Source organism: Kribbella sp. NPDC004138 (assembly GCF_053603655.1).
This window is the reverse complement of record NZ_JBSGFZ010000015.1, coordinates 169,505-217,810: the sequence shown is the minus strand read 5'-3', so window position 1 is coordinate 217,810 and position 48,306 is coordinate 169,505. Positions and strand designations below refer to the sequence as shown.

Genomic DNA, 48,306 nt, shown 5'->3' with positions numbered 1-48,306 from the left:
CGCGCTGCACCTGCCGCGGCAACGCAGGACGACCACGACCAGCCATCACAACACCTCCAGAACTCAGGTGTTGCGACGACCGGCTGAATCCGCCCGGTTGACCGGTGCTCAAAGTGGGGTGGTCGGGTCAGTCGCCGGGGAGGAGGTGAGGGTTGTCGGTGGTGATGCCGTCGACGCCCAGGGCGGTGGCTTCGGCGAGGGTGGCCGCGTCGGGGACCGGCCACGCGGTGGCCAGCAGGCCGGCCGCGTGGATCTCGGCGATGCCCTCCGCGGTCAGCCCGGCGATGCCGCAGAGCGCCCACGAAGCGCCTGCCGCGCGGGTGCGGGCGATGACCTCCGCCATCTCCGGCGTCCGGCCGAAGATGTGCCCGGTCGTCACGTCCGGGAACGCCTCCCGGACCGCGAGCAGGATCTCCGGGTGGAACGACGTGACCAGGGTTCGCTCGGCCAGCGACCGGTCCGCCTTCAGCGACTGCGCGAGCAGCGGTACGGCGGCCTCCGCCTTCACCTCCGCCTGGAACCGGACGTCGATCGCGGCGACCGCCTCCGCCCAGGTCGGCACCTGCTCGCCGAGGCCCGCGTCGAGCGCCCGCAGCTCGGCCAGCGTCAGCGAAGCCACCTCCCCCGTCCCGGAGGTGGTGCGGTCGACGGTGGCGTCGTGCATGATCACGAGCTCGCCGTCCGCACTCACCCGCAGGTCGAGCTCGATCTCGTCGCAGCCGTCCGCGACCGCCCGCCGGAACGAGCGCAGCGTGTTCTCCGGTTCCGTCCCGAGCGAACCCCGGTGGCCGGTGATGATCACAGAACCTTCTCCTCGTAGAGCCGTTGGACCTCGTCGCCGATCGCCTCGAGCCGGCGCGCGACCGAGGCGAACACCTTCTTCGGCTGCGCATTGTCGGCGTAGATCTGCTGCAGCCCGGTGTAGATCTGGACGTTCGCGTTCCGCCCGTACAGCCGGATCGCGTCCTGCTGCCGGGCATTCTCCAGCTGCGCGATCGCGACACCGTAGTTGGGCTGCTCCGCGATCAGCTTCTTCAGCTCGGCGTCCTCGCGGGCCTTGTTCACCACCGGCAGGTAGCCGGTCTGCGTCGTCCACCAGGCCGAGTTCTCCGGCGTTGCCAGGAACTGCAGGAAAGTCGCCGCGGCCTGTTTCCGTTCGGCGGAAATGTTCCGCAGCATCCCGATCCCGCCGCCGCCGGTGGCGATCCCGGCCGCGACCTCGGACGGGATGAAGCCGGCGCCGACCTTGAACTTCGCCTTGTTGGTGATGGTCTTCATACCGCCGGTCGACTCCTGGATCACGCCGACCAGGCCGTTCGCGAAGTCCGTGCTCGGGCTGCTCGCCATGTACGCCGCGCCGAGCTCGTGCACCATCTCGCGCTGCCACTCGCCGGCTGCGACCGCCCCGGCCTCGTCGATCGTGACGTCGAGGCCCTTCGAGTACGCGCCGCCGAACTGCCACACGTTGCCCTGGAACTGCCAGTCGCCGTCGATCTTCGCGAACGCGATCGTCCGCAGCGACCGCCCGCCGGACTGCACCTTGGCCAGCTCGGGCACCCAGGACCGCAGCTCGCTCCAGGTCCGCGGCACCCGGTCCGGCAGCCCGGCCTTCGCGAACGCGTCCCGGTTGTAGTACATGATCGGCGTACTGCGGGCGAACGGCACCGCCCAGCTCTGCCCCTTCACGACGTACTCGCCGAATAGCTTCTCCTGGTAGACGCCAGGGCCGAACCCGTCGTCGAAGTAGCCGTTCAGCGGCTCGAGCGCCTCGTTCAGGAAGAACCGCTCCCAGGTGACGTCGGACAGGACGGCGAGGTCGGGAGCCTGCTTCGCGACCAGCGCGGCCGCGACCTTCTGCGCGACGTCGTCGTAGCTGCCCTGGAACTGCACCTCGACGTAGACGTCGGATTGAGAGTCGTTGAACTTGGCAACGAGTTTGTCGACCGCCTTGCCGTTCACGCCGCCGTACGGCGACCAGAAGACCACGCGGGTCCGCTTCTCGTACTTCGACGGCACCTCGCCGGCCGGCTGGGAGTAGATCGCGTCCACGGAGCGGTAGCCGCAGCCCGCCAGGCCCAGCGCCGCGGTGACCCCGAGGAAAGTACGACGTCGCATGCTCATCCCTTCAGAGCTCCGGCCGTGATCCCGCCGACGATGTAGCGCTGCGCGACCAGGAAGATCAGCAGCATCGGCGCGAGCACCAGCAGCGTGCCGGCCATGATCGTGCCCCAGGCCGCCAGGCCCTCCTCGTCCTTGAGGATCAGCAACCCGACGGGCAGCGTCCGCATCGACGCGGTGTTGGTGACGATCAACGGCCAGACGAAGTTGTTCCACTCCTCCACCGCGGTGATCACGACGACCGTGATCAGCATCGGCCGCGACATCGGGAGTACCACGCGCCACAGGGTGCGCAGGTGTCCCGCACCGTCGACCGCGGCCGCGTCCGTCACTTCGGTGGGGAGGGTGAGGAAGTGCTGCCGCATCAGGAACGTCGCGAATGCGGAGCCGATGCCGGGGATGATCAGGCCGGCGTACGTGTTGATCCAGCCGAGCGTCGCCACCGTCAGGTAGTTCGGCAGCAAGGTCACGTGGCCGGGCACCATCATCGCGCCGAGCACGGCGAAGAACAGAATCTTCTTGAACGGGAACCGCAGGTAGGCGAAGGCGTACGCCGTCAGCACGGCGTTGACCACCTTCAGCGCGGTCCCGATCACCGTGATGATCGTGGAGTTCAGGAAGAACCGGTCGAACGGCGCGGCCTTCCAGGCCAGGCTGAAGTTCTCCCAGGTCAGGTGCGGCCACCAGGCCGGCGGCCACTGGTAGATCTGCGTCGGCTGCTTGAACGCCGTGGACAGCAACCAGTACAGCGGTCCGAGGAACACGGCCGCCACACCGATCAGTACGACGTACTGGATCGCGCGTGTCTTCATCGGTAGTGCACCCGCCTCTCCATCACCCGGGCCTGCACGGTGGTGACGAGCAGCAGGATGACGAACATGATGATCGACAGCGTCGCCGCGCGGCCCGCGTTGAACGCCTGGAATCCCTCGTTGTAGATCGACCAGCTCAGCGTGGTGGTGGCATCACCAGGGCCGCCACCGGTCATCACCGCGATCACGTCGAAGGCCTGGAAGGTGCCGATCACCGTGGTGATCAGCAGGAAGAAGGTGATCGGCGCGAGCAGCGGCAGCTTGATCGACCGGAACCGCGTCCAGGTCGACGCGCCGTCGATCGCGGCCGCCTCGTCGAGCTCCTTCGGCAGGCCCTGCAGGCCGGCGAGGTAGATCAGCGCGGCGAACCCGACGTTCTTCCACAGGTAGACGATGACCAGTCCCGGCAGCGCCCAGTCGGAGTTGTTCATCCAGTCCGGCGGCTCGGCGCCGAACGGCTCGATCAGCGCCCGCATCAGGCCGTACCCGGGGTCGAAGATGAACGCCCAGATGGTCGCGACCGCGGCGCCGGACAGGATGTGCGGCGCGAACGCGATCGTCCGGACCGCCCCGCGGCCCTTCAGCGGCAGGTTGAACAGGAAGGCCAGCGCCAGCCCGATCACCAGACTGCCGACCACGATCAGGCCGGTGAACACGACCGTGATCCACAGCGTCTTGTGGAACGCCGGGTCGGCCAGCGTCCGGCCGTAGTTGGCCAGGCCCACGAACTTCGGGCGGGCGGCGATCATGTTCCAGTCGGTCAGGCTGAGGAACGCGTTGTAGATGATCGGCCAGTACGCGAAGACCGCGATCACCAGCAGGTTCGGCGCGACCAGCAGCGCGAACAGGCCGTACTCGCGCCGCCTCCGGCGCTTCCGCTGGTCAGTGCCTTCGGCAATTGTTCGTTCGTCCGGATGGGTCCGGGCCGGCAGGTCTACTACCGTCATACCGACCTCCTAGTGAGTAACTCGTGAAGCGGGCCGGCCACCGAGGGGGCGGCGGCCAGGATGCCTTGTGGGAAAGCCGTTCCGGCGCCCCGTACGACGGTGGCGCCGGCCTCGCGGGCGATCAGCCCGCCGGCGGCGACGTCCCAGGGCTGGATCACGTGCTCGTAGTACGCGTCCGCCGTACCGTCGGCGACCGAACACAGGTCGAGCGCGGCGGAACCGCCGCGCCGGAGGTCGCGGACGGCGGGCAGCAAGTCTTGCAGAGCGGCGGCCTGCTCGGCGCGCCGCTCCGGCAGGTATGAGAAGCCCGTGCACACCAACGCCGTCTCCAACCGCGTCTGCCGCTCCAGGCCCAGTCGCAGCCCGCCGTACCAAACCGTTTGATACGGCGTGGTGTCCGCGCGGTACGCACCGGCGCCGCGGGCGGCGGACCAGGTGGTGCCTGTCCGCGGCTGGTGGACGACGCCGGCGAGCGCGCCGTCTTCGTCCTCGACGGCGATCGAGACACACCAGTCGGGGCGGCCGTACAGGTAATTGACGGTGCCGTCGAGAGGATCGATCACCCAGGTCAGCCCGGTGCTCGAAGGACGCGAAGCCCCTTCCTCACCGAGCAGGCCGTCGTCGGGGCGAGCCGCGGTCAGACCGTCGGTGATCAGCTTCTCGGAGGCGCGGTCGGCCGCGCTGACCGGGTCGCTGGCCGAGCTTTTGGTCTCGACACCGGCCGCATCGATCGACAGACTCCGCTGACGGGCCAGGAGCTCCTCGCCCGCCGCGATCGCCAGCCGGACGGCCAGTTCACGCAGGTCAACGGGGTTCAGGGGAGCGGGCATGCCGGTGAAATTATCACCGAACGATGGTTACGTATAGAGAATCACTGTGATTTTCTCACGAAGATCACATCGAGAAGCAGAATCGTTGCAATCCCGCCGACCAGCAGGCCGAGCCGGTGCAGGCCCGCGTCGGTCGCCGGACCCGCGAAGACGATCGCGATCGCCGCGGCGGCGAGGTTCGCCCCGACGTACTGCGAGGTGCGGAACAGGCCCGCCGCAGCTCCGGTCGCCTCGGGCGGCGCGGCGCGGTAGACCGCCAACTGGTTGCCGAGCCCGTTGAAACCGTTGGGTATGCCGAGGATCGCGCTGATCAGCACCAACACGACGATCGGCGTACCGGCGTGGACTCCGAACGCGAGCGCGGCGCCGCCGAGCAGCAGACCGGCCGAGCCGACGAGCAGGAGCAGGCGCGGCCCGTGGCGCCGGGCGAGGCGGGTGGCGATCGCGACGGTGATCGCGCCGAGCGTGGCGATCGGCAGGACGATCAGGCCGACCTTCGTCGGGTCGAGACCCCGTCCCTGCTCGAGCCAGCCGGGCAGGCCGTAGAAGATCGCGTAGAACGCGACGTACGTGAGCATGGTGCGCAGATAGCCGAGGGAGAGCGGTGCGCTGCGGGCGAGCAGGCGGACGTCGACGAACGGCGTCGCGGAACGGCCTTCCCAGACGACGAAGACGACAGCGAGCGGGACGGCCGCCGCGAGCAGCCACCAGGTCGGGTCCGTGCTCAGCGAGAGCAGGACGAGCATCAGGCCGGTCATCGTGAGTGTGAAGAGGAGCAGCCCGACCAGGTCGATCTCGCGCCAGAGCTTGCGGCCGTCGCCCACCGGCCTGGGCGGGTCCTTGGGGACGAGACGCAGTACGGCGATGCCGGCGACCGCGGCCACCGGGAGATTGACGAGGAAGATCGCCTCCCAGTCGAAGGTGCCGACCAGGAATCCGCCGACACTCGGGCCGAGCGCGGCCGAGGTCTGCGCGAAGACCGACAGCAGACCGAGCGCGCCGACCGCGGACGCCCTGCGGCGGTCGGCGATGCGGCGGATCATCGCGACCCCGGAAGGGAACTGCGCACCGGTCCCGATGCCGAGCAGCACCCGCGCCACGATCAGCCAGCCCAGACTCGGCGCCAACGGGGCGAGCGCGGACACCACCGCTACCAGCACGAGCCCGGTGAGGAACACGCGCCTCGCGCCGAGCAGATCAGCCAGCCTCCCGGCCGTCGGCGCCGACACCGCGGTCGCCAGGTACAACCCCGACACCAGCCACTGCGTCTCGGTCCCCGCGTGGAAGTCCGCCCCGATCGCCACCAGCGCAACCGCGATCATCGACGAGTTCAAGGGCTGCAACAGCGTCCCGAGCCCCACCGACGCGGCGTACCTGGCCGGCGCCCCCGCCACCCGAGCCTCCTCGACGACCTTCGTCACGCCGCACCGCCTCCTCCGAGGGGCACTTTGAGCACGCACCAACCATTTGGCCGGCTCGAAAGCGGTTGGTGGGTGCCCAAAGACGTCATTGGGGGACCTCGGCGAGTTTGTCCATCAGGCGGGCGGCGAGGTGGAGGAGGTCCTGTTCGGTGGGAGTGAGAGTGGCATCCATGGCCTTGGCGAGGAAGGTGTCCCGGCGGCGACGGTCGTCGCGGACGAGGGTGGCGCCGGCGGCAGTGATCTCGAGGAGAACCTGCCGGCGATCGGCCGGGTTATCAGCACGGCTGATCAAATCTGACGTGGCCAGGTCGGCGGTCGCCCGCATCATCGTCTGCGGCGTCACCCGCTCGGCGGCGGCCAGGTCGGCGTTGGTCATCGGGCCCTCGCGCTCCAACCAGCCCAGAACGTTGAGCTGCGAGTAGCTCAGCTCCCCCTCAGGACGCTCCTGACGGAGCCGGCGGACGAGGCGGAACAGGCTGGTGCGGATCTCGTGCGCGGCAACCTCGGAGGCAGGCATACCATCAGCTTAGCTGATGACCTCAATCATCGTCGTCGTTCCGCAGCCGGACCCCGGTGACGCCGTCGAGGTCGTCGAGCGCGAGCACCAGGTTCTGCAGCGGGGCCCGGCCGGAGAACCGCATGGCCGCGCGCACCTGTGGCCGCGCCCCGTCCCGGTGCACCTCTGTCCCGAGCACCGACGCCTCGAACCCCATCGACGTGGCCGTCGCCAGGATCGACCGCAGTACGCCGGCGCCGTCGTCGTACCGCACGGTGACGATGCGGCGCCGGTCCGGCGACGGCAGGAACCGCGCGAGCCGGGCGAACGGGCCGACCGCGACCAGGTGCAGGACGGTCGCGGCGACCGCGAGCACCGGCATCCCGGCGCCGCACGCCATCCCGATCGCGGCGGTCATCCAGATCGTCGCGGCCGTGGTCAGGCCGCGGACCACGTCGCGGCGCATGAAGATCACCCCGGCGCCGAGGAAGCCGACGCCGGAGACGATCTGGGCCGCGATCCGGGACGGGTCGAGATTGACCTCGGTCCCGAGGACGGCGCTGAAGCCGAAGCCGGACACCAGCGTGAACATCGCCGCCCCGGTGCCGACGAGTGTGTGGGTCCGCATCCCGGCGCTCTTCTGCCGCACCTGGCGCTCGATGCCGATCACCATCGACAGCACGAACGCGATCAGCAACAGCAGGAGTTCGGTCCAGGTGGTGGAGGTCGCCAACTTCATGATCCGTGTCCTGTTCCCCGCTCACGCGGAGACCTGTCATGGGGTCTCCCGGTCTGGACTGAGGAGCGGCGGGAGCGAAGCGACCAGAGCGACGAGGGAAGACCGGGAGTCACAGCTCCATGACCGCCGCCCCGGAGGGGTGGCATCAGCACAGTCCGACGGGCTCCTTTCCGGCGAGGAAGGCGGCGACCGCCTCGGCGGCGATCGAACCGGCGCGGTGAGCGGTCTGCCGGGTGGCACCGGCCAGGTGCGGTGTCATCACGATGTTAGGCGCGGTCAGCAGCCGCGAACCGGCCGGGACCGGCTCGGCCGGGAAGACGTCGAACGCGGCCGCGCCGAGCTGCCCCGACTCCAGCGCGTCCACCGTCGCGTCGTAGTCGAGCAGCCCGCCACGCGCTGTGTTCACCAGGACGGCGCCGCGGGGCATCGCGGCGATCTGCTCCGCACCGATCATCCCGCGGGTCTGATCGGTCAGGCGCGCGTGCAGGCTCACGACGTCCGACCGGCTCAGCAGGTCGTCCAGCTCCACCAGCTCGATTCCCGCGGGCGCCTCTTCGACGTACGGATCGGCGACCAGGACGCGGGCGCCGAAGGCCAGCAGGACGCGGGCGACCCGCTGGCCGATCGCGCCGTACCCGACGAGGCCGACGGTCGACCCGTCGAGCTCGATCCCGCACTCGTCGTACGCGTACAGGTCGGAGCGCCACTCGCCCTGCTCCAGCGTCCGCTGCAGCCGGGGAAGGTTGCGCAGGGCACCCATCATCAGCGCGACCGCGTGCTCGGCGGCGGCCACGGCGTTACGGCCCGGCGTCGATGCGACCGCGACGCCCCGCTCGGCGGCCGCGGCGAGGTTCACGTTCACCGGACCGCCCCGGCACACGACCAGGAAGCGCAGGTCCGGCGCGGAGTCCAGCACCCGCTCGGTGAACGGTCCCATCTGGGTGACCGCGAGCTCGACGCCGGCGAGAGCTTCGATCAGCTGGTCCTCAGCGTCGCTCGCCTCGTCCACCTCGGCCACCCGCCCGTACGGCGTCAGCGGCCAGGGCAGCGTGACCTCACCGAACTCGAACGCGACGTCCGGGATCGTGCGCAGCGCCGCGGCGAGCAGGTCGTTGCGCACGAAGTGGTCGCCGGCGAGCAGCGTCTTGACGGTTCTCATCGATCTCCTGAAAAGGTGGGTGCTGGGTCGGACCAGCGCGGGCGGGCCGACTCGATGCGGCGCAGGTAATGGGCGTAGCCGTCGGCGTAGAACGTGGCGCGGGCCGGGTCCGGGTCGATCTGACGGGTCTCGGCGATCCACTCGGCTCCGGCGCTGTCCGGATCGATCGCACGTCGCGCGCAGATCACGGCGCCGCGCGCCGCGACCTGCTCGGCCGCGGCCGTGTGCAACGGCGCGTTCAGCACGTCGGCGAGGATCTGCGTCCACTCGCTGCTCCGGGCTCCACCGCCGCACACCGTGACGCGGCCGGTCCACCCTGCTGCTTCCAGGCAGTGGCGGGCGGCGTACGCGATGCCTTCGCAGGTCGCGCGCACCAGGTCGGCGGTCGTGGTGGACAGCGAGATGCCGTCGATCGTGCCGCGGGCGCGGGTGTCGACGAAGGGTGCACGTTCGCCGGCCTCGGACAGGTACGGCAGGACGGTCACGCCGGAGGCGCCGGGCGGGCTGTCCGCCAGCAGGGACGGGAGTTGATCGGTGCCGACGCCGACCAGGGCCAGGACGCGGTCGAGGGCCGCCGTACCGACCATCGCGGGCATCGCGCGGAGCCAGACGCGCGGCGTCCACGTGCCGAGGAACAGGCCGGCGGGCTCGCCGTCGACGGGTAGCTCTCGCGTGACGACCTGACAGGCCAGCGTCGTGCCGACGGTCAGCAGCGCGTCGCCGGGCTCGGTCACACCGGCGCCCGCCGCTGCGGCCGGGAGGTCATAAGGGCCCGCGGACACCCGCGTCCCGGCCGCCATTCCGGTCGAGTCGTCCCGCAACTCCCCCACCGGACCAGCGGCAGCAACCGGCGCCAGCAGGTCCCGCACCCCGGACAGACCGGTGGCCGCCAACGCCTCGTCGTCGTACTCCCCGGTCCTGGGATCGAGAAAGGGTGCGGAGGCATCGGAGACATCCGTCGCCCGTACGCCGGTCAGCGCCTGCATCACCACGTCCTTGCAGTACGCCGCCGTACCGGCCCGCTCGATCACATCGGGCTCTTCGGCGAGGACCGCGGCCAGCAACGGACCGGACGCTCCCGGAAACATCCGGTTTCCGGAACGCCGGAACACGTGTTCCGCAACCCCGTCCGTGGTCCACCGCTCGAGGATGCCGCTGCTGCGCGCATCCAGCCACGAGATCGCCGGGCGGGTCGGCGTACCGTCGGCGTCGACCAGCCACAACCCGTCACCCTGAGCGGTGATGGCGAGGACGTCGGGGCGGGTTCCCACCGCGGCGGCCAGCTCACCGACCACCTCGTTGACCGAAGCAACTATTTCCGACGTCTCGTGCTCGAACCGCCCGGTGCTGCGGTGCAACAGCCGGGTCGGCCGCGATGCCTCGGCCAGCGGCCGGCCGTCGGCGCTGAACGCGACTGCCTTCGTGACGGTGGTGCCGACGTCAACGCCAACGTCCATACACGCCCCCTCCTAGATTTTGGCGACCTCCACGGTCGCGCCGTGGTCGCGCAGCGGGTCGATCAGGTTCTTCGGGGTCTTCTCGTCGACGATCACCACGTCGAAGTCGGTCAACGGGGCCAGCCGGTGCAGGGCGGTGCGCTGCAGCTTCGCGTGATCGACGAGCAGCACCTTGGTCCTCGCCGAGCGCAGCATCGCCCGCTTGACCAGGACGATCTCCTCCTCCTGGTGGAACGCGTGCGTCGCCGACACCGCCGACACCGAGCAGAACAGCAGGTCGGTGTGCAGCGCCTCGACGGCCTCCGCGCACGGCATCCCGCCGAACGAGTCGTGGGTGGCCGAGTAGATCCCGCCGAGCGCCAGCAGCGTGATGTCCCGCAGCTGGGCCAGCTTGGTGATCGCCGGCAGGAAGTTCGTTGCCACCGTCAACGGGGTGATGTCCTCGAACAGGTCCACCAGGGCCAGCGCGCTGGTCGAGTCGTCGAGCATCACCGACATCCCCGGCTCGATCATCGCGCGGGCGTGCCGGGCGATCGCGGCCTTCTCCGCGTGCGCGGTGTTCAGCCGGTACGCGACGTTGCTCTCGAAGACGCTCGTCGGCTGCGCGCTGACGCCGCCGCGGTACTTGCGGACCACTCCTTGCCGCTCGAGCTCGTCCAGGTCGCGGTGCACCGTCATCACGCTCACGCCGAACGCCTCGACCAGGTCGTTCGCCGAGACCGAGCCGTGCTTCACGACGTACGCCGCGATCTCGGCCTGCCGGCGCGCGGGACGACTCAGTTCGGTGGTGTCGCCGTCGACATCCGTTGTCATGCCAGGGTCTCCAAACGCAGAGGAGGAACGTTGTACGCCTCGAGACCCACTGTGCCGTCCTGCCACCGGAAACGCACCAGCGCCGCGGGACCGAGTGCAGGTAGCAGTCTGCGGTAGTCGTTCAGCCGCAGGCCGAGCACCCTGCACACGAGCAGCCGGATCAGCGTGTTGTGGGCGACCGCGAGGACCTTCTGCCCCTGATGCCGGCGCCCGATCTCGTCGAACACCTCGCGCACCCGATCGGCCGCCGCGGCCGGGTCCTCGCCGCCCGGGAAGTGGTTCCGCACCGGGTCGAGCTCGAACGCCTTGCCCACGGCCGGCGGCAACTCGCTCAGCATCTTGCCCTCGGCAGACCCGAAGTCGACCTCCCGCAGCCGGGCGTCGACCGTCGGCTCGGCCGCGAGGGCCTCCGCGAGTGGGGCGATGGTCTGGCGGGCCCTGAGCATCGGCGAGCACCACAGCGCGTCCGGCGCGTAGCCGAGCGCCCACTCCTTCAGCTGCTGCGCCTGCTGGACGCCGACCTCGTCGATCGGGAGGTCCGTGGAACCGGTGTAGCGGTTGCCGTGATGCCAGGCGGTCCGGCCGTGGCGGGCCAGCACGATCGTGGTCCTCATCCGCGGTACCCCCTGCGGTCGAGCTCGGCGACGAACGCGCCGTACAGGTCGTCGAGCCGGTCACCGCGCGGTTCGAGGACGCGGTCCACGCGCACCATCCGGCGTGCGGTCCCGGTGAGATCGGTCCCGCCGGACGCGGCCAGAACCGCCATGCCGTACGCCGGATCCGGTACGGCGGGGAGCTCCACGGGTACGCCGAGGACGTCGGCGCGCAACTGGTTCCAGTACCCGCTCCGGGTGGCGCCGCCGGTCAGCGAGACCGAGCGGACCGGGTCGGCTCCGAGCGTCTCCAGGTGCTCGAAGGCGAGTCGCTCGATGAAGGCGACGCCTTGCAGCACGGCAGCATAGGTGTGCAGGTCGTCCGGTGTGTCTCCGAGTGTGAAGCGCTCGGCCTGCGGTGCCACGAACGGGAACCGCTCGCCGGTCTTGGTCAGCGGGTAGGTGACGGCCTTGACCGGGTGGGCGGCACGATCCAGGGCGTCGAGGTCGGCTCCGGGAAGCAGCTCGGTCAGCACGCCGGCGCCAGTGCTGGACGCGCCGCCCGGAAGCCAGCCGCCGTCCGGGTGGCGGTGGCTGTAGACGGCGCCGGTGGGGTCGGTCAGCAGGTGGTCGCTGACGCCCTTCAGGACGAGCGTCGTACCGAGGACGGAGTTCCAGGCGCCCGGACTCAGCGCACCGGCGGCGATCTGAGCGGCGCACCCGTCGGTCATGCCGGCGTACACCGGGACGCCGGCCGGCGTGCGGCCGAGCTCGGCGCCGGGGCGGACGACCTCGGGGAAGGCAGTGAGCGGGAGCCCGAGTTTGCCGAACGCCGCGGCCGGCCAGGCGTCGGCGATCAGGTCGTATCCGGTCTTCAACGCGTGGCTGGTGTCGGTGGCGACCGGGTGGCCGACGAGGTGGGCCGCGACGAAGTCGGCACTGTGCACGACGCGCCGGCCGGTGAGGTCGAGATCGAGGATCTTCGGCAGCGCCCACGTCGGCTGCATGCTCGTGGACCAGCGATCCGGATCGGCGTCCACGATCTGGTCGCGACGGGCGGCCGAGCGCGCGTCGTCGTACATCAACGCCGGGGTGACCGGGCGGCCGGTGCTGTCGGTCAGCAGGAAGGTGCCGGAGGTAGAGCAGATCGCGATGCCGTCGAGATCGGTCGCGCCGACCTCGGCCAGGACCTCGTCGACGGCGGTCAGCCAGGCCTGCGGGTCCTGCTCGTGCCGGACGCCGTCCCGGTGACTGCTGAGCGGCCGCGTTGCACGGGACACAACGGCGCCCTTGGCATCGGCCAGCACGGCCCGCACACTTTGCGTGCCGAGGTCGAGACCGATCCAGCCCACGAAGCGCCTCCCAGGTGAGTGTTATCTAGGTTGATAACATAACACCAGAAGACGGTAAGAACGCACCAGCCCCTGACCGAAGGCGGACAAAAGACGGCTCCCGCAAGCCGTCGGCATGCGGGAGCCGGTGAAAAGCAGGACTTCGGTCAGGAGTGCATGAGAACCAGCGCCGGGTCAACGGTGGCCAGCTCGAGGCGGCCGGCGTCGACAGCGCCATACGCGCCGATCGGGCCGCTGCTGTGCCGGCCGTTGCGGTTGAGCCAGAAGCGCCAGCCCGCGGGCGGCTCTGGCCAGGTCGGGTCCGGCGTCCAGCCGAGCGGCGGACGCCACTCCGACGTCGGCAGCTCCGGCCAGTCGGGTGGCGGGTTGAACTTCTGCACGAGCGGGTCCCTCCGGATTCCCCAGCGATCCGCTGATCGCGAACTGTCTGACAGATCAACGACCTGACGCACCGAGTGTCACGGATAAATCTTCGTAAAGTTTCATCCGGCATACGGGGACCAATCTCAGCACCGAAAACCGGCCTCGGCAACCGCTCTCTCACCAGCCGGACTGCATGTGCATCGGCATCAGCATTTGTTGCCTCGTCCACAGCGGATCCCTCGGTTGTCCACAGCAATCGCTCGTTTTCCACACCGGTTGTCCACAGGAAGTACGGAGGGTGCCGAGGCTCGCACGCACAGGCACCGTTGCCCTGGGCACCGGACCGGTCACAGGTCGTCGAGGCGGGCCCTGACCCGGTGGTGGTCGGTGAGGGAGCCGGCCAGCGTGTAGCCGAGGGAGCGGTACGCCTCGAAGTCCCATTCGTCGTAGAACTGGTCGCCGGTGGTACGGCGCGGGAAGTCGGCGTGCTCGACGGCGTACTGCTCCAGGTCCCAGTCCAGCGGCCCGGCGAGGACCGCCTTGACGAAGAAGATCTCGGTCTTGTACGGCTTCTCCTCGCCGTCCTCGAGCGGATGCGTGGCGATGCCGTACGCCCACGGGCGGTCGGCGCGCGCCTTGGCGCCGCGGACCATCGGCGACGGGTCGATGTCGATCTCGATGCCGTGGTCCATCCGGGCGGTGGCGATCGCCTCGGCGAGGGCGGTGAACCGGTCCTCGGCGTCGTTCGACGCGTCGATCGCGATCACCTGCGCGGGCTTGCGGCGCAGCGCCTCGACCAGGCCGAGGTTGTCGTAGTGCCCGCCGTCGGTCACGTAGATGCGGCGCTCGTACATCGACGGCGACCCGACCGCCTCGTGCAGCAGCCGGTACGGGCCGGGCTTGTCGATCACGCTGCCGACGTACCGCCGGACCTTGGCGACGACGCCGTGCCGGTCCGGGAACGACGCCTCGGCGTGGTTGTTCCAGTACGGGTTCGGCAACCACACGCCGAGCCGCGCGTTCAGGACGGCGAGCAGCAGGCGGACCGGCCGCGTCCTGGCGTTCACCCGGCCGGTGAGCGGGCTGAACGCGGCGCCACTGATCGCCATCGCCGCCGGCACCGTGACCTCGCGTTTGAGGACGTCGGCCTCGCGCTCGTAGTCGGCCGTCGCGCGGCGGCCGCCGTCCGGCAGCGACCGGTCCCCGACGATGCCGATCTGCTCGGCGTCGAACACGAACGGCACGCAGTCGCGCTGCGTCGGCACGAAGTCCGGGTCGCCGACGTTCGCGACCCCGGCGATGACGAGTTGCGGCCCGCCGTCCAGCGGCTTCGCCCAGTCCGAGTACCGCAGCCGCAGGTGGTAGTCGAGGGCGACCGCGGCGCCGTTGTCCTGCCGCTTCACCAGGAACGCGCGCGACAGCCGCTCGCGGTAGAACGAGTGCAGCGAGGTCCGGTTCGCGTCGGTGAGCACCTTGATCGCCAGCGCAATCACGACCAGCACGAGCGCGACGTCCCAGTCCTGCTGGTACGCCGGATCGGTCGCGTAGCCGCCGGTCCAGCGCAGCAGCACGACGACGGCCGCGAGCACGATGATCGCGCTCCCTGCCCATGGAGCGAGCTTGGTCCGCGCGAACACCAGCAGCCGCGCGCGCAGTCCGGTCGCCGCCTTGCCCTCGACGGTCAGCCCGTTCCAGACCGACTTGCCCAGCCCGATCAGGACGACCACCAGTGCACCGAACGACGCAACACCCTGTCTTGTTGGGTCCACCAACGCCAGCAGGCCCGACGGCAGGCTCGGCTGATCGGCGGAGTCACCGGGGATCTTCCCCAACAGGTACAGGCCTCCCGGCACGCCGAGGAGCAGCACCGCGACCGGTACGCCGTACCGCAGCGTCACGTTGCCGATGGTGGTGAGGATCGTCCGCACGACGTCCGGCATCCGCGCCCAGCGGTCCCAGACCTTCTCGATCAGGAACATCAGCGCGCTCACCGCGAGCAGGAACACCGACATACCGACGAAGAACCAGGAATCGTCCGGCCGCCAGTCGACCTCGGGGCCGGGCGTGATCACGCCCTGGTCGGCGAGGAACCAGCCGAGCACCCACGCGATCGCGCGCAGCGTGATGCCGATCAGCAGCAGGTTCACCACCAGGCCGAACAGCACCGACAGCGCGGCACGGAACATCGCCCGGCCGCCCGACAGGAGGTAGCGCGTCTGCCGGCGCAGACGCGCGAGCTCGGGCGAACCCGGCGAGAACGGGTCGGTGCAGGTACGCCGCAGTACGTGGAACGCTGCCGCCATGTAGCCGCCGCCGCTGACGCCGATCACGGTCGACGCCTTGTCGTAGAAGCCGCGCTCGGACAGCAACTGCAACGCGCCGAGACAGAACGACGCGGAGCGGATCCCGCCGCCGGAGCAGGTGATGACGAGCCGGCCGTCGTCCTTGCCGTCGCGCTGCGGGCGCCGGAACGTCGCGGGCGGCGCCAGCTCCACGCCGTACCACCTCCGCTGGCCGAAGCGGCTCGTCGCGATCAGGCAGACCGCGAGGATCAGGACGCCGGCCACGAACACAGCCCGCATCACCCAGGTGAACCATCCGGTCGACAGGCCGGCGCAGGGGCCCGACCCGAAGTCGTCCCACAGCACCACGTTCTCGGCGATGTCGAGGACGGCGGCGGCGAGGACGGTCCAGGAGCCGACGGCCGCGATCGCCTTCCAGGACTGGCGATTCAGGTACCTGACCTACTTGTACGCCCGGTACGCCGCGTACACGCTCGCCAGGAAGAACGCCGAGTCGACGAGGATCGAGAGCCGGCCGGGAACCTCACAGCCGGCCGCCGCACCGGCCGCCTCGCCGGCCGCGGCGCGCATCGGCAGCTGCACGATCGCCAGCACGACGGCGAGCTGGAGCGTCTTGGTGAAGGTCCGTCGGCGACCGACCTGCTCGATCGTGGCGTCGCCCTTGGTGCCGTCCGATTCCCCGAGCATCGCCCAATCATGCCGGGCTCGGGGTCTAAGCGACCTGCAGGTGCGCCTGGCTGAGGCGGGACGGGACCGTGCCGGCGGCGATGCGCTGGTCGAGGGCGGCGAGTTCGGTGCAGGCGAGGGCGATCGCCTCGGCCTGCGTCCGGCAGTCGGCGTACCAGAAGGGATCGTCCGGCTGCCGGTCGTCGGCGTCGTCGATGTCGGCGTACCAGCGATCGCACCGGTAGTGCACGACCCGCACCTTGAGCTTCATGTGCGGTACGACGCCATACCGCGTCCCGGGGTTCCGGAAGGCCACCTCTCGACGTGCGTCGAATGGCAGCGGACCGTTCGGTCCTCGTGCGAACCGTTTACAACGATGGTAAAGAGACGGTACAACCGAAGGCGAGACCGGTCCGCCCCCCAGGTTTCGAGAGGTGAGTCATGAGATTCGTCCGTGCCGCCGTGATCGCCGTCCTGCTCATCGGTGTCCTCGCGCCGACCGCACCAGCAGCCGAGCTCCAGGAGAACGCGGTGACTTCCCAGACGTTTCGGAATCCGGTGAATCCGTCCGCGGATCCGTCGCTGATGTTCCACAACGGCCGGTACTACGTCGCGACCACCCGCGGCGACCGGATCGGGATCTGGTCGTCGACCAGCCTGGCGACGCTGCTCGTACAGCCTGAGCAGGTGGTGTGGCGCGACTCCGACCCCAGCCGCAACACGCAGATGTGGGCGCCCGCGTTCCGGCACGTCGGCAACCGCTGGTACATCTACTACACGGCCTCCGACGGCGTGGACGCGAACCACCGGATGTACGTGCTCGAGTCCGCCGGCGACGACCCGCTCGGTCCGTACAGCTTCAAGGCGAAGATCGCGGATTTCGGTGAGTACGCGATCGACGGCGAGCCGATCACGGTCAACGGGCAGCAGTACTTCGTGTGGACCGGCCCGGGCCGCGGCCAGGGCGGACCGGCGCAGCTGTACATCGTCCGGATGAGCAACCCGTGGACCGCGACCGGCGGCCGGGTCGCGATCCCGGCGGACGGCGGGTGCACCGAGGTGCGGGAGGGACCGACCCCGCTGTACGGCGCGACGCGCACCTTCCTGACCTACTCGACCTGCGACACCGGAAAGCCGGACTACCAGCTGTGGATGAAGAGCATCGCGAACGGCGCCGACCCGATGGTCGCCGCGAACTGGGTGCAGCACCCAGGCCCGGTGTTCTCCCGCAACGACGAGACCGGTGTGTGGGGTCCCGGGCACCACTCGTTCTTCAAGTCACCGGACGGGACCGAGGACTGGATCGCGTACCACGGCAAGAACACCAGCACCTACACGTACTCGTACCGCACGACGCGCGTCCAGAAGATCACCTGGAACGCCGACGGCACGCCGAACCTCGGCCGGCCGCTCGCCGCGGGCGCGACCCAGAACCTGCCGTCCGGCGACCCAGGTTCGGCGAATTACTGGATCAACGACACCGACGCGGCCGTCAGCTACACCGGCGCGTGGAACTCCGGATCCGGGTGTGGCAACCAGTGCTTCTGGGGCAACGACCACTGGAGCTGGGCGCCGAACGCGACGGCCACGATCCAGTTCACCGGCACCCGCGTTGCCCTGCTGAGCGTCGCGGACACCGGCAACGGCATCGCCGCCATCTCGGTCGACGGCGGCCCCGAGCAGCGCATCGACTACTACAGCTCGATCCGCGTCGGCGAGCAGCTGATGTACATCAGCCCGACTTTGCCGTCCGGCCCGCACACCCTGAAGGTGCGCGTGACCGGCGACAAGAATCCGTCCTCGACGAGCGCGGTCATCAGCCTGGACCGCATCGAGGTCTACTGACACGCTTGGCCCGGTGAACCGTGAAGACCTCCAGCAACTGATCGCGTCCGGCGAGCGGGTCAAGTACCTGTACTTCTGGGGCCACCAGCCGCAGCGCGACGGCAGCATCGGACCGGGCTGCCTGAGCCAGTGGTGGCCGTCGGAGTTCACCGTCGACGGTGTCACTTATGCGAGCGCCGAGCATTACATGATGGCCGCGAAGGCGAGGCTGTTCGGGGATGTCGCGGCGGTGGACCGGATCCTGGCGGCGCGGACGCCGGCCGAGGCGAAGAACCTCGGGCGTGAAGTACGCGGGTTCGACGACGATGCGTGGGCGGCGGCGCGGTTCGGGATCGTCGTCGACGGCAGTACGGCGAAGTTCGGGCAGGACCCGGCACTGCGTTCGTACCTGGTCGGCAGCGGTCAGCGGGTGCTGGTGGAAGCCAGTCCGCTGGACCGGGTGTGGGGCATCGGGCTGGCCGCCGACGACCCGCGAGCGGCGGACCCCGCCGGGTGGCGGGGTCTCAACCTGCTCGGGTTCGCGTTGATGGAGGCGCGGGCCGCGCTCAGTGGAACGTCTTGACGACCGTGCGGCCGTTGACGAGGAGGAGGTGGCCGTCGTCTCGGAGTTGCAGGACGTTGCCGGCGCGGCGGGACTCGTACCACCAGGTGATGTCGCCATCTTTGTTGACCGCGTAGAACGTGCCGTTCGGGCCGACCCAGGCGCGCGACTCCGGCGCGCCCTTGTCGCCGATGCTCCACAGGACGGTGGTGCCGTTCTTCAGCAGCCTCAGATTGCCGGTGGTCGTGAACTTGAGCGTGTAGACCCGGTTGACGGAGTACATGATCACCTCGCGTCCGGCCGGGTCCGGCGCGCGCAGGTTGCTCTGCGGCATCAGCGTGCCGACCACCATGTGCCGGTTCCAGTTCGCCTTGCCACGGGTGTTGTAGATCGCCAAGTTCCCGGTGTCCGGCAGCACCAGCTTGGCGCCGACGCTCTTGATGCTCATCCACCAGACCTTCGTCCGGCCGTAGATCACCTGCAGCGTCCCGTCGGTCCCCATCACCAGCACGGAACCGGGGCGCCAGGTCCCCGACGTCCACAGCGGCAGTGAGACTCCGCGCTGGAACAGTTTCGCGTCTCCGGACGAGTGCATGATGAGCGTGAAGACTCCGCTGCGCGAGCGAATGTACTGCCCGGGCAGCAATTTCTGTCCCGGCAGCAGCGTGTCCGAGACCGCCAACGTCTTCGCCTCGGCCGGTGTGCTGCCCACCAGCACGGCCCCGCCCAACAGTGCCCCGACGGCCAGCATCCCCGCCACGAGTCGACGTACCATCCCCGCCCCCTTGCGTTTGTGAGTGCTCAGTGTCCTGGCTGAGGAGGTCAACCCTTCAGCCCGGAGGCGAATCCGCGGATCACGTAGCGCTGCAGGACAAGGAAGAGCAACAGGATCGGGAGCGCCGCGAGTACCAGTCCGGCGGCGACCAGGCCGTAGTCGGACGTGTATTCGTTGACGAAAGCGAACACCCGGACCGGGACCGTCTCCCGGCCGGACCCGCCGAGGTACAGCAGCGGGGTGAAGAAGTCGTTCCAGATGTGGACGGCGTTGAGGATGAGGACGGTGCCCGTGATTGGCCGCAGCAGCGGGAAGATCACGTGCGCGAACGCCTGCAGGTGCGACGCGCCGTCGATCAGCGCCGCGTTCGTGTAGTCGGCCGGCAACGAGCGGATGAACCCGGTGTAGAGGAACACCGTGAACGGCAGCTGGATCCCTGTGTAGAACAGGATCATTCCCTGGTACGTGCCGAGCAGCCCCAGGTCGTTGACGAGCTGGTAGAGCGGGATCATCCCGAGCTGGAACGGCAGGATGATGCCGACCAGGAACAGGATGTAGAGCGTGTAGCTCAGGCGCGTCGCCGTACGGGCCAGGAAGTACGCCGCCAGCGAGCCGAGCACGATGAGGACGAGCACACTGCTCACCGTGATCAGCGTGCTGTTCAGCAGCGCGGAGCCGAGGGACGCCGACTGCCACGCCTCGCCGAAGCTCCCGACCGTCGGCGGATCCGGCAACGACAGCGGCTTGTTGGCGATCTGGCCGGGATCCTTGAAGGCCAGCGTCACCAGGGCGTACACGGGGAACAAGAAGGCGACGGCAGCCGCCACCATGACAACTTCCAGGACGAACGTGCGGGGCTTGTACTTCATGCCGTCGTCTCCCTCGAGCGCAGGTACCCGATCTGGATGAAGGACACCGCCGCGACGAAGATCGCCAGCACCAGGGCGACCGCGGTGCTGTAGCCGAACTTCCCGAAGACGAAGGCCTGCTTGTACAGGACCGTCGACAGCGTGTCGGTCGCGTACCCCGGGCCGCCGTTGGTCATCGCGATGATCTGGGTGAACAGCGTCAGGCCGCCGACCGTGGACAGCATCAGGTTGATCGTCACGGCCGGTGCGAGCAGCGGCCAGGTGATGTGCCGGAACCGGGCAACGGTGCCCGCACCGTCGACCATCGCGGACTCGTGCAGCTCGGCCGGCACCCCTTCCAGGCCGGCCAGGAAGATCACCATCGAGTACCCGGCGCACTGCCAGATCACGGTGAACGCGACCGACCACAAGGCGATCGACGGATTGCCCAGCCAGTCCTGCCGCAGACCGCCGAGACCGATCGCACCGAGCGCCGCGTTCAACCCGGCGTCCGGCGCCGGGTTGTACACGTACTTCCACAGGAACGACACCATCACCGGGCTGACCACGACGGGCGCGAAGAAGATCACCCGCAGCACCATCCGGCTCTTGATGCCGGTATGGACGCCGAGCGCGAGCAGCAGCCCGATCCCGTTCTGGACGACGACGATCGCGACCGTGAGCAGCAAGGTGTTGCGCAACGCGCCGAGCGCCTGGTCGTCGTGGAACAACTGCTGGAAGTTGTCCAGCCCGACGAACGACCGCTGCGCCCCCACCCCGGACCAATCCGTGAACGCGGACCCGGCCCCGGAAAACGCCGGATACAGGACCACGAGCGCATACACCAGCAACGCCGGCACCGCGAACAACCACGGAGGCCCGAGCCGCCCACCGCGCCGCCACGGAGTCCTGACTGCGTCCCGGCGTACCGCCTGAGCTGTGACCGTCACGCGCTCTTCCGATACGCCTCGTCCATCTTCTTCAGGGCGGCGGGGACCGTGGTCTTGCCGCCGAGGAGTTCCTGGACGACGGCGAAGTGGGTCGGTTGTACTTCGGCGTTCGGCCAGCGCTGGTCCATGAACGGGACCGCCTTGTTGTCCTTCAGGTACGGCAGGAACGGCTTCAGCACCGGGTCGACCTTCGCGTCGCCCTCGGAGTAGAGCGGGACGCAGGCGACGGCCTCGGCCCACGCGTTGACGACGTCCGGCTGACCGCAGTACTCGACGAACTTCTTGGCCTGCTCGGCGTGCTTGCTCTTCACGTTGATCCCGATGCCGACCACGACGCCGCCGGGGATCCAGTTGTCGGCGGCCACGTCGGTGGCCGGGAACGGGAACATGCCGAGGTCGTCCGGGGTCGGCGACGCCTGCCGGAAGGCCTGCAGCACCGCCGACACCTGCACCGCCATCGCGGCCTTGCCGGTGCCGACCATCGAGGTGGCCTGCTCGTACGTCGTCCCGTTCGGGTTGTCGTTGAAGAAGCCCTTCTTCTGCAGCTCGAGGTACTTGTCCATCGCGTCCGCCCAGCCGGAGTCGACGAAGGACGCGTTGCCGGCGATCATCTTGTCGTCGAAGTCCGGGGTCTTCGCGTACACCGTCCCCGGGACGAGCGCGTAGTCGATGAGCTGCGTGACCCATGGGGTCTGGGCGCCGAGCGCGATCGGCACGATGCCCTTCTTCTTCAGCTTGTCGCAGGCCGACAGCAGTTCCGACCAGGTCGTCGGCACCTCGACGCCGGCGGTCGCGAACGCCTTCTTGTTGTAGATCGCGCCGAGCACGCTGGTGCCGGGCGAGAAGATGAACGTCTTGCCGTCGTTCTGGAACGCGCCCTTGAAACCTGTCGGGATCTTCTGCGTCCAGGACTGGCTGCTGAGATCGGTCAGCAGGTTCGCCTTGCTGAGCTGCGCCATCGACATCGCGCTGCCGTTGCCGGGGTAGACGGCGTGCAGGTCGGGCGCGTTGCCGGCCGCGAGCTGCGCGCGGAGCGCGGTCTGCAGCTGGTCGGCCGGGGAGAACGACAGGTTGAAGTCGAAGCCGGAGTTCGCCTTCTTGAAGTCGTCCAGGGCCTTGCGCAGGCCGGCCTCCTGGCTGCCCGCGCCGATCACCTTGAGGGTGCCGCCGGACGCGGAGCTGCCGTTGCCGCCACCGCAGGCCGACAGGGCGCCGGCCAGCGTCGCACCGCCGGCGAGTTGCAGGAGCCGCCGGCGACTGACGGACCGATCGAATGCCATGGGTTCCTCCTGAGCGCCGAAGTACCGGCCAAGAATGTGAAGTAACCGAAAAATCGTGTTACTTTTGTCACGCGGGACGCTACGTACGGCCCGGGAGGGTGTCAAGACCTCGTTGAAAGGATTCAGTCGGGATCGGTGTGAAAAGGCCTCCACCGGCGTTTTGGGCGGGTGCCTGCCTCGCCTGAGAAGATGGGCGACGTGTCCGTGACCGCCTCCCCGTATCCGGCGCGTACGACGTCGTTCGTACCGCCGGCGCCGACCTGTGGCCGGGTGCGGGCGTGAGACGAGTCCTCCTGGCCGGCCTGCTGTTGCTGGCCCTGGCGCTCGGCGCCGGCGGTGGCTACTACGCGGGCGACTACCTCGACGCCCCGGAGCCGACGGCGTCCGGCACCGCCGCGCCGCTCGGCGACATCTCCCCGTCCCCCACTCCGTCACCCACCGAGCCCTCGCTCCCGGTGAAGACACCGATGCCGAACAACGAGGAGCCCCTCGAGACCGGGCTGAACTACGACGAACGCACGTTCTCGGTGACCGCGAAGGACGGGCAGTCCGTCAGGCTCTCGCTCGAGATACCGCAGGGCTGGCGGCTGACCAGGGATCCGAAGCACACCGACCAGGTCAGGTATGTGGAGAAGGTCGAGCAACGCGGCGTGCGGGTCCAGGCGGACGAGCCGGCCGAGGAAACCCCCGAGGCCGAGATGTCGCAGCTCATCGTCGACCTCAAGAAGAGTCAGCCGCCGGAGAACGACGTCCGTATCCTCAACCACACGACGGAGGTGGTCACCGGCGACGACGGTGAACCCCGTTCGGTCGCGACGCTGGTCTACAGCTACATCCCGGGCAAGACGCTCTGGTACGTGATGGTCCGTTGGATCGCCGTGAACGGTGACAAAACCAACGTGGAGATGAGCGTCACCGGTCTTCCGCAGGACGCCGACGCCCTGCACGAGATCCTGGAGAAGGCCACCACGTCGGTCGGCGAGGTCGGCTGACCCCTTTTCACGGAATCGTTACGCAGCTGGTGCAACCTCTCCGGGGGCTCAGGTGTCTTCTGTTAGTAGGTCTGGGGAGGTGAGGACGTGGCGAGAACGGTGACCCGGCGGGCGATGCTCGGCGCCGGCCTGCTGACGCTGGCGGGGGTCGGCGGCGCGGGCGGGTACGGCGTCGGCCTGTTCCTCACCCAGGAACCCAGCCTCGCCGGCACCGCGGCCCCGCTCGCGGTCGGCGCCGTACCGAGCTCGAGTTCGTCGACACCGACGCCGACGCCCACCGGCCCGCCGCGCAAGGTCACGTACGACGACTCGCCGGCGCTGCAGGCCGACGACCTGCGGTACGCGACCCGGAACTTCACGGTCACCGACATGTTCCGGTCCCGGATCTCGGTGCGGGTGCCGTCGGACTGGGTGTACACGAAGCAGACTCCGCCGAAGAGTGGGCGGTTCACCGACCGGACCAAGAAGCGCTGGATCCGGGTCGAGGCCGGCTTCACGATCACCCGGCCGCCCGCGGACTCCCTCGCCGCCCGGCTGAAGCAGCTCGCGGCGATCTCGAAGGACCAGATGGTGACGGTCCTGTCGCAGGAGGTGGAAGCGAACTTCGCCACGCTCGCCTACACCTACGTGCCGGACGAGGAGCTCTCCCCGGAGGGCATCCTGCGGTACGTCATCGTGCGATGGGTTGCCGATGACAGCGGCAACTGTGCCGTCGAGATGAGTTCGACCGGGCTCCCGCAGGACAAGGACGCGCTGCTGGACGTGCTGGACCACGCGGCGGACAGCGTCGAGCGGCGCGACAGCCCGCTCGGGTGAGTCAGAGCAGTCCGGCCAGCGCTTCTCGGCCGGGCTCAGTCAGGTCGACGGCTCGTTGGCCCTGGCGACGGCGGAGCCAGCCGCGGGCGAGGAAGGCTTCAGTGACAGCAGAGCCCAGCTGACCTGCCAGGTGGTGGCGTTGTTCGCTCCAGTCGACGCAGAAACGCAGGAGCGGGCGGCGGGTCGGCTGAGCTCTGAGGTCGACGCCTAGGTCGGCGAAGACCTCAGCAGCCTTTGGCCCTAGGGCGTAGGGACCGTCGGGCAGTTGCTGGGCCAGAGGGTCGTCCGGTCGGCGCTCGGCCCCCTTACCGCCGTCGGTACGTCGGAGGGCGTCTCGGCGTACCAGCCCTTCCAGAAGGGCTACGCCGAGGCGGCCGGCCAGGTGGTCGTAGCAGGTGCGTGCTTCGCGCAGGGCTGCGGCACGGCTGCTCTGGCGGAGCGACGTGATGGGCTGGGGCTTGGCAATACGTGCCAGGGCTTCAACAGCCGCGGCGACCTCCGGACCGGCCAACTTGTAGTACCTGTGCCGTCCGGACCGCTCGACCGTGACCAGACCGCCGTCCAGCAGCTTGTGCAGATGGGCACTCACGGTCTGCGGTGAAACACCGGCCTCGGAAGCAAGCAGCGAGGCCGGCAGCGCGCGGCCGTCCGCGAGCGCCATCAGTACCTTCGCCCGCGCTGGTTCCGCCATCAGCCCGGCGGCGCGGGCCACATCGGCGTCTCCGTCCATACCTCCCATGCTCACACCGGCACACTTCGACACAACCCGAAGTGTTCCGGTGGAACCGTGGAAGGCATGCTTCTGGCCTTGCTGTGCGTAGGAATCTTCCTGGTCCAGCTCGACGTCACCGTGGTCAACGTGGCGCTGCCGACGATCCGGACCGATCTCCAGACCGGTGTAGCGGGACAGCAGTGGGTCGTGAGCGGCTACATGATCGTGCTGGCTGCACTGCTGCTCGTCTGTGGCGCTTGGGGTGACCGAATCGGCCACCGACGTACCGTGCTGGCTGGGCTGGCCGTCTTCGGCGGGGCCTCGCTGGCCTGCGGTGCGGCACCCAACATCGAGCTCCTGGTCGCAGCACGAGCGCTCCAGGGCGTCGGCGCCGCCCTACTGCTGCCGAGCACGCTGGCCGTCATCTCCGATCAGTACGCCGACCGGGCCGCAAAGGCGCGGGCTGTCGGGATCTGGGCGGGCGCGGGCGCATTGGCGCTCGTCGCCGGCCCGCTGTGCGGCGGCGTACTGGTAGGCGGGCTGGGGTGGCGCGCGGTGTTCCTGATCAACCTGCCGATCATCACGATCGCGCTGCCCGTGGCCTGGAGGATCGTGCCGCGGCAGCAGACGGCCCGGCCGGAGACCAGACGCCGGCTGCGGATCGGCGTGGACTTCGTCGGCGCCAACGTGGTGGCCGGCCTGATGAATCTGGTCGGTCTGGGCACGCTGCTCGCCTTGACGCTCTACCTGCAGGAGTTCCTGCAGCACGACGCTCTGCGCGCCGGACTGGAGCTGCTCCCGGTTCTGCTGCCGCTGGCGGTGCTGGGGCCGGTGTCGGGTCGAATCACCGGTCGCTTTGGTCCGCGGCTCCCGATGTCGTTCGGCCTGGCGCTGGGAGCGATCGGGTCGTTCTGCCTACTCGCCGTAGGTCCCGGCAGCGGCTACACGGCGGTCCTGCCGGTTGAGCTGTGTCTGGGCATCGGCATGGGCTTCCTGACGGCGGCTGTTGTCAACGCAGCGGTCGCTGCACTACCGCCGGAGCGCGCCGGTCTGGCCGGCGGCGTCAACAACACAGCACGGCAAGGCGTTGGTGCGCTGGGCATAGCGCTTTACAGCACTGTCCTTGGCCACTCCGCCGCGTTCACAAGTGGGCTGCATGTCCTGGGCTGGCTGGGCGGCACGTTCTGGCTACTGGGCCTGGGAATCACTTGGCTCACAGTGGAGTAGACCCGAGGGCCGGCCCGGCGCGATTCCGAGCGACCACTACGGCCTAGCTGCCGACCTCGAGGAACGGTAGTAGCCACGCGAGGGTCTCGTCCGGAGCCTCTTCAGGGAGGAAGTGGCCGGCGTCGACAGGTCCGCCGGTCACGTCGTCCGCCCAGTCGCGCCAGATGTCGAGCGGGTCGCCGTACCAACGGCCCACCGCGCCCTCCTGCTCCCACAGGACCAGCGTCGGGCACCTGATGCGACGAACGCCTCGGGCGCTCCGCCGATCAGGGTCTCCGCGATGGGAGCCGTCATGAACGACCAGACCCAGTACGCGAGCGCGAAGTCCTTGTCGGCGCGGTCGAAGGCGTCTCCGGTCGGTACGACGTCCAGTACGCCGAGCTTGGTGACGACCTCGGGGTGGTCGAGCGCCGTCCGGTACGCGCAGCGGGCGCCGCGGTCGTGGCCGACGAGCGCGAAGTCGCCGTACCCCAACTCTTTCATCGCCTCGACCTGGTGCCTGCCGAGCTCGCGCATCGACTGGTCACCGGAGGAGGTGCTGTCCCCGAAACCGCTGAGGTCGGTGGCGACCACCGTGAACTCGCGGGCCAGGATCGGCGCGACCCGGTGCCACATGACGTGTGTCTCCGGGAAGCCGTGCAGCAGCAGGAGCGGCGGACCGGCACCACCCCGGCGTCCGTGGATCGTTGCTCCGGACACCGGTACGTCGAACTCGTCGAACTCGTGGAAGCCTTCGATCACACGACAGGACGTACCCAGATCCTTGACGTGTCAGTCGACCGGCCAGATGGTGCGGAAGATCTGGGAGCGCAGGCGGTAGAACCTGCGGCGGGCGGACTGCAGCAGTGCCGGCGACGGCCGGAGCCGCTCGGTCGGAAAACGCATGGAGACTTCCTAGGGGGTGTACTGCACCGAATCGGCGATCTCGGTGGCCCGGTACGGCTCCGATCCAGGCACGACGACCTGGACCAGGAGCGAGCCGCCGTCCCCGTGATCGACGACTCGTTGGAGCAGCACGATATCCGCACCGAAGCAATCGCCGGAAACCCGGTCCGTGACCGTCTTCCCACCGACCGTGTGCGGGACGGCAGTGCCGGCGTTGCCGCACTGCTTGCCTTCAGGGACCGCCAGCTTCACGTTCGACACCCCGATGAAGACGCCGGGCGTCCTCCCGGACCAGTCGGCGTCCTGACTCACCCGGAAGGCCGGAGTGCCGCCGGTGCCGCCCGGCGCCGTCCAGACCGACCGGGCCATCGACCGGGCCCAGGTCTCCGGCAGCCGAACCGAGAACTGGTCCTGCGAGACGACGACCATCTTGCGGCCCGAGAGGTACCAGTGTCCCGCGTACCCGGCGCCGCCGCCGAGCAGCAGTGCAAGCACCGCGGCGACCACCCACCGGCCACGCCGGCGTCTCCGGGGGGCCGAAGCGACACCGACGGCGGCAGTCTCGGCCTCCGCGGCGCTGTCCGCCGGGCCGGTGCCCGTCTGCACGGTCTCCGCCCGGGCGCCCTCCGCTGCCACGGAACTCGCCGCCGCGACGGTCTCCGCGTCGGCTGTCTCCGATGGGTCGGCGGTCTCCGACGGGTCGGCGGGCTTCACGATCGTCGGCTGGTTCTCGTCGCTGAGCGCAGTCTTCGCGTCCAGGTCGTCCGACGCGATCGTCACCGTCTCGCGGGTCGCCAGCGGGAAGTCGCGGGTGGTCTCGTCGAGCGCGCCGACGAGCTGCTTGGTGAACGTCTGGACGTCCGGCCAGCGCTTCTCCCGGTCCGGGTCGAGCGCGCGGACGATCGCCGCGTCGACCTGTCCCGGCAGCTCGAACCCGAGCGAGCTCGGCGGCGGCGCCACCTTCACCCGGCTGGCGGCGCCCAGCCCGTCGACCTGGTGCGGAGACCGCCCGGTGAGGGCGGCGTACGCGACCGCGCCCAGCGAGTACTGGTCGGCGCGCTGGTCCAGCCGCTCCCCCAGCGCCTGCTCAGGGGCGACGTACGACGGGGTGCCGCCGGGCATCGTGATCCGGGACACCTCGTCGAGGGACTTGCCGAGGCCGAGGTCGGACAGCACCGCCCGCTCGCCGTCGTCGGTGCTGCGGAACAGGACGTTCGCCGGTTTCACGTCGCGGTGCAGCAGGCCGCGCCGGTGCAGCGCCTGCAGGCCGCGGCCGACCTGGACGACCACGTCGACGGCGTCGGCCAGCGGGAGGGGCTCCTTCTTCAGCCGGTCGGCCAGGGTGCCGCGGTCGGCGTACGTGAGCACCAGGAACGGCCGGCCGTCCTCGAGCTCGCCGACGTCGTGGACCTGGACGACGTGCTCGGACTCGACGCGGCGCAGGAACCGGCCCTCCTCGAGGAACCGCCGCCGGACCGAATCGTCGTGCCCCCAGTTGTCGGCGAGCACCTTGATCGCCACCTCGGCGTCCAGCTGCTCGTCGTGAGCCAGCCACACCGTCGCGAAACCACCCGAGCCAAGGCGTCGGCGCACGACGTAGCGACCGAGTCTGGTTGGGACCCCCATACAGGGCATTATGGGTCATTGGAGTGTCCCTACCGGGGCCGATCGAGAAGCAAAGGCGCAGATGAGCGAGAGCACCAGTCCGACCGACGACCTTGCCACCCTCGCGGAGCAGGCCCAGGCGGGCGACAAGAACGCGATGGACGACCTGCTGCGGCAGGTGTATCCGCGCGTCCTGCGGATCTGCCGCTCCGTCCTGCCGTACTCCGCGGACGCGGAGGACGCCGCCCAGGAGGCGCTGCTGAACATCGCGACCAAGATCGGCACGTACTCCGGCCGCAGCAGCTTCTCGACCTGGGTCCACTCGGTCGCGGCGAACTCCGCCCGCTCGACGTACCGCAAGCTGAAGCGCACCGCCCAGGCCGCGCACAACCCCGAGACCATGGAGAAGCCGGACCCGCGCACCACGAGCGTGATCGCCGGCACCCGCCTGGACCTCCTGGAGGCGCTGGAGACCCTCGAGCGCGACCGACCGCAGATGGTGACCCCACTGGTACTGCGTGACGTCTACGGCCTGTCGTACGAGGAGATCGCCGCCGAGGTCGGCGCCCCGCTCGGCACCGTCAAGTCCCGCATCCACGACGCCCGCGAGGTCGTCCGCCCCCTCCTGCGCCCCAAGGACTGAAATCGGGGCCTCCCTTTCGGCGGGCTGGTGTGCTCAGATGGGGAACATGAAGAAGCTCATCAACGACCCTGCTGATGTCGTGAGTGAGGCGCTGCGCGGAATGGCGGCAGCGCACCCGGACCGCCTGCGGGTGGACCTCGAGAACCGGATCGTCTACCGCAAGGACGCGCCGAGATCCGGCAAAGTCGGGCTGATCTCCGGCGGCGGGTCGGGGCACGAGCCGATGCACGGCGGCTTCGTCGGGCTCGGGATGCTGGACGCGGCCTGCGCCGGCGAGGTGTTCACGTCCCCGGTCCCGGACCAGATGATGGCCGCGACCAAGGCGGTCGACGCCGGCGCCGGCGTGTTGCACATCGTGAAGAACTACACCGGCGACGTGATGAACTTCGAGATGGCCGCCGAACTGGCCGCCGCCGACGCCGGCACCGAGGTGCTGTCGGTGGTCACCAACGACGACGTCGCCGTCCAGGACAGCCTGTACACGGCCGGCCGGCGCGGCGTCGGTGTGACCGTGCTGCTGGAGAAGATCGTCGGCGCGGCCGCCGAGGAAGGCCGCCCGCTGCAGGACGTCGCGGACCTCGCCAAGCGCGTCAACGACAACGGCCGCAGCATGGGGATGGCGTTGACGTCGTGCACCGTCCCGGCCGCCGGCAAGCCCACGTTCGACCTGGCCGAGAACGAGATGGAAGTCGGCATCGGCATCCACGGCGAGCCCGGCCGGCAGCGGCTGCCGCTGGCTCCGGCCCGCGAGATCGCCGAACTGCTGGTCGACCCGGTCGTCTCCGACCTGCCCTACCAGCAGGGCGATTCGGTGATCGCGTTCATGAACGGCATGGGCGGCACGCCACTGATCGAGCTGTACCTGATGTACAACGAGGTCGCCCAGCTCCTCGACCGGGCCGGCATCACCGTCGCCCGCTCCCTCGTCGGCAACTACATCACCTCCCTGGAGATGGCCGGCTGCTCGGTGACGCTCCTGAAGGCGGACGACGAACTGGTACGTCTCTGGGACGCCCCGGTGAACACCCCCGGCCTACGCTGGGGCGCGTGAGCATGGGAGTCGATTCCTTCGTCAACTGGCTGCGTGACAGTGCGGGGGTGCTGCACGAGAACGCGGCGTATTTGACCGAGCTGGACGCCGCGATCGGGGACGCCGATCACGGGATCAACATGGATCGTGGGTTCACGGCGATCGGCGAGTTGCTGGACGGTACGGAGTTCGGGTCGGCGGACGAGGTGCTGAAGAAGGCCGGGATGACGCTGGTCAGCAAGGTCGGCGGGGCGAGCGGGCCGTTGTACGGGACGTTCTTCCTGCGGTTCGGGACCGCGCTGGCCGGTGCCGACCTGACGCCGGAGACGATCGGCAAGGCGCTGCACGCCGGGGTCGAGGGGGTGCTCGCGCGCGGCAAGCCGGAGCTCGGCGACAAGACCATGTACGACGCCTGGGCGCCGGCGCTGGAGGCGTACGACGGCGCGGTCGCGGGCGGAGCGGATCTCGGTACGGCGCTGACCGCGGCGGCCGAGGCGGCCGCGAAGGGGCGGGACGCGACGATCCCGCTGGTCGCGCGGAAGGGCCGCGCGAGCTACCTGGGCGAACGCAGCGCCGGTCATCAGGACCCCGGCGCGACCAGTACGACGCTGATCTTGGAGTCCGCGGCCCGCACGCTGTCATGATCGGGATCGTGGTGGTGTCGCACAGCCGTGCGCTGGCCGACGCGGCGGTCGGGCTCGCCGCGGAGATGGTTGCCGAGGACAAGCGTCCGGTGATCGCGGTGGCGGCGGGGCTGGATGCGACGACGTTCGGGACCGACGCGATGGCGGTGTCCGAGGCGATCGGCGCCGCCGACAGCGCGGACGGCATCCTCGTGCTGCTCGATCTGGGCAGCGCGGTGCTGAGCGCGGAGATGGCGCTGGAGTTCGTCGATCCGGAGGTGGCCGCGCGGGTGCGGCTGACGAGCGCTCCGCTGGTCGAGGGCCTGGTCGCCGCGGTGGTCACGGCGTCGACCGGTGCCTCGCTCGACGCTGTCGCGGCCGAAGCGGCGCGCGGTCTGGCGGGCAAACAGGACCACCTCGGCGATGCCCAGGCCGTCGAGGCCACACCTGTTGCCGAGGCCGATCGCACCGTGGAAGTCCTGGTGGGCAACGAGCACGGGCTGCACGCGCGGCCTGCTGCTCGGCTGGTCGGGCTGGTGAACGGGTTCGACGCCGCGGTCACGCTCACCGATCTGGACACCGGCCGTGGACCGGTGGATGCGGGCAGTTTGAGCATGGTCGCGACGCTGAACGCCCAGCAGGGGCACCGGTTGCGGGTCGGCGCGAGCGGTCCCGAGGCCGCCGCGGCGCTGGCCGCGATCGAGCAGCTGGCGAAACAGAACTTCGGCGACGAACCGGCCGCTTCGGCGAGTATGCCGGTCCCGGCAGCTGCGTCTGCCGGCGGGTCCGGGCTGGATGTGGCGATCGGTCCCGCCGTACTGGCCGGCGACGCGGTGGACCTGGACGGATACGTTGCCGGTGACAACGAGCCCGGACGGCTGGAGGACGCGCTCCGGACCGCGGCCGACGACCTTCAGGTCCTCCGGGACGGCAGCGCGGAACACGGTGGGATCTTCGAGGCGCATCTCGCACTGCTGACCGATCGCAAGGTGCTCGACGCTGTGCGTACGGCGATCTCGGGCGGCGAGTCCGCGCCGATCGCCTGGAAGCAGGTGTACGACGAGCTGGCGTCCACCTTCGAGGCCCTCGACGACGCGTACCAGCGGGAACGGGCGCAGGACGTCCGCGCGGTGCGGGACCGAGTTCTGCGTGCGTTGACCGGGACCACGACGGAGGAAGCCCCGGCCGACGGCATCCTCGTCGTACCGGAGCTGGACGCGGCGACCGCGGCCACGCTGGACGCCACCCGAATCGCCGGGATCGCCGTACGGGCAGCGGGTACGACGGGACACGGGGTGATCGTGGCCCGGTCGCGCGGGATCCCGTTGATCACCGGGATCGGGGACGTCGCGGTGCCGGCCGGGACGACGGTCGCGTTCGACGCGCGGACGGGGTCGTTCGAGATCGCGCCGGACGAGCAGGCCGTACGCGCGACCATCGCGGAGCGGGTCTCCGAGCGGCGCCGGGCACTCGAGGAGGCGGACCGGCCGGCAGTCACCCGGGACGGCAGGACGATCGACGTCCTGGTGAACGTGGGTGTCCTGCAGGACGCCGTGGACGTGCGCGGCGCGGACGGTTCCGGGCTGGTGCGGACCGAGGTGCTGTTCGGGGATCGCCGGACCGCGCCGACCGTCGACGAGCAGACCGAGGCGTTCCGGGCGATCGCGCGGGCGCTGGGCGGGAAGCCGATCACGATCCGCACCTGGGACGTCGGCGGCGACAAACCGCTCCCGTTCCTGCCGCAGGCCGCGGAGGCGAACCCGTTCCTCGGCGAGCGCGGTCTGCGGGTGTTCCGTCATCGCCCCGACCTGCTGCGCGACCAACTCGAAGCGGTCCGGCGTACGGCGGCCGAGACGCCGGTGCACGTGATGTTCCCGATGGTAACGACGGCCGACGAGGTCGACTGGGCGCTGGAGGAACTCGGCCCGCGGGACGGTCTCGAGGTCGGCATCATGGTCGAGGTCCCCGCGGCCGCGCTCCGGGTCGCGACGCTCGCCCGGGATCTCGACTTCGTCAGCATCGGCACCAACGACCTCACGCAGTACACGACCGCGGCCGACCGCACCAACGCCGCGGTCGCCCCGCTCGCCGACGGCCTCGATCCCGCCGTACTCCAGCTGATCGACCATGTCGCCCGCACCGCCGGGGTTCGTGTCGCTGTCTGCGGCGACCTGGCCAGCGACTCCCAGTCCGCCGTACTGCTCGCTGCCCTCGGCGTGGCAGAGCTGAGCGCCGTCGGACCCCAGGTGCCGCTGGTCAAAGCCCGGCTACGGCAGGCCGACCTCGGACTGATCGACACTGCCGCTGTGCTGGCGGCTCGGGACGCCGCTCAGGTGCGCGGCTTGCTGTAGTAGCGCAACTCGACCAGGTTGAAGCCGGGGGTGCGCTCCGGCTTCGCAGGAAGCCTGTAGGACTCTCCCGGCTCCAGGTAGGTCACGTCAGGGTGCTGCAGGTCCAAGTCGACGACCAGGGCCGGGTACGGGCCCGTGTGCCAGGTGTAGGACTCGCCGGCCTCAGGGGTGACGTGCTGCACGCGGACGTCGTCCTCGTCGACGACGACCTTGGTCGGGATCTCCCCGGCCTGCTCGAAGCCTGCCTCGGCGGTGTCGACCCCGAAGTGCGGGTCACCCGACGCCTCCTCGCCGAGGTCGAGCACCTCGATCAGGCGGTTCAGGTACAGCGCGTCGCCGTCGTTGGTCAGCATGTGCACCGGGGAGACCGGACGGTAGACCGATCCGCCGACCGTCTCGCTCAGGTGCCGTGCCGGGCTGCCGTCCAGCCAGTCCATGTGGCAGGGCGACGTCGACAGGCACAGGACGACGTACGGGTTGTGGTGCAGGTGCCAGCCCTGGGCCTCACCGGGCTCCAGGGACACCTCCCACACGCGGACGCGTGAGTTCTTCAGCAGCACGCGGGTCCCGATCTCACCGAGAACGACCTCGGTGCCGTCAGGGGCGGTGACAGTAGTACCGGCGGTCATGCCTTCTCCTCAATTGGTCGTTCCATCGCGACACCGGCGAGCATGGTGCCGTCCGGCATCGGCAGCTGGGCGGACTCCACCTCGGTGAAGCCGAAAGCCTTGTAGAGCGGTACGCCGGGCAGCGTCGACATCAGTGCGAGTCTGGTGAACCCTTCCGCGCGGGCCGCGTCGTTGCAGGCGGTCAGGATCGCCCGGCCGAGCCCACGCCGCGTCCAGTCCGCCCGGACGAACATCGCCCGGATGCGGGCCGGTTCGGTCGCTGGGTCGAGCAGCCGCTCGTCCGCTCCCGCCGTACTCGCGTTGAACAGCTTGTTGCGCCGGCTCCACCCGCCACAAGCGACGACCTCACCGTCCGCCTCCAGCACGTAGTAGGTGCCGTCGTCGATCAGTGCCGTATCCAGCGTGGTGATGTGCTCGGCCGCACTGGCTGTCTGCTGCGCGTCGTAGTACGCCGGGAACTGCGTCTCCACCGCGGCCCGCGCCAACTCAGCCACCGCAGGCCCGTCCGCCACCACCGCCAACCGCAACACAGCCTCCACGCCCACAGGCTAGTTCACGACTTCGGGCCACCACGACGAAGACGGGTCACTCGCGGAATCGTCGTCCGCGGTACGTCCAGGCGATCTTCGCGCCGACCAGGAGCAGGAAGAGCAGCACCGTGACGGCGCTTGCGCCGGACGTCAGAGCGTGGCCCAGGATGATCGCGATCACGACGACCACGGGCAGCGCGATCCAGAGGATCGTCGCCCAGTTGGGAGGCTGCGTCCCCGGCGGCGGCTGGTACGGGGCAGCCAGCGTGGGCAGCGGCAGGCCCTCGAAGACCGGGTCGAGGTCCGACCGGATCCGCGCGGCGTACAGCAGATCCGTCCGCCGGTCGAGCTCCGCCTGGTCGATCCGGCCGGCGGCGAACTGGTCCGCCAAGGCGGTCGTGCACACGGACCGGTCGTCGTCGGACAGCCGTAGCTTCTCCAGCGGCGTCCCCGGCGGCTGCGGCGGCCGGACGACCTGGACGGCCATCGAGCCGAACACCTTGGCCATGGTCTTGAGCGGCGACTCGACCAGGTCCTCCATGAGCTTCAGCCGGCCGGCCCCGGCCTTGGTCAGCTCGTAGTCCGGCGGGCCGGAGTCCTGCGGGCGCTTGGCGACGAACGTGCCCGTGATCAGGTCGTTCAGCGCGGCCTGCACCCGCCCGTCGCTCGCGCCGGTACGGCGGACCAGCTCCGCGCGGCTCAACGGCGCGAACCGCAGCTGCTCCAGAAGCGCGTGCTCCAGCGCCGGGTCGTTCTCCACAGATCCCCCCTCGACTGCCCCGCCTCATTGTCGCAGGCACACGCGGTCATCGAACCCACACGGAAAGCTGCAGGAAGCTGCAATCTCGCGCTTGTGAACCGCTGGTGACGAGCCGCGGCGCACGCGTCGAGTACCTGACCGGGGACGGCCCGAACCTGAAGCCGCTCAAGTCCGCCCCCGGCACCTGGTACGTCCACGACACATCGACGTACGGACCAGGCGTGGTCACGCTGTACGTCGACGCCGAACCGGCTAGCTAAACGCCAGCTGGAGCAAGCCTCCGGAATACGTCGGACGCAGTACGGCCTCCACCCGGACGTACTGCGTCCGCACCGGCGTGAACGCGGTCGTGTTGAGCCGGTCCACCACCACGTCGTACGGCGTGGTGTTCTCGACCGCCCGCCACGTGTCACCGTCCAGCCTCAGCACCCGCCACGACTGCGGCACGCGGCACTGGCCGGAGCCGGTGTCGTCGAACCAGTACGCCGACGCCTGGGACAGCTCTCGGACCGAGCGCAGGTCGTACTCGATCCACTCCGTCGTACCCCGCCGGTCCCACCAGGTGAAGCGCGGAATCGACGTGTCCGCGGAGGATCGCGGCGTACGGCCGGAGTCCGGCGCCTCGAGCGAGTCACCGTCGTTCACGTGCGACGCCGTGATCCTGGTGCGATAGCTCCACTCCTTGCCGTCAGGGGCGACCTGCGGGAAAGACGTGACCCGCAGACGGGACGCACCCATCGGGATGAGGGTCACGGTCTCCACAGGCTCGTCCGACCGGGCCGGACTCGGTTGCAGCAGTCCGACGACGTCCTCGGTGTCTGTCTCCCACTGCGGGATCCGCCGGGCCTGTGTGGTCAGCGCAAGCGGCACACCGTCCGCCGTGAAGGGGTTCTCGCCCGCCTGCCGCCGTACGACGTCGAAGGACGCGCCGGCGACCAGCCCGTAGTTCCACGGCGACTCCGGATAGACCGAGAGCTCCGGCCACTCGTCGGTGCCGCCGATGCGTTCGTAGCGTTCCTCGATCTGTAGGGAGTAGGTCAGCGGACCACGGTCCACGGACACCGAGTGCTGGTTGTCCTCCCACACCCGGGTGGTGGTGCGCATCCGCAGTGTGAGCTCGACATGATCGCCGGCCTGCCAAGTGCGGTCGACCTTCATCCAGTCGCCGGACGTGCGTACAGGCTGCCCGTTGACCTTCACGGTGGCGTCATGTGTCCAGCCGGGACGCCTTAGATAGAAGGGGAATCGGACCGGTCGCGCAGTCTGCACGGTGAACGTGATGGTGTCCGAGAACGGGTACTCCGTGTCCTGTACCACGGTCACCGTCTCACCCGCGCCGGCTCCGACCGTCGCGGTCACCTTGCTGGCGGCGTACATGGACGCGGCCAGACCGTTGTCCGTCGTGGCCAGCCAGAGCTCCTGCACGTAGTACGGCCAGCCCATGCCGTAGTTGTGCGGGCAGCACCGGTACTGGTGCACGCCGTACTTGTACGCCTGCATGGCGAACGGGTTCTCGAACTGCCCGTGCTTGCGCCCGTCGTCGAGCTGCACGCTGTTCGCGCAGGTGATGTAGTGCATCACCTGCTGCCGCGGGTCATACGACGCTGTCAGCGAGTTGAACGCCAGCTCCTCACACCTGTCCGTCCAGGCGACGTCACCGGTGAAGCGGGTGAGCATCTCGCAGCTGTGCATCAGCTCGACGATCCCGCACGTCTCGAACCCCTGCCGCGGGTCGACGAACCCGGGCCGCGAGTTCTCGTCGCCGGCGAAGCCACCGCCCGGGAACTGGCCATACATCCCCATCACGGTCGAGTAGTTCCGGTACGTCGCTGCTCGGTGGTCGGCCTCACCGGACAGCAGCCAGTACTGCAACGGCTCCCGGAAACCCTGTGCCAGGTTGACGTTGTGCCAGGTGGGGATGCCACCGACGTAGTCCGCCGACCCGCTGTGCATCTTCGTCACCAGGTCGAGCAGCCACGGCTCCCCGGTGCGGTTGTAGAGCCAGTACGCGCTGTCGATGTTGTCGCCCCAGCGGAACGCGCCCCACGAGCGGTTGAACACCTCCGCCGGCTGCGTGTTCTGGAACCCCAGGTACTTCGTCATGAACGGAACGACCCGCTCGTCTCCGGAGTATTCGTACCAGGACCGGAACGCGGCCAGGAGCGGCATGCCCGGCCAGAAGTCCGGCCCGTTCTCCAGTGAGGTCCGCAGCCGCTCCGGACCGAACCAGCCGTCGGGCGCCTGGGTGGCGAGGATGCCGTCCATCCATCGCTGCATCCTGGTCAGTACGCCGGTGTCGCCGGTGACGTACCCGAGGTCGCCGAAGCCGCGCAGCCAGTACGGCAGCTCCTCCCACGCGCCCTCCGCCGGGTCGACCCAGCCGTTGCCTTCGTAGGTCAGGAAGTCCGAGATCTCGTCGTACCGGCCGCAGAGGCCGTTGACCTGCAGGTCGAGCTGCTGCGCGAGCCAGCCGCGCGCCTCGATCGCGCCGGGCGGGAGCTTCTGGAACGGGACCGGCCGGAGCGGGGCGCGCTGCGGGACGTAGTGCCCGCCGCGGCCGGCCGGCGGCCCGGACGGATGCACTGACGGCTGGGCGGCCTCGGCCGCGGCAGGATCGACGGCGGTCATGACAGCCGCCGCGGCGAGGGAAACGCCAAGGAAGTCACGTCGGGGCATTCCTTCGGGAGTGGGTTCGGGCATGGGTGTGCCTTTCGGGTGACGGGGGCGGACATCACACCGACGGAAAGACCGCACACGTTTTCCGTCGTTGACAACGTAGGACTGCGGATCGCGCCGGTCAAGATCAAAGCGCAGGTCAGCAGGGCTGTCCGAGGGATCCTGCTAGGCTTCGGCGCAGGATCGGAAGGAAACATGATGAAGAGGCCAGCGGTACGGATGGTGGATGTCGCCGCGCTCGCCGGCGTCTCCGCCGGAACCGCGTCGAAGGCGCTCAGCAACACCGGGCAGCTGAGCCAGGAAACCCGAGACCGGGTACGCCGGGCCGCGGCGCAGCTCGGGTTCACACCGGATGCCCGCGGCCGTGCGCTCTCGTCCGGCCGCACGTACACCGTGGCGCTGCTGACCACCGACAGCTCGGGCCGCTTCAGCATCCCGATCATGCGCGGCGTCGAGGACGTGCTCAGCGCCGGCGAGCTCGCGACCGTCCTCTGCGACACCCGCGACGACCCGTTGCGGGAGCAGACCTACCTGCGTTCACTCGTCGCGCGCGGCGTCGACGGCATCGTCGTCACCGGCCGGCGTACCGAGCCGCGGCGGCCGATCGACGTACCGCTGCCGGTCGTCTACGCGCTGGCCGCCTCGACGAATCCCGCCGACGCCTCGGTGATCGTCGACGACGCGGCCGGGGCCGCCGCGGCCATCACGCACCTGCGCGGGATCGGCCGCACCCGCATCGCCCACATCACCGGGCCGGCCGATCACCGCTCCGCCGCCGAGCGCGCCCAGGCCATTGCCGCCGATCTGTGCACCGAACCGCTCTTCGGTGAGTGGAGCGAACGCTGGGGCCGCCAGGCCACCGACCTGGTACTGCGTGAGCGCCCGGACGCGATCAGCTGCGGCAGCGACCAGATCGCCCGCGGCGTCTGCGACCGGCTCCGCGAACTGGGGCGCGCGGTCCCCGAGGACATCGCCGTCACCGGCTACGACAACTGGCCCGTCATGGCGCTGGCCAGCCGCCCGCCGCTCACCACCGTCGACCTCCGCCTGGAAGACCTCGGCCGCCGCGCGGCGACGCTGCTGCTGGAAGCCATCGCCGGCAAGCCGCACCACGGCGTCCTCGAGCTCCCGGCCCAGCTGATCACGCGGGAATCGACGCTAGGCAGGGCCTAGGAGCCTGAGCGCCGTCGCTCCTCCCGCTGCGGCCGGGACGCCCAGCGGTAGGTGAAGAACACCCACGCGAGCGCGGGTAGTCCGAAGATCGCCGCCGCGACCTCGCGACCGAACACCAGGAACACCAGCCCGAGCAGCGCGAACGGCAGCGCCACCCACACCGCGCCCACGAACGCCGCCCACCGCCACCGGCCGGGCTTGCGCGCCGCCGGCTTGTACAGCGACGGCGTCGGCAGACCGGCGAACACCGGCTCCAGGTCTCCGTGCGTGACGGCGTCGTTGAGCAGGTCGACCCGGCGGTGCAGCTCGGTCTCGTCGAGCCGGCCGATCGCGAACTGTTCGGCCAGCTCGTCCGTGCAGACGTGCCGCTCCTCGTCGGTGAGCCGGATGTTGACCATCCGGCGCCGGGCCGCGACCTCCCGCGCCTCCTGACCGGCCGCCGTCGCGTACCCGATCAGATCGCCCGGTTTCACCGGCCGCCGCTCCGCCATCCGCCTCACCTCACCTCGTCCCTTCGAGTGTGCCAGACGCGCCGGAAGGCGTCGTCTGACGTCGCACCGGAGTGCTTGGTTGGCGAGACGCTGATCACAAGAACGGCACTCAACGTCGTCGCGGCATCGAGTCATCTCTGATCTCGACGGGCCGAACGGAGCCCCCTTGACGATGGAGAAACAGACATGAAGAAGACGCTCACCGCTCGCGTTCTGGCCGGCGCCGCGATCATCGCCGCCACGGGGCTGTTCGTCGGAATCGCACCGAGCGACGCCGCGGTTCCGGCCCGCACCGCCGCCGTCACCGCGCACGCCAAGCCCGCGCTGAAGGCGTCGAGCCTGCACTTCGGCTACAAGTGCTGGGGCCGCGTGGGCAACTGCAACGTCGCGGTGTACGCGCCGACGGGCTGGAAGTTCACCCAGCTCAGCCGCGAGCAGGCGAAGTTCACCGACAGCTCGAACACCTGGATGCTGCGCGTCAACGGCGGCCTCGGCGGCAAGGTCAGCACCACGCGCGCCGCCGACCAGCGCATCCACGCGCTGCGCAGCGTCGCCGGCTTCAAGCTGGTGTCCCGCACCAACGGCACCGCACCGTCGAAGGTCGGCTGGTCCGCCCCGCGCGTCGCCTACACGCAGATCACCTACACCTACCGCGACGGCGCCCGCGGTCAGCGCTGGGTCACCACCCGCTTCGTCGACACCTTCGAGAACGGCCGCCGCGCCTACATCGAACTCACCGTCGCCGGCCGCCCCCAGGACAAGGCCGGCCTCACCAAGGTCCTCACCGTAGCCACCGAGCGAGTGGCGCTGGTCGGTTGATGCAGCCCGCGGAGCGGCGTACGTAGTCGGTCGCCGCTCCGCGATCCCGTCGCTCGTTCAGCTCATGGGCAGAAGCATGCGGTCCCGTAGCCGGGTGAGCTGGTCGTGCGTCAGCCCGTTGGACGCGAGGAAGGCAGTGACGTCGACCGAGCTGAGGAACGCGACCAGCTCGGCTCGAGCGGTCGCGCAATGCTTCTCCAACGCCTCCGCGGAACGTCCCGCTTCGCCGGCACCGGAGCGCTGCTGGTAGTAGGTATTCATGGTGCGGACGGCCAGCTCGTAGTCGTCGACGATGCAGTCCACCGGCGTACCAGCCACCGACAAGAGCATCGCGACGATCATGCCGGTGCGGTCACAGCCCGCCTTGCAGTGCACGAGCACCCCGCCGACGGGGGCGTCCGCGATCCGCGCGAACACACCGGTGACCAACCCCGGCCAACGTCGTAGTACGTCGCCGTAGTACGCCGGGCTGTCCAGCCGCAGTCCCCACTCGGCCATGAAGACCTCGTCGTGCGGATCCTCGATCGGATGGTGGTGCTGGGCCACGGCGTCGATGACCCGGACCTCGAGCCGCTCGGCGTCGTTGCGGAGGTCCACGACGGTACGGATCCCGGCCTCGGCCAGTTGCCGCCGGCCGAGGTCGCTGAGCCCGTCAGGCCGCGCCGACCGATAGACGCGGCCCGGCTGGATCTGTCCCGAACCCGCGGGCAGGCCACCGAGATCGCGCGTGTTGACCGCACCGTCCCAGACCTGCTCGCGGTTCATCGCGAGGCCGCGGTCAGTTGAGAACCGACGGCAGTGTGGAGGTCCAGGCCTCGCGCAGTTCGGTCAGGGGGATCTCGAACTGGTCCTGGACGTCGAGGGTGTCGCCGGTGATCACGCCGATCTTCGCGTGCGGGAAGCGGCGGGCGGTGCACATGTCGGTGAACCGCACCTCTTCGGTCCGCGGTACGGCGACGACCGCGCGGCCGGCCGACTCCGCGAACAGGAACAGGAACGGGTCCAGCCCGTCCGGCGCCCACACCCGCGCGCCGACGCCGCCGCGCAGCGCGGACTCGGCCAGGGTCTGCGCGACACCGCCGTCACTGACGTCGTGTGCCGCATCGATCAGCCCGTCGCGGGACGCGTTGATCAGGATGTCGGCCAGCTGCTGCTCCGCCGCCAGGTCCACCGCCGGCGGGCGTCCGCCGAGGTGCCCGTGGATCACGTGCGCCCACTCGGACCCGGACAGCTCCTCCGCGGTCTCGCCGAGCAGGTACAGCTGGTGGCCCTCCATCTCGGCCGTGAACCCGATCGGCGTCCGGCGGGTGACATCGTCGATGACCCCGAGCACACCGACGACGGGGGTCGGCAGGATCGCGGTCTCCCCGGTCTGGTTGTAGAACGACACATTCCCGCCGGTGACCGGGATGCCGAGCGCCTTGCATCCGTCGACCAGGCCGCGGATCGCCTCGGCGAACTGCCACATCACCGCCGGGTCCTCGGGCGAACCGAAGTTCAGGCAGTCGGTGACCGCGACCGGGCGGGCCCCGGTGGTCGCGACGTTGCGGAACGACTCGGCGAGCGCGAGCTTCGCGCCGGTGTACGGGTCGAGCTTCGCGAACCGGCCGTTGCAGTCGGTCGACACCGCGACGCCGAGGCCGCTGGTCTCGTCGACCCGGATCATCCCGCTGTCCTCGGGCTGCGCGAGCACCGAGTTGCCGAGCACGTACCGGTCGTACTGGTCCGTCACCCAGGACTTGTCGCACAGGTTCGGCGAGGCCACCAGCGTCAGCAGCGTGTCCCGCAGCTCCGCGCCGCTGCTTGCCCGCGGCAACTTCTCGGCGCCGTCGGCCTGCAGCTCGTCCTGCCAGGAGGGACGCTCGTACGGCCGCTCGTAGACCGGGCCCTCGTGCGCGACGGTCCGCGGCGGTACGTCGACCACGCGCTCACCGTGCCAATCGATCTCCAGCCGCCCGGTGTCGGTGACCTCACCGATCACATCGGCCTGGACGTCCCACTTGGCGCAGATCTTCAGGAACGCCTCGACGTTCTCCGGCGTCACGCACGCCATCATCCGTTCCTGCGACTCGCTCATCAGGATCTCTTCCGGAGCGAGCGACGCGTCCCGCAGCGGCACCTTGTCCAGCGACACCCGCATCCCGCCGTCACCCGCGCTCGCCAGCTCCGACGTCGCGCAGGACAGGCCCGCACCGCCGAGGTCCTGGATGCCCTCGACGACGTTCGCGGCGAAGAGCTCGAGCGTGCACTCGATCAGCAGCTTCTCCATGAACGGGTCGCCGACCTGGACCGCCGGCCGCTTGGTCGGGCCGCCCTCCGCGAAGGTCTCCGACGCCAGCACCGACACACCGCCGATCCCGTCACCGCCCGTCTTGGCGCCGTACAGGATCATCTGGTTGCCGACGCCGGTCGCGTTGGCGAGGTGCAGGTCCTCGTGCCGCATCACGCCGACGCAGAGCGCGTTCACCAGCGGGTTCCCGAGGTACGTCGGGTCGAAGACGACCTCGCCGCCGATGTTGGGCAGGCCGAGGCTGTTCCCGTAGCCGCCGACGCCGGACACGATTCCCGGCAGCACGCGCTTGGTATCCGGAGCGTCCAGGGGGCCGAACCGCAGCGGGTCCATCACGGCGACCGGGCGGGCGCCCATCGCGATGATGTCGCGGACGATGCCGCCGACGCCGGTCGCCGCGCCCTGGTACGGCTCGACGTACGACGGGTGGTTGTGCGACTCGACCTTGAACGTGACCGCGTACCCCTCGCCGATGTCGATGACGCCGGCGTTCTCACCGATGCCGGCGAGCATCTTGCCGGCCGGGGTCTCCTGCGGGATGTCGGCGAACTTGCGCAGGTGCACCTTGGACGACTTGTACGAGCAGTGCTCGCTCCACATCACCGAGTACATGGCCAGCTCGCAGCTGGTCGGGCGCCGCCCGAGGATGTCCCGGATGCGCTGGTACTCGTCCGGCTTCAGCCCGAGCTCAGCCCACGGCTGCTCGACGTCCGGCGTGTTACTTGCGTTGCTCACAGTGTCGGTCGACAACTCAGGACTCCTGCACTAGGTGGGACTCAGGTGAAACGGTAGCTGGCTGGTGGGAGGCCATCAGATGGGCCACCAGGAGCGGGAGGGCGAAACCAACCATGATCGCGGGCAGTGCGACACCGGCGTCGTTGAGGAGCATGCCGACGAGGCCGCAGGTGGACAGCGCGAGCAGCGTCGGCCGGACCATCGGGAAACTGTCGTAGAAGGCGCGGTACGACTCCGACGGCACCCGCTGTGGCAGGACCGTGGCCAGCATGCAGGCGATCACGGCGACGAGCATCGCCCAGCCCGACGGTCCGGTGAAGAACTGGACTGCCATCTGCAGCTTGCGGATCAGTACGTCGCTGACGTCGCCGTCGAGGAGGCGAGCGACGAACGCGCCGAAGTGGCTGCGCTGGTCCGGCGGGCGCAGGTAGTCGAGGAACGCGACCGCCGACACGGCCAGCAGACCGGCCACGCCGACACCGATCAGTGCGCGCAGTGAGATGCTCCCGCGCCAGGTCAGCCACGCCATCAGCAGCACTGCCGGGGTCAGCGCGATGATGCCGCCGAAGTCCGTCCCCCAACCGGGCCTGCCGTCGACGACGATCGCAGCGCCGCCGATGACGAGTACGGCGACCGCGGCCTGCACCCTGCTCTTACTGAGGAGCTTCTGCGCCGCCCAGCCCGCAGTGACGAGTGCACCGAACGCGAGCGTCGCGAAGGTGGAGTTGCCGAAGCCGTAGAACCGCCCACCGATGACGGGCCCGTCCGCGAACATGCTGCCAACCTGGAGCGGCGTACCGAGCACACCGTCGACCAGCAGGATCACGTACGCCGCAAGTGCGAGGCCGAGAAACGCGTACCGCTTCAACAGCACCTGCGCCAGCGCCGCCGACAGCGCACTGATCCCGAGAACCACGCAGTACAAGGAGAATCCTGGCGACGGCCAGCGCCACCAGACGGTCAGCGTGGACAGGAAGACCGCCAGGTAGAACCCGCCCTGCATCAGCAACGTGAACACCGCGGTACGCCGGGACGCGGGCGAGCGCCGGAACAAGAACCAGAGCAGCGCGAGCACCTCGGCCGCGACGATCGTCAGCGCCACCGCGAACAGCATCGGCCGCGGCTGCTCGAACCGCTCGTTGGTGTCCAGCCGGTCCTCGATGACAGCAGCCGCGTCGGTGTGGACGTCGCCGGTGAAGTGGATCTCGTTGCCGTCCAGCGGACCGGCCTTGGCGGACCCCGCCGGGTCGACCTCTGCCGCGTCCCGCCCCTTGAGGATCGTCGCGGTCACGTCGGTGAGCTGGATCAGCCCCGGCCGACGGGTGCTGTCACTGGTCAGCCAGCGTGGCCCGTTGTCCGGCGGCACCTGCATGGCGACCAGCGGCTGCTGGTGCGCATTCGCGAGCTCCTGGCTGACACCGACCAGCAGCACCCAGCCACCGGCCGCGCGTGCCTGCGCGACCAGGTCGGCGACCTTCTGCCGCGCCTCGGCCCGGCCTTCGCGCGGGGGCAGCGCACCGGCGTCGACGATCGCGTCACCGCAGTCCGGTTTCGCCAGCTGGGACGCGTCGAACTCCGGCTGCCAGTTGCGGACGGTGCCGTCCGTGCGGGCCAGGGCGATCGCGGCGCCCGGTCCGAAGCCGCAGATGGGGTACCCGGTCTGGCCGAGGCGGCCGATCGGCGCCCCGGTGTGGTGCTCGGCCTGACGGTCGACGTACGCCTGCCAGTCGGTCACCTTGCCGTTCGCCACCGCGGGCGCGGCACACGGCTGGTCGGGGACGCTCCCCCAGGCCCGGGTGCCCGCGCTGATCGTCAGCCACCCGTCGACCGGGCAGGTGTGCGGGCCCGCCGTCTTCACCGAGATCGAGCCGACGTGCGACTGGTTCACCAGGGCGGTCAGCTCCGGCGACGCCTTCACGTCGTCCCAGGTCAGCCCGGGCACGCCGATGACCACGACCTTCGCGAACAGACCGGCAGGCTGCGCCGACGCCGTACCGGTGGTCAGCAGCAGGACCGCCGCCGTCAGCAGGACGGCGCGGACCAGCCTGGTGAACCTCATCAGGACGCGACGACGGCCTTCAGCACCGAGGTGAAGAAGCCCAGGCCGTCCGTGGTCGGGCCGGTCAGTGTCTCGACGGCGTGCTCCGGGTGCGGCATCAGGCCGACCACGTTGCCCCGCTCGTTGGTGATGCCGGCGATGTCGCGGTAGGAACCGTTCGGGTTGCCGAGGTAGCGGGCCACCACCCGGCCCTCGCCCTCCAGGCGGTCCAGGGTGGCCTCGTCGGCGACGAAGGAGCCGTCCTGGTTCTTCAGCACGATGGTGATCTCGTGGTTGGCGTCGTAGTCGCCGGTCCACGCGGTGCGGTTGTTCTCGATCCGCAGCCTCTGGTCCTTGCAGACGAATTTGCGGTGGTGGTTCTTGATCAGCGCGCCCGGCAGCAGGTGCGACTCGCACAGCACCTGGAAGCCGTTGCAGATGCCGAGCACCGGCATCCCCTCGCCGGCCCGCTTGATGATCGTGTCCATCACCGGCGCGAATCGGGAGATGGCGCCGGCCCGCAGGTAGTCGCCGTACGAGAAGCCGCCGGGCAGGACCACCGCGTCGACCCCGTGCAGGTCCGCGTCGCCGTGCCAGAGCGCGACCGCCTCGGCGCCGGCCACCGCGGCCGCGCGGCGCGCGTCGGCGTCGTCGAGCGAGCCCGGGAAGGTGACGACCCCGATCTTCACTGGTTCTCCACGTGCAGCGTGTAGTCCTCGATCACCGGGTTGGCCAGCAGGGTGTCCGCGGCCTTCCGGATCTCGGCGACGCGCTCCTCGGTCGCATCACCGTCCAGGGTGATCTCGAAGCGCTTTCCCTGCCGGACGTCGGCCACGCCGTCGAAGCCGAGCCGGCCGAACGCGCCGTGCACCGCCTTGCCCTGCGGGTCGAGGATCTCGGGCTTGAGCATGACGTCGACGACAACGCGAGCCACTGACTACTCCAGGTTCGTTGCGGGGTGACGCCTGAATCCTACCGACCGAGGCCCGGAATGCCGCATCCTGGACTATTCACTCAGTACATACACGCGGTGTATAGTTCCGGGCATGGCCACTGCTGAGCTCGTTCTCGGGCTGCTGTCCGCGGGCCCGGCGCACGGGTACGACGTGAAGCGTGGTCATGACACCTGGTTCCCGGACAGCCGGCCGCTCGCCTTCGGGCAGGTGTACACGACGCTTGGGCGACTGGAGCGCGACGGACTGGTCAAGGTGATCGACAAGACCTCCGGCGGCGGACCGGACCGGACGGTCTACGCGCTCACCGGCAAGGGTCGCGACCACCTCAGCGAATGGCTCACCGACCCGGTGCCGCCGGCCTGGGGCAGCGCCGACGAAGTCCTGCGCAAGCTCGTGGCGGCGATCCGGACCGGCGGCGACGCCGCCGGATTCCTTGCCCGCCAGCGCGCCAGCCACCTGCGCCGGATCCGTGAGCTGCGCGAGACACCGGCCGACGACGACCCGACCTCACCACTGGTCCGCGAGTACATCGTGGCTCACCTGGACGCCGACCTGCGCTGGCTCGACAGTGCCCTTGACCGCATCTCCGAGCAGAGGGGAGCTCGCTGATGAATGCCGTTCTGGAGCTGGAGAAAGTCGAGTACGCGTACCGGCGCAACACCGCGCTGCGTGGTGTCAGCCTGCAGCTCAAGCCGGGCGAGGTGGTCGCGGTGACCGGTGCGAGCGGTTGCGGCAAGTCGACGCTCCTGCACTGTGCGGCCGGCATCCTCGCGCCGGACGCCGGTGCGGTGCAGGTGGACGGCCAGGACCTTGCAGAGCTGCCGGAAGAGCAGCGTGCCGCGCTCCGACGGACGAAGGTCGGCATCGTGCTGCAGTTCGGCCAACTGGTGCCGGACCTGCCGCTGGTCGATAACGTGGCGTTACCGCTGCTGCTGGGCGGGCATGAGCGGGGCGAGGCGCACCAGGCCGCCAGGCGATGGCTGGACCAGGTCGGCATTGCCGAGGACGCCGACGCGGTTCCAGCCGAGCTCTCCGGCGGCCAGACGCAGCGTGCCGCAGTAGCGCGTGCGCTGATCACAGGTCCGTCTGTCGTCCTCGCGGACGAGCCCACCGGCAGCCTGGACAGCAGGGCCGGCCAGGAGCTGCTCGACGTACTGCTGGAGGCCGCCCGCTACCGCGGTGCCGCTCTGCTGATGGTGACGCACGACAACCTCGTGGCCGCATCGGCGGATCGCGAGATCAGGCTGCGCGACGGCCTGATCCAGCATGAGGTAGCCCTCTGATGACACTCGAGACGCTGGTCCAGCTGGCACGCTCACGGACACCGGCGGACCGCAGCCGGGTCCAACTGGCCACCGCGGCACTCGCACTGAGCGGAGCACTGCTGCTGGGCGCGCTCCGCATCGCCCGTCTCGGCAAGGCCGAGCTGGGCAACGACATTTACAGCAACTACATCGCCGAGAGCGGTCTCCGGTCAGGGCTGATCGCGATCTTGATCATCCTGGCCGCACTGACCGGCGGCCTCGCGGTCCAGGCGCTACGGCTGGGCACTGCGGCTCGCGAACACCGACTGGCCGCGCTGCGACTGGCCGGTGCCTCCCGCAAGCAGCTGCGGCAACTGACCGTCGCCGACGCGGCCATTGCCGGTCTGGCCGGCGGACTGCTCGCCGGCCCTGCCTATCTGGTGCTCAGTCTGCTCTTCGGCGCGCTCCCCCGGATGGCGCGGATCCTGCCCGGTGCGGAGCCGATCGACGCGCTCCTCTGGATCCCGGTCGTGGTGATGATGACAGCAGCGGGCGTGGTGATCGGCAGCTTGCTGCACCGCGACGGAACGGCCGCGCCCCAACCACAGTCCGCGACGCAGCGTCATACCGGCATCGTTGCCGGACCGGTCCTCATCGCACTCGGGCTCCTCACGTCGCCGTACATGGGCTACGTCGGGTCCACGATCGCGCTTGCCGGGACGGCGTTGCTGTTCCTCAGCACCTCAGGCCTCTGGATCCGCTGGCTCGGGCGG

Annotated in this window: 49 protein-coding genes and 1 pseudogene (1 of these 50 running past the window's edge); 16 read left to right on the top strand and 34 right to left on the bottom strand. The window is 69.7% G+C overall.

Features of this window, described 5'->3' with window-relative positions; genetic code table 11:
* Positions 1-127 precede the first annotated feature (127 nt).
* The 17 genes from ACWEOO_RS22545 to ACWEOO_RS22465 form a co-directional block, all read right to left on the bottom strand.
* Positions 128-802, bottom strand: a complete 675-nt coding sequence (locus ACWEOO_RS22545) for a glycerophosphodiester phosphodiesterase (protein ID WP_359931428.1) — start codon at positions 800-802, stop codon at positions 128-130.
* Entirely contained in the window at positions 799-2,115 is a 1,317-nt protein-coding gene (locus ACWEOO_RS22540; RefSeq protein WP_452144659.1) for an ABC transporter substrate-binding protein, read from the bottom strand. Before ACWEOO_RS22540 ends, ACWEOO_RS22545 begins: the two co-directional genes overlap by 4 nt.
* Before the next feature lie 2 nt (positions 2,116-2,117).
* Positions 2,118-2,930 carry a carbohydrate ABC transporter permease gene (locus ACWEOO_RS22535; protein ID WP_355695072.1) on the bottom strand — a complete coding sequence of 271 codons (813 nt, stop codon included), beginning with the start codon at positions 2,928-2,930 and terminating at the stop codon, positions 2,118-2,120.
* On the bottom strand, positions 2,927-3,877 hold the full coding sequence (locus tag ACWEOO_RS22530; protein WP_452144658.1) for a carbohydrate ABC transporter permease: 951 nt from the start codon (positions 3,875-3,877) through the stop codon (positions 2,927-2,929). Before ACWEOO_RS22530 ends, ACWEOO_RS22535 begins: the two co-directional genes overlap by 4 nt.
* Complete coding sequence (locus ACWEOO_RS22525; protein ID WP_452144657.1) at positions 3,874-4,707, bottom strand: inositol monophosphatase family protein; 834 nt, start codon at positions 4,705-4,707, stop codon at positions 3,874-3,876. The genes ACWEOO_RS22530 and ACWEOO_RS22525 overlap by 4 nt, the downstream gene beginning before the upstream one ends.
* Before the next feature lie 41 nt (positions 4,708-4,748).
* Positions 4,749-6,128, bottom strand: coding sequence for an MFS transporter (locus tag ACWEOO_RS22520; protein WP_452144656.1), 1,380 nt, complete (start codon positions 6,126-6,128; stop codon positions 4,749-4,751).
* Positions 6,129-6,213: 85 nt separating this feature from the next.
* Positions 6,214-6,645 carry a MarR family winged helix-turn-helix transcriptional regulator gene (locus tag ACWEOO_RS22515; RefSeq protein WP_452144655.1) on the bottom strand — a complete coding sequence of 144 codons (432 nt, stop codon included), beginning with the start codon at positions 6,643-6,645 and terminating at the stop codon, positions 6,214-6,216.
* A gap of 22 nt (positions 6,646-6,667) precedes the next feature.
* Positions 6,668-7,363: an MgtC/SapB family protein gene (locus ACWEOO_RS22510; protein ID WP_452144654.1), complete on the bottom strand. Its 696-nt coding sequence runs from the start codon at positions 7,361-7,363 to the stop codon at positions 6,668-6,670.
* A 145-nt stretch (positions 7,364-7,508) separates the two neighbouring features.
* Positions 7,509-8,522 carry a 2-hydroxyacid dehydrogenase gene (locus tag ACWEOO_RS22505; RefSeq protein ID WP_452144653.1) on the bottom strand — a complete coding sequence of 338 codons (1,014 nt, stop codon included), beginning with the start codon at positions 8,520-8,522 and terminating at the stop codon, positions 7,509-7,511.
* Entirely contained in the window at positions 8,519-9,979 is a 1,461-nt protein-coding gene (locus ACWEOO_RS22500; protein ID WP_452144652.1) for an FGGY family carbohydrate kinase, read from the bottom strand. Before ACWEOO_RS22500 ends, ACWEOO_RS22505 begins: the two co-directional genes overlap by 4 nt.
* Before the next feature lie 12 nt (positions 9,980-9,991).
* Entirely contained in the window at positions 9,992-10,792 is an 801-nt protein-coding gene (locus tag ACWEOO_RS22495) for a DeoR/GlpR family DNA-binding transcription regulator (RefSeq protein WP_363717554.1), read from the bottom strand.
* Complete coding sequence (locus ACWEOO_RS22490) at positions 10,789-11,406, bottom strand: histidine phosphatase family protein (protein WP_452144651.1); 618 nt, start codon at positions 11,404-11,406, stop codon at positions 10,789-10,791. Before ACWEOO_RS22490 ends, ACWEOO_RS22495 begins: the two co-directional genes overlap by 4 nt.
* Complete coding sequence (locus ACWEOO_RS22485; protein ID WP_452144650.1) at positions 11,403-12,737, bottom strand: FGGY-family carbohydrate kinase; 1,335 nt, start codon at positions 12,735-12,737, stop codon at positions 11,403-11,405. The genes ACWEOO_RS22490 and ACWEOO_RS22485 overlap by 4 nt, the downstream gene beginning before the upstream one ends.
* A gap of 146 nt (positions 12,738-12,883) precedes the next feature.
* Complete coding sequence (locus ACWEOO_RS22480) at positions 12,884-13,117, bottom strand: hypothetical protein (protein ID WP_359931389.1); 234 nt, start codon at positions 13,115-13,117, stop codon at positions 12,884-12,886.
* Positions 13,118-13,447: 330 nt separating this feature from the next.
* Positions 13,448-15,751, bottom strand: a complete 2,304-nt coding sequence (locus ACWEOO_RS22475; protein ID WP_452144649.1) for a hypothetical protein — start codon at positions 15,749-15,751, stop codon at positions 13,448-13,450.
* A 93-nt stretch (positions 15,752-15,844) separates the two neighbouring features.
* Positions 15,845-16,090: a hypothetical protein gene (locus tag ACWEOO_RS22470; RefSeq protein ID WP_452144648.1), complete on the bottom strand. Its 246-nt coding sequence runs from the start codon at positions 16,088-16,090 to the stop codon at positions 15,845-15,847.
* Positions 16,091-16,115: 25 nt separating this feature from the next.
* Positions 16,116-16,340, bottom strand: a complete 225-nt coding sequence (locus ACWEOO_RS22465) for a hypothetical protein (RefSeq protein ID WP_452144647.1) — start codon at positions 16,338-16,340, stop codon at positions 16,116-16,118.
* Between the two features lie 170 nt (positions 16,341-16,510).
* On the opposite strand from ACWEOO_RS22465, the gene ACWEOO_RS22460 reads away from it, so the two are divergent.
* Positions 16,511-17,914, top strand: a complete 1,404-nt coding sequence (locus ACWEOO_RS22460; RefSeq protein WP_452144646.1) for a glycoside hydrolase family 43 protein — start codon at positions 16,511-16,513, stop codon at positions 17,912-17,914.
* A gap of 13 nt (positions 17,915-17,927) precedes the next feature.
* Positions 17,928-18,476: an NADAR family protein gene (locus ACWEOO_RS22455; RefSeq protein ID WP_452144645.1), complete on the top strand. Its 549-nt coding sequence runs from the start codon at positions 17,928-17,930 to the stop codon at positions 18,474-18,476.
* Here the strand turns inward: ACWEOO_RS22455 and ACWEOO_RS22450 are convergent.
* Genes ACWEOO_RS22450 through ACWEOO_RS22435 form a run of 4 tightly spaced genes read right to left on the bottom strand, consistent with a single transcriptional unit; the run spans position 18,460 to position 22,308 of the window.
* Positions 18,460-19,230 carry a hypothetical protein gene (locus ACWEOO_RS22450; RefSeq protein ID WP_452144644.1) on the bottom strand — a complete coding sequence of 257 codons (771 nt, stop codon included), beginning with the start codon at positions 19,228-19,230 and terminating at the stop codon, positions 18,460-18,462. The two genes, ACWEOO_RS22455 and ACWEOO_RS22450, sit on opposite strands and share 17 nt — an antisense overlap.
* A 47-nt stretch (positions 19,231-19,277) precedes the next feature.
* Positions 19,278-20,099 (bottom strand): carbohydrate ABC transporter permease, encoded by an 822-nt coding sequence (locus tag ACWEOO_RS22445; protein ID WP_359931373.1) that lies wholly within the window; start codon positions 20,097-20,099, stop codon positions 19,278-19,280.
* Positions 20,096-21,028: a carbohydrate ABC transporter permease gene (locus ACWEOO_RS22440; RefSeq protein WP_452144643.1), complete on the bottom strand. Its 933-nt coding sequence runs from the start codon at positions 21,026-21,028 to the stop codon at positions 20,096-20,098. Before ACWEOO_RS22440 ends, ACWEOO_RS22445 begins: the two co-directional genes overlap by 4 nt.
* The gene (locus tag ACWEOO_RS22435) at positions 21,025-22,308 is read right to left on the bottom strand and encodes an ABC transporter substrate-binding protein (RefSeq protein ID WP_452144642.1); all 1,284 of its coding nucleotides are present in this window, start codon (positions 22,306-22,308) and stop codon (positions 21,025-21,027) included. Before ACWEOO_RS22435 ends, ACWEOO_RS22440 begins: the two co-directional genes overlap by 4 nt.
* Before the next feature lie 278 nt (positions 22,309-22,586).
* Between ACWEOO_RS22435 and ACWEOO_RS22430 the strand changes: the two genes are divergently transcribed.
* Positions 22,587-23,300, top strand: a complete 714-nt coding sequence (locus ACWEOO_RS22430; RefSeq protein WP_452144641.1) for a hypothetical protein — start codon at positions 22,587-22,589, stop codon at positions 23,298-23,300.
* 87 nt (positions 23,301-23,387) lie between these two features.
* Positions 23,388-24,116, top strand: coding sequence for a hypothetical protein (locus ACWEOO_RS22425; protein ID WP_359931361.1), 729 nt, complete (start codon positions 23,388-23,390; stop codon positions 24,114-24,116).
* Between the two features lies 1 nt (position 24,117).
* Here ACWEOO_RS22425 and ACWEOO_RS22420 read toward each other — a convergent pair whose 3' ends face one another.
* Complete coding sequence (locus tag ACWEOO_RS22420) at positions 24,118-24,846, bottom strand: metalloregulator ArsR/SmtB family transcription factor (RefSeq protein ID WP_452144640.1); 729 nt, start codon at positions 24,844-24,846, stop codon at positions 24,118-24,120.
* Positions 24,847-24,912: 66 nt separating this feature from the next.
* On the opposite strand from ACWEOO_RS22420, the gene ACWEOO_RS22415 reads away from it, so the two are divergent.
* On the top strand, positions 24,913-26,055 hold the full coding sequence (locus tag ACWEOO_RS22415; protein WP_452144639.1) for an MFS transporter: 1,143 nt from the start codon (positions 24,913-24,915) through the stop codon (positions 26,053-26,055).
* A 138-nt stretch (positions 26,056-26,193) separates the two neighbouring features.
* Here the strand turns inward: ACWEOO_RS22415 and ACWEOO_RS22410 are convergent, their stop codons facing one another.
* Together ACWEOO_RS22410 and ACWEOO_RS22405 are read right to left on the bottom strand one after the other, a co-directional pair.
* Positions 26,194-26,796, bottom strand: a complete 603-nt coding sequence (locus ACWEOO_RS22410; RefSeq protein ID WP_452144638.1) for an alpha/beta fold hydrolase — start codon at positions 26,794-26,796, stop codon at positions 26,194-26,196.
* A gap of 153 nt (positions 26,797-26,949) precedes the next feature.
* Positions 26,950-28,566 carry a serine/threonine-protein kinase gene (locus ACWEOO_RS22405; protein ID WP_452144637.1) on the bottom strand — a complete coding sequence of 539 codons (1,617 nt, stop codon included), beginning with the start codon at positions 28,564-28,566 and terminating at the stop codon, positions 26,950-26,952.
* 61 nt (positions 28,567-28,627) lie between these two features.
* On the opposite strand from ACWEOO_RS22405, the gene ACWEOO_RS22400 reads away from it, so the two are divergent.
* From ACWEOO_RS22400 to ACWEOO_RS22380, 5 genes and pseudogenes are all read left to right on the top strand, one after another.
* A complete protein-coding gene (locus tag ACWEOO_RS22400; RefSeq protein ID WP_359931347.1) occupies positions 28,628-29,188 on the top strand; it encodes an RNA polymerase sigma factor in 561 nt (186 codons plus the stop codon).
* Between the two features lie 46 nt (positions 29,189-29,234).
* A complete protein-coding gene (gene dhaK / locus ACWEOO_RS22395; protein ID WP_452144636.1) occupies positions 29,235-30,239 on the top strand; it encodes a dihydroxyacetone kinase subunit DhaK in 1,005 nt (334 codons plus the stop codon).
* A gap of 2 nt (positions 30,240-30,241) precedes the next feature.
* Positions 30,242-30,862 (top strand): dihydroxyacetone kinase subunit DhaL, encoded by a 621-nt coding sequence (gene dhaL / locus ACWEOO_RS22390; RefSeq protein WP_359932126.1) that lies wholly within the window; start codon positions 30,242-30,244, stop codon positions 30,860-30,862.
* A pseudogene (dhaM, locus tag ACWEOO_RS22385) lies at positions 30,859-31,269 on the top strand (dihydroxyacetone kinase phosphoryl donor subunit DhaM); the annotation flags it as partial. The gene dhaL and the pseudogene dhaM, both read left to right, overlap by 4 nt.
* Before the next feature lie 42 nt (positions 31,270-31,311).
* Positions 31,312-33,192, top strand: a complete 1,881-nt coding sequence (locus tag ACWEOO_RS22380; RefSeq protein WP_452144660.1) for an HPr family phosphocarrier protein — start codon at positions 31,312-31,314, stop codon at positions 33,190-33,192.
* Here ACWEOO_RS22380 and ACWEOO_RS22375 read toward each other — a convergent pair.
* Genes ACWEOO_RS22375 through ACWEOO_RS22365 form a run of 3 tightly spaced genes read right to left on the bottom strand, consistent with a single transcriptional unit; the run spans position 33,171 to position 35,111 of the window.
* Entirely contained in the window at positions 33,171-33,821 is a 651-nt protein-coding gene (locus ACWEOO_RS22375; RefSeq protein ID WP_452144635.1) for a hypothetical protein, read from the bottom strand. The genes ACWEOO_RS22380 and ACWEOO_RS22375 overlap by 22 nt on opposite strands.
* The gene (locus ACWEOO_RS22370) at positions 33,818-34,360 is read right to left on the bottom strand and encodes a GNAT family N-acetyltransferase (RefSeq protein ID WP_452144634.1); all 543 of its coding nucleotides are present in this window, start codon (positions 34,358-34,360) and stop codon (positions 33,818-33,820) included. The genes ACWEOO_RS22375 and ACWEOO_RS22370 overlap by 4 nt, the downstream gene beginning before the upstream one ends.
* 46 nt (positions 34,361-34,406) lie before the next feature.
* On the bottom strand, positions 34,407-35,111 hold the full coding sequence (locus tag ACWEOO_RS22365; protein WP_452144633.1) for a DUF1707 domain-containing protein: 705 nt from the start codon (positions 35,109-35,111) through the stop codon (positions 34,407-34,409).
* A gap of 104 nt (positions 35,112-35,215) precedes the next feature.
* Here ACWEOO_RS22365 and ACWEOO_RS22360 point away from each other — a divergent pair, with 104 nt between their 5' ends.
* Positions 35,216-35,371 carry a hypothetical protein gene (locus ACWEOO_RS22360; RefSeq protein WP_452144632.1) on the top strand — a complete coding sequence of 52 codons (156 nt, stop codon included), beginning with the start codon at positions 35,216-35,218 and terminating at the stop codon, positions 35,369-35,371.
* Here the strand turns inward: ACWEOO_RS22360 and ACWEOO_RS22355 are convergent.
* Positions 35,364-37,739 carry a beta-L-arabinofuranosidase domain-containing protein gene (locus tag ACWEOO_RS22355; protein ID WP_452144631.1) on the bottom strand — a complete coding sequence of 792 codons (2,376 nt, stop codon included), beginning with the start codon at positions 37,737-37,739 and terminating at the stop codon, positions 35,364-35,366. The genes ACWEOO_RS22360 and ACWEOO_RS22355 overlap by 8 nt on opposite strands.
* Positions 37,740-37,985: 246 nt before the next feature.
* On the opposite strand from ACWEOO_RS22355, the gene ACWEOO_RS22350 reads away from it, so the two are divergent.
* Positions 37,986-38,960 (top strand): LacI family DNA-binding transcriptional regulator, encoded by a 975-nt coding sequence (locus ACWEOO_RS22350; protein ID WP_452144630.1) that lies wholly within the window; start codon positions 37,986-37,988, stop codon positions 38,958-38,960.
* Here ACWEOO_RS22350 and ACWEOO_RS22345 read toward each other — a convergent pair.
* The gene (locus ACWEOO_RS22345) at positions 38,957-39,451 is read right to left on the bottom strand and encodes a DUF1707 SHOCT-like domain-containing protein (protein ID WP_452144629.1); all 495 of its coding nucleotides are present in this window, start codon (positions 39,449-39,451) and stop codon (positions 38,957-38,959) included. The genes ACWEOO_RS22350 and ACWEOO_RS22345 overlap by 4 nt on opposite strands.
* 186 nt (positions 39,452-39,637) lie before the next feature.
* Between ACWEOO_RS22345 and ACWEOO_RS22340 the strand changes: the two genes are divergently transcribed.
* A complete protein-coding gene (locus ACWEOO_RS22340; protein WP_452144628.1) occupies positions 39,638-40,270 on the top strand; it encodes a hypothetical protein in 633 nt (210 codons plus the stop codon).
* A 57-nt stretch (positions 40,271-40,327) separates the two neighbouring features.
* On the opposite strand, the gene ACWEOO_RS22335 is transcribed toward ACWEOO_RS22340, so the two are convergent.
* Genes ACWEOO_RS22335 through purS form a run of 5 tightly spaced genes read right to left on the bottom strand, consistent with a single transcriptional unit; the run spans position 40,328 to position 46,267 of the window.
* On the bottom strand, positions 40,328-41,035 hold the full coding sequence (locus ACWEOO_RS22335) for a tyrosine-protein phosphatase (RefSeq protein ID WP_452144627.1): 708 nt from the start codon (positions 41,033-41,035) through the stop codon (positions 40,328-40,330).
* A 13-nt stretch (positions 41,036-41,048) separates the two neighbouring features.
* Positions 41,049-43,310 (bottom strand): phosphoribosylformylglycinamidine synthase subunit PurL, encoded by a 2,262-nt coding sequence (gene purL, locus ACWEOO_RS22330; RefSeq protein WP_452144626.1) that lies wholly within the window; start codon positions 43,308-43,310, stop codon positions 41,049-41,051.
* A 1-nt stretch (position 43,311) separates the two neighbouring features.
* Positions 43,312-45,354, bottom strand: a complete 2,043-nt coding sequence (locus tag ACWEOO_RS22325) for a hypothetical protein (protein WP_452144625.1) — start codon at positions 45,352-45,354, stop codon at positions 43,312-43,314.
* Positions 45,354-46,022 (bottom strand): phosphoribosylformylglycinamidine synthase subunit PurQ, encoded by a 669-nt coding sequence (gene purQ / locus ACWEOO_RS22320; protein ID WP_355695151.1) that lies wholly within the window; start codon positions 46,020-46,022, stop codon positions 45,354-45,356. Before purQ ends, ACWEOO_RS22325 begins: the two co-directional genes overlap by 1 nt.
* Entirely contained in the window at positions 46,019-46,267 is a 249-nt protein-coding gene (gene purS, locus ACWEOO_RS22315) for a phosphoribosylformylglycinamidine synthase subunit PurS (protein WP_452144624.1), read from the bottom strand. The genes purQ and purS overlap by 4 nt, the downstream gene beginning before the upstream one ends.
* Positions 46,268-46,379: 112 nt before the next feature.
* Between purS and ACWEOO_RS22310 the strand changes: the two genes are divergently transcribed.
* The 3 genes in view from ACWEOO_RS22310 to ACWEOO_RS22300 are tightly spaced (each overlapping or abutting the next) and all read left to right on the top strand, a layout consistent with a single transcriptional unit that may run on beyond the window.
* The gene (locus ACWEOO_RS22310; RefSeq protein ID WP_452144623.1) at positions 46,380-46,898 is read left to right on the top strand and encodes a helix-turn-helix transcriptional regulator; all 519 of its coding nucleotides are present in this window, start codon (positions 46,380-46,382) and stop codon (positions 46,896-46,898) included.
* A complete protein-coding gene (locus tag ACWEOO_RS22305; protein ID WP_452144622.1) occupies positions 46,898-47,572 on the top strand; it encodes an ABC transporter ATP-binding protein in 675 nt (224 codons plus the stop codon). The genes ACWEOO_RS22310 and ACWEOO_RS22305 overlap by 1 nt, the downstream gene beginning before the upstream one ends.
* Positions 47,572-48,306, top strand: the 5' portion of a protein-coding gene (locus tag ACWEOO_RS22300) for an FtsX-like permease family protein (protein WP_452144621.1). 588 nt of this gene lie beyond the right edge of the window; the window shows 735 of its 1,323 coding nt (coding positions 1-735); the start codon lies at positions 47,572-47,574; its stop codon lies off the right edge, out of view. The genes ACWEOO_RS22305 and ACWEOO_RS22300 overlap by 1 nt, the downstream gene beginning before the upstream one ends.

What these genes read in the sequence shown, in the direction of transcription:
- ACWEOO_RS22540 (WP_452144659.1), bottom strand. Translation starts at nt 2,115, where the DNA reads ATGCGACGTCGTACTTTCCTCGGGGTCACCGCGGCGCTGGGCCTGGCG.
- ACWEOO_RS22535 (WP_355695072.1), bottom strand. Translation starts at nt 2,930, where the DNA reads ATGAAGACACGCGCGATCCAGTACGTCGTACTGATCGGTGTGGCGGCC.
- ACWEOO_RS22530 (WP_452144658.1), bottom strand. Translation starts at nt 3,877, where the DNA reads ATGACGGTAGTAGACCTGCCGGCCCGGACCCATCCGGACGAACGAACA.
- ACWEOO_RS22525 (WP_452144657.1), bottom strand. Translation starts at nt 4,707, where the DNA reads ATGCCCGCTCCCCTGAACCCCGTTGACCTGCGTGAACTGGCCGTCCGG.
- ACWEOO_RS22515 (WP_452144655.1), bottom strand. Translation starts at nt 6,645, where the DNA reads ATGCCTGCCTCCGAGGTTGCCGCGCACGAGATCCGCACCAGCCTGTTC.
- ACWEOO_RS22510 (WP_452144654.1), bottom strand. Translation starts at nt 7,363, where the DNA reads ATGAAGTTGGCGACCTCCACCACCTGGACCGAACTCCTGCTGTTGCTG.
- ACWEOO_RS22505 (WP_452144653.1), bottom strand. Translation starts at nt 8,522, where the DNA reads ATGAGAACCGTCAAGACGCTGCTCGCCGGCGACCACTTCGTGCGCAAC.
- ACWEOO_RS22500 (WP_452144652.1), bottom strand. Translation starts at nt 9,979, where the DNA reads ATGGACGTTGGCGTTGACGTCGGCACCACCGTCACGAAGGCAGTCGCG.
- ACWEOO_RS22495 (WP_363717554.1), bottom strand. Translation starts at nt 10,792, where the DNA reads ATGACAACGGATGTCGACGGCGACACCACCGAACTGAGTCGTCCCGCG.
- ACWEOO_RS22490 (WP_452144651.1), bottom strand. Translation starts at nt 11,406, where the DNA reads ATGAGGACCACGATCGTGCTGGCCCGCCACGGCCGGACCGCCTGGCAT.
- ACWEOO_RS22470 (WP_452144648.1), bottom strand. Translation starts at nt 16,090, where the DNA reads ATGCTCGGGGAATCGGACGGCACCAAGGGCGACGCCACGATCGAGCAG.
- ACWEOO_RS22465 (WP_452144647.1), bottom strand. Translation starts at nt 16,340, where the DNA reads ATGAAGCTCAAGGTGCGGGTCGTGCACTACCGGTGCGATCGCTGGTAC.
- ACWEOO_RS22460 (WP_452144646.1), top strand. Translation starts at nt 16,511, where the DNA reads ATGAGATTCGTCCGTGCCGCCGTGATCGCCGTCCTGCTCATCGGTGTC.
- ACWEOO_RS22450 (WP_452144644.1), bottom strand. Translation starts at nt 19,230, where the DNA reads ATGGTACGTCGACTCGTGGCGGGGATGCTGGCCGTCGGGGCACTGTTG.
- ACWEOO_RS22445 (WP_359931373.1), bottom strand. Translation starts at nt 20,099, where the DNA reads ATGAAGTACAAGCCCCGCACGTTCGTCCTGGAAGTTGTCATGGTGGCG.
- ACWEOO_RS22435 (WP_452144642.1), bottom strand. Translation starts at nt 22,308, where the DNA reads ATGGCATTCGATCGGTCCGTCAGTCGCCGGCGGCTCCTGCAACTCGCC.
- ACWEOO_RS22420 (WP_452144640.1), bottom strand. Translation starts at nt 24,846, where the DNA reads ATGGACGGAGACGCCGATGTGGCCCGCGCCGCCGGGCTGATGGCGGAA.
- ACWEOO_RS22415 (WP_452144639.1), top strand. Translation starts at nt 24,913, where the DNA reads ATGCTTCTGGCCTTGCTGTGCGTAGGAATCTTCCTGGTCCAGCTCGAC.
- ACWEOO_RS22405 (WP_452144637.1), bottom strand. Translation starts at nt 28,566, where the DNA reads ATGGGGGTCCCAACCAGACTCGGTCGCTACGTCGTGCGCCGACGCCTT.
- ACWEOO_RS22400 (WP_359931347.1), top strand. Translation starts at nt 28,628, where the DNA reads ATGAGCGAGAGCACCAGTCCGACCGACGACCTTGCCACCCTCGCGGAG.
- dhaK (WP_452144636.1), top strand. Translation starts at nt 29,235, where the DNA reads ATGAAGAAGCTCATCAACGACCCTGCTGATGTCGTGAGTGAGGCGCTG.
- dhaL (WP_359932126.1), top strand. Translation starts at nt 30,242, where the DNA reads ATGGGAGTCGATTCCTTCGTCAACTGGCTGCGTGACAGTGCGGGGGTG.
- ACWEOO_RS22375 (WP_452144635.1), bottom strand. Translation starts at nt 33,821, where the DNA reads ATGACCGCCGGTACTACTGTCACCGCCCCTGACGGCACCGAGGTCGTT.
- ACWEOO_RS22355 (WP_452144631.1), bottom strand. Translation starts at nt 37,739, where the DNA reads ATGACCGCCGTCGATCCTGCCGCGGCCGAGGCCGCCCAGCCGTCAGTG.
- ACWEOO_RS22350 (WP_452144630.1), top strand. Translation starts at nt 37,986, where the DNA reads ATGAAGAGGCCAGCGGTACGGATGGTGGATGTCGCCGCGCTCGCCGGC.
- ACWEOO_RS22345 (WP_452144629.1), bottom strand. Translation starts at nt 39,451, where the DNA reads ATGGCGGAGCGGCGGCCGGTGAAACCGGGCGATCTGATCGGGTACGCG.
- ACWEOO_RS22340 (WP_452144628.1), top strand. Translation starts at nt 39,638, where the DNA reads ATGAAGAAGACGCTCACCGCTCGCGTTCTGGCCGGCGCCGCGATCATC.
- ACWEOO_RS22335 (WP_452144627.1), bottom strand. Translation starts at nt 41,035, where the DNA reads ATGAACCGCGAGCAGGTCTGGGACGGTGCGGTCAACACGCGCGATCTC.
- ACWEOO_RS22325 (WP_452144625.1), bottom strand. Translation starts at nt 45,354, where the DNA reads ATGAGGTTCACCAGGCTGGTCCGCGCCGTCCTGCTGACGGCGGCGGTC.
- ACWEOO_RS22310 (WP_452144623.1), top strand. Translation starts at nt 46,380, where the DNA reads ATGGCCACTGCTGAGCTCGTTCTCGGGCTGCTGTCCGCGGGCCCGGCG.
- ACWEOO_RS22305 (WP_452144622.1), top strand. Translation starts at nt 46,898, where the DNA reads ATGAATGCCGTTCTGGAGCTGGAGAAAGTCGAGTACGCGTACCGGCGC.